Source organism: Hyphomicrobium sp. DMF-1 (genome assembly GCF_027886585.1).
Lineage (GTDB): Bacteria > Pseudomonadota > Alphaproteobacteria > Rhizobiales > Hyphomicrobiaceae > Hyphomicrobium_C > Hyphomicrobium_C zavarzinii.
In genome coordinates, this window is record NZ_CP115706.1 from 3,705,236 (window position 1) to 3,762,906 (window position 57,671).

47 protein-coding genes (2 of these 47 running past the window's edge) are annotated in these 57,671 nt (G+C 65.1%); 23 read left to right on the forward strand and 24 right to left on the reverse strand.

The window, feature by feature from the left end; all coding sequences use genetic code 11:
* From PE058_RS16965 to PE058_RS16975, 3 genes are all read right to left on the reverse strand, one after another.
* Positions 1 to 185, reverse strand: partial view of a hypothetical protein gene (locus PE058_RS16965; protein ID WP_020085314.1) — the 5' portion only. It extends 91 nt beyond the left edge of the window; only the first 185 of its 276 coding nucleotides appear in the window; the start codon lies at positions 183 to 185; its stop codon lies off the left edge, out of view.
* Between the two features lie 56 nt (positions 186 to 241).
* Positions 242 to 529: an Asp-tRNA(Asn)/Glu-tRNA(Gln) amidotransferase subunit GatC gene (gene gatC, locus PE058_RS16970; RefSeq protein WP_020085313.1), complete on the reverse strand. Its 288-nt coding sequence runs from the start codon at positions 527 to 529 to the stop codon at positions 242 to 244.
* Positions 530 to 652: 123 nt separating this feature from the next.
* The gene (locus tag PE058_RS16975; RefSeq protein ID WP_020085312.1) at positions 653 to 2,953 is read right to left on the reverse strand and encodes a fused MFS/spermidine synthase; all 2,301 of its coding nucleotides are present in this window, start codon (positions 2,951 to 2,953) and stop codon (positions 653 to 655) included.
* A 160-nt stretch (positions 2,954 to 3,113) separates the two neighbouring features.
* Here PE058_RS16975 and ruvX point away from each other — a divergent pair, with 160 nt between their 5' ends.
* From ruvX to PE058_RS17020, 9 genes are all read left to right on the forward strand, one after another.
* Entirely contained in the window at positions 3,114 to 3,614 is a 501-nt protein-coding gene (ruvX, locus tag PE058_RS16980; RefSeq protein ID WP_020085311.1) for a Holliday junction resolvase RuvX, read from the forward strand.
* Positions 3,615 to 3,760: 146 nt separating this feature from the next.
* Positions 3,761 to 4,960, forward strand: a complete 1,200-nt coding sequence (locus tag PE058_RS16985) for a hypothetical protein (protein ID WP_271028939.1) — start codon at positions 3,761 to 3,763, stop codon at positions 4,958 to 4,960.
* A gap of 424 nt (positions 4,961 to 5,384) precedes the next feature.
* The gene (locus PE058_RS16990; RefSeq protein WP_020085309.1) at positions 5,385 to 5,771 is read left to right on the forward strand and encodes a MarR family winged helix-turn-helix transcriptional regulator; all 387 of its coding nucleotides are present in this window, start codon (positions 5,385 to 5,387) and stop codon (positions 5,769 to 5,771) included.
* A 485-nt stretch (positions 5,772 to 6,256) separates the two neighbouring features.
* Positions 6,257 to 6,997: a glycerol-3-phosphate 1-O-acyltransferase PlsY gene (gene plsY / locus PE058_RS16995; protein ID WP_271028940.1), complete on the forward strand. Its 741-nt coding sequence runs from the start codon at positions 6,257 to 6,259 to the stop codon at positions 6,995 to 6,997.
* Complete coding sequence (dprA, locus tag PE058_RS17000; RefSeq protein WP_020085307.1) at positions 6,984 to 8,162, forward strand: DNA-processing protein DprA; 1,179 nt, start codon at positions 6,984 to 6,986, stop codon at positions 8,160 to 8,162. Before plsY ends, dprA begins: the two co-directional genes overlap by 14 nt.
* A 490-nt stretch (positions 8,163 to 8,652) precedes the next feature.
* Positions 8,653 to 8,943, forward strand: coding sequence for a co-chaperone GroES (locus PE058_RS17005; RefSeq protein WP_020085305.1), 291 nt, complete (start codon positions 8,653 to 8,655; stop codon positions 8,941 to 8,943).
* A gap of 102 nt (positions 8,944 to 9,045) precedes the next feature.
* Positions 9,046 to 10,674: a chaperonin GroEL gene (groL, locus tag PE058_RS17010; protein WP_271028941.1), complete on the forward strand. Its 1,629-nt coding sequence runs from the start codon at positions 9,046 to 9,048 to the stop codon at positions 10,672 to 10,674.
* A gap of 493 nt (positions 10,675 to 11,167) precedes the next feature.
* A complete protein-coding gene (katG, locus tag PE058_RS17015; RefSeq protein ID WP_271028942.1) occupies positions 11,168 to 13,396 on the forward strand; it encodes a catalase/peroxidase HPI in 2,229 nt (742 codons plus the stop codon).
* Between the two features lie 346 nt (positions 13,397 to 13,742).
* Entirely contained in the window at positions 13,743 to 14,249 is a 507-nt protein-coding gene (locus PE058_RS17020; protein WP_271028943.1) for a hypothetical protein, read from the forward strand.
* A 27-nt stretch (positions 14,250 to 14,276) separates the two neighbouring features.
* Here the strand turns inward: PE058_RS17020 and PE058_RS17025 are convergent, their stop codons facing one another.
* On the reverse strand, positions 14,277 to 16,115 hold the full coding sequence (locus PE058_RS17025) for an ABC transporter ATP-binding protein (RefSeq protein ID WP_020085301.1): 1,839 nt from the start codon (positions 16,113 to 16,115) through the stop codon (positions 14,277 to 14,279).
* Positions 16,116 to 16,295: 180 nt separating this feature from the next.
* Between PE058_RS17025 and hemF the strand changes: the two genes are divergently transcribed.
* Entirely contained in the window at positions 16,296 to 17,207 is a 912-nt protein-coding gene (gene hemF / locus PE058_RS17030) for an oxygen-dependent coproporphyrinogen oxidase (protein WP_020085300.1), read from the forward strand.
* A gap of 25 nt (positions 17,208 to 17,232) precedes the next feature.
* Here hemF and PE058_RS17035 read toward each other — a convergent pair whose 3' ends face one another.
* A complete protein-coding gene (locus tag PE058_RS17035; protein WP_020085299.1) occupies positions 17,233 to 18,396 on the reverse strand; it encodes a hypothetical protein in 1,164 nt (387 codons plus the stop codon).
* 545 nt (positions 18,397 to 18,941) lie between these two features.
* On the opposite strand from PE058_RS17035, the gene PE058_RS17040 reads away from it, so the two are divergent.
* Genes PE058_RS17040 through PE058_RS17050 form a run of 3 tightly spaced genes read left to right on the forward strand, consistent with a single transcriptional unit; the run spans position 18,942 to position 21,206 of the window.
* The gene (locus PE058_RS17040; protein ID WP_271028944.1) at positions 18,942 to 19,640 is read left to right on the forward strand and encodes a CoA pyrophosphatase; all 699 of its coding nucleotides are present in this window, start codon (positions 18,942 to 18,944) and stop codon (positions 19,638 to 19,640) included.
* Positions 19,637 to 19,930: a DUF6111 family protein gene (locus PE058_RS17045; RefSeq protein ID WP_020085297.1), complete on the forward strand. Its 294-nt coding sequence runs from the start codon at positions 19,637 to 19,639 to the stop codon at positions 19,928 to 19,930. Before PE058_RS17040 ends, PE058_RS17045 begins: the two co-directional genes overlap by 4 nt.
* A 7-nt stretch (positions 19,931 to 19,937) precedes the next feature.
* Positions 19,938 to 21,206, forward strand: coding sequence for a CCA tRNA nucleotidyltransferase (locus PE058_RS17050; protein WP_020085296.1), 1,269 nt, complete (start codon positions 19,938 to 19,940; stop codon positions 21,204 to 21,206).
* 15 nt (positions 21,207 to 21,221) lie between these two features.
* Here PE058_RS17050 and PE058_RS17055 read toward each other — a convergent pair whose 3' ends face one another.
* The 7 genes from PE058_RS17055 to PE058_RS17085 form a co-directional block, all read right to left on the reverse strand.
* Positions 21,222 to 21,404, reverse strand: coding sequence for a hypothetical protein (locus tag PE058_RS17055; protein WP_271028945.1), 183 nt, complete (start codon positions 21,402 to 21,404; stop codon positions 21,222 to 21,224).
* A 153-nt stretch (positions 21,405 to 21,557) separates the two neighbouring features.
* Positions 21,558 to 23,204, reverse strand: a complete 1,647-nt coding sequence (gene groL, locus PE058_RS17060; protein WP_020085294.1) for a chaperonin GroEL — start codon at positions 23,202 to 23,204, stop codon at positions 21,558 to 21,560.
* 36 nt (positions 23,205 to 23,240) lie between these two features.
* Entirely contained in the window at positions 23,241 to 23,555 is a 315-nt protein-coding gene (groES, locus tag PE058_RS17065; RefSeq protein ID WP_020085293.1) for a co-chaperone GroES, read from the reverse strand.
* Positions 23,556 to 24,096: 541 nt separating this feature from the next.
* Positions 24,097 to 24,408 (reverse strand): H-NS histone family protein, encoded by a 312-nt coding sequence (locus PE058_RS17070; RefSeq protein ID WP_020085292.1) that lies wholly within the window; start codon positions 24,406 to 24,408, stop codon positions 24,097 to 24,099.
* Positions 24,409 to 24,670: 262 nt separating this feature from the next.
* Positions 24,671 to 25,903, reverse strand: coding sequence for an ABC transporter permease (locus PE058_RS17075; protein ID WP_020085291.1), 1,233 nt, complete (start codon positions 25,901 to 25,903; stop codon positions 24,671 to 24,673).
* Positions 25,900 to 26,688 carry an ABC transporter ATP-binding protein gene (locus tag PE058_RS17080; protein WP_271028946.1) on the reverse strand — a complete coding sequence of 263 codons (789 nt, stop codon included), beginning with the start codon at positions 26,686 to 26,688 and terminating at the stop codon, positions 25,900 to 25,902. Before PE058_RS17080 ends, PE058_RS17075 begins: the two co-directional genes overlap by 4 nt.
* Positions 26,685 to 28,166, reverse strand: a complete 1,482-nt coding sequence (locus PE058_RS17085) for an efflux RND transporter periplasmic adaptor subunit (RefSeq protein WP_271028947.1) — start codon at positions 28,164 to 28,166, stop codon at positions 26,685 to 26,687. The genes PE058_RS17080 and PE058_RS17085 overlap by 4 nt, the downstream gene beginning before the upstream one ends.
* Before the next feature lie 467 nt (positions 28,167 to 28,633).
* Here PE058_RS17085 and PE058_RS17090 point away from each other — a divergent pair, with 467 nt between their 5' ends.
* Entirely contained in the window at positions 28,634 to 29,224 is a 591-nt protein-coding gene (locus tag PE058_RS17090; RefSeq protein ID WP_026867925.1) for a superoxide dismutase, read from the forward strand.
* A 68-nt stretch (positions 29,225 to 29,292) separates the two neighbouring features.
* On the opposite strand, the gene PE058_RS17095 is transcribed toward PE058_RS17090, so the two are convergent.
* Entirely contained in the window at positions 29,293 to 30,504 is a 1,212-nt protein-coding gene (locus tag PE058_RS17095) for a hypothetical protein (protein ID WP_271028948.1), read from the reverse strand.
* 86 nt (positions 30,505 to 30,590) lie between these two features.
* Positions 30,591 to 32,105, reverse strand: a complete 1,515-nt coding sequence (locus tag PE058_RS17100) for a helicase HerA-like domain-containing protein (protein WP_020085287.1) — start codon at positions 32,103 to 32,105, stop codon at positions 30,591 to 30,593.
* A 351-nt stretch (positions 32,106 to 32,456) separates the two neighbouring features.
* Between PE058_RS17100 and PE058_RS17105 the strand changes: the two genes are divergently transcribed.
* The 4 genes from PE058_RS17105 to PE058_RS17120 all read left to right on the forward strand — a co-directional run bounded on the left by PE058_RS17105 (position 32,457) and on the right by PE058_RS17120 (position 38,235).
* The gene (locus PE058_RS17105; RefSeq protein ID WP_271028949.1) at positions 32,457 to 34,379 is read left to right on the forward strand and encodes a methylmalonyl-CoA mutase family protein; all 1,923 of its coding nucleotides are present in this window, start codon (positions 32,457 to 32,459) and stop codon (positions 34,377 to 34,379) included.
* Positions 34,376 to 34,843: a hypothetical protein gene (locus PE058_RS17110; RefSeq protein WP_271028950.1), complete on the forward strand. Its 468-nt coding sequence runs from the start codon at positions 34,376 to 34,378 to the stop codon at positions 34,841 to 34,843. The genes PE058_RS17105 and PE058_RS17110 overlap by 4 nt, the downstream gene beginning before the upstream one ends.
* A 55-nt stretch (positions 34,844 to 34,898) precedes the next feature.
* Positions 34,899 to 37,070 carry a methylmalonyl-CoA mutase gene (scpA, locus tag PE058_RS17115; RefSeq protein WP_271030626.1) on the forward strand — a complete coding sequence of 724 codons (2,172 nt, stop codon included), beginning with the start codon at positions 34,899 to 34,901 and terminating at the stop codon, positions 37,068 to 37,070.
* A 157-nt stretch (positions 37,071 to 37,227) separates the two neighbouring features.
* Positions 37,228 to 38,235: a zinc-dependent alcohol dehydrogenase family protein gene (locus PE058_RS17120; RefSeq protein WP_020085283.1), complete on the forward strand. Its 1,008-nt coding sequence runs from the start codon at positions 37,228 to 37,230 to the stop codon at positions 38,233 to 38,235.
* A gap of 109 nt (positions 38,236 to 38,344) precedes the next feature.
* Here PE058_RS17120 and clpA read toward each other — a convergent pair whose 3' ends face one another.
* The 3 genes from clpA to PE058_RS17135 all read right to left on the reverse strand — a co-directional run bounded on the left by clpA (position 38,345) and on the right by PE058_RS17135 (position 41,758).
* Positions 38,345 to 40,807: an ATP-dependent Clp protease ATP-binding subunit ClpA gene (gene clpA / locus PE058_RS17125; protein WP_020085282.1), complete on the reverse strand. Its 2,463-nt coding sequence runs from the start codon at positions 40,805 to 40,807 to the stop codon at positions 38,345 to 38,347.
* 7 nt (positions 40,808 to 40,814) lie between these two features.
* Positions 40,815 to 41,153 carry an ATP-dependent Clp protease adapter ClpS gene (gene clpS, locus PE058_RS17130; protein ID WP_020085281.1) on the reverse strand — a complete coding sequence of 113 codons (339 nt, stop codon included), beginning with the start codon at positions 41,151 to 41,153 and terminating at the stop codon, positions 40,815 to 40,817.
* A 275-nt stretch (positions 41,154 to 41,428) separates the two neighbouring features.
* On the reverse strand, positions 41,429 to 41,758 hold the full coding sequence (locus PE058_RS17135; protein ID WP_020085280.1) for a phasin family protein: 330 nt from the start codon (positions 41,756 to 41,758) through the stop codon (positions 41,429 to 41,431).
* Positions 41,759 to 42,112: 354 nt separating this feature from the next.
* Between PE058_RS17135 and PE058_RS17140 the strand changes: the two genes are divergently transcribed.
* Together PE058_RS17140 and PE058_RS17145 are read left to right on the forward strand one after the other, a co-directional pair.
* The gene (locus tag PE058_RS17140; RefSeq protein ID WP_156827294.1) at positions 42,113 to 43,912 is read left to right on the forward strand and encodes a D-alanyl-D-alanine carboxypeptidase; all 1,800 of its coding nucleotides are present in this window, start codon (positions 42,113 to 42,115) and stop codon (positions 43,910 to 43,912) included.
* Positions 43,913 to 43,920: 8 nt separating this feature from the next.
* The gene (locus PE058_RS17145; protein ID WP_020085278.1) at positions 43,921 to 44,304 is read left to right on the forward strand and encodes a hypothetical protein; all 384 of its coding nucleotides are present in this window, start codon (positions 43,921 to 43,923) and stop codon (positions 44,302 to 44,304) included.
* 6 nt (positions 44,305 to 44,310) lie between these two features.
* On the opposite strand, the gene PE058_RS17150 is transcribed toward PE058_RS17145, so the two are convergent.
* The 3 genes from PE058_RS17150 to putA form a co-directional block, all read right to left on the reverse strand.
* On the reverse strand, positions 44,311 to 45,015 hold the full coding sequence (locus PE058_RS17150) for a DnaJ domain-containing protein (protein WP_020085277.1): 705 nt from the start codon (positions 45,013 to 45,015) through the stop codon (positions 44,311 to 44,313).
* A 162-nt stretch (positions 45,016 to 45,177) separates the two neighbouring features.
* A complete protein-coding gene (locus PE058_RS17155) occupies positions 45,178 to 45,957 on the reverse strand; it encodes a VWA domain-containing protein (protein ID WP_271028951.1) in 780 nt (259 codons plus the stop codon).
* A gap of 93 nt (positions 45,958 to 46,050) precedes the next feature.
* A complete protein-coding gene (gene putA / locus PE058_RS17160) occupies positions 46,051 to 49,254 on the reverse strand; it encodes a bifunctional proline dehydrogenase/L-glutamate gamma-semialdehyde dehydrogenase PutA (RefSeq protein WP_271028952.1) in 3,204 nt (1,067 codons plus the stop codon).
* A gap of 284 nt (positions 49,255 to 49,538) precedes the next feature.
* On the opposite strand from putA, the gene PE058_RS17165 reads away from it, so the two are divergent.
* Both PE058_RS17165 and panC read left to right on the forward strand, forming a co-directional pair.
* Complete coding sequence (locus PE058_RS17165; RefSeq protein ID WP_271028953.1) at positions 49,539 to 52,232, forward strand: putative bifunctional diguanylate cyclase/phosphodiesterase; 2,694 nt, start codon at positions 49,539 to 49,541, stop codon at positions 52,230 to 52,232.
* A gap of 74 nt (positions 52,233 to 52,306) precedes the next feature.
* Positions 52,307 to 53,122 (forward strand): pantoate--beta-alanine ligase, encoded by an 816-nt coding sequence (gene panC, locus PE058_RS17170; RefSeq protein ID WP_026867920.1) that lies wholly within the window; start codon positions 52,307 to 52,309, stop codon positions 53,120 to 53,122.
* A 7-nt stretch (positions 53,123 to 53,129) separates the two neighbouring features.
* On the opposite strand, the gene PE058_RS17175 is transcribed toward panC, so the two are convergent.
* Positions 53,130 to 54,074 carry a DMT family transporter gene (locus PE058_RS17175; RefSeq protein ID WP_271028954.1) on the reverse strand — a complete coding sequence of 315 codons (945 nt, stop codon included), beginning with the start codon at positions 54,072 to 54,074 and terminating at the stop codon, positions 53,130 to 53,132.
* Between the two features lie 328 nt (positions 54,075 to 54,402).
* Between PE058_RS17175 and parE the strand changes: the two genes are divergently transcribed.
* A complete protein-coding gene (parE, locus tag PE058_RS17180; protein WP_020085271.1) occupies positions 54,403 to 56,418 on the forward strand; it encodes a DNA topoisomerase IV subunit B in 2,016 nt (671 codons plus the stop codon).
* Positions 56,419 to 56,520: 102 nt separating this feature from the next.
* On the opposite strand, the gene PE058_RS17185 is transcribed toward parE, so the two are convergent.
* From PE058_RS17185 to PE058_RS17195, 3 genes are all read right to left on the reverse strand, one after another.
* Positions 56,521 to 57,054, reverse strand: coding sequence for a formaldehyde-activating enzyme (locus PE058_RS17185; protein ID WP_020085270.1), 534 nt, complete (start codon positions 57,052 to 57,054; stop codon positions 56,521 to 56,523).
* Between the two features lie 231 nt (positions 57,055 to 57,285).
* Positions 57,286 to 57,633: a hypothetical protein gene (locus PE058_RS17190; protein WP_020085269.1), complete on the reverse strand. Its 348-nt coding sequence runs from the start codon at positions 57,631 to 57,633 to the stop codon at positions 57,286 to 57,288.
* Positions 57,630 to 57,671 carry the 3' portion of a DnaJ C-terminal domain-containing protein gene (locus PE058_RS17195; protein WP_020085268.1) on the reverse strand. The gene runs 879 nt beyond the window's last position, so only the last 42 of its 921 coding nucleotides appear in the window; its start codon lies beyond the right edge, outside the window; the stop codon is at positions 57,630 to 57,632. Before PE058_RS17195 ends, PE058_RS17190 begins: the two co-directional genes overlap by 4 nt.

Consider the following 57,671-nt stretch of genomic DNA (forward strand, 5'->3'; position numbering starts at 1 on the left):
ATCGAGAGCGGCGCGTTGACCTGCTCGGCCAACTCGCGGGCGCGGAGCAGATAGGCGGGGGTGTCGCTCACCGCCTGGGGCGAAAGCGAGCGAGCTCCGGTGCTGCCCTCCTCGCGGGGGACGGCGAGAACCAAGAGACCTGTCGCGATCAGAGCGACGGCGAGCAACGCAAATATCTTCGACATTTCCGAGTCTCCGCTTTGTTCTCCTGGGACGCGCGCGCCGGGAAGCGGCCGTTCCGCTATTCGACGACCTTCGGCACGACGAAATAGTGGTCATCGACCATCGGCGCGTTCTTCACGATCTGGTCGGCAATCTCGCCGTCGGTTACCCGATCCTCGCGCTTCTTGAGCTCCTGCGCCACGACCCGGGTCATGGGCTCGACGTTGGAGGTGTCGATCTCGTCTAACTGCTCGACCCAGTTCAAGATTCCGGACAATTCCCCCTCAAGGCTCTTGGCTTCCTCGTCGGTGATCTTGATGCGTGCCAGGCGCGCGATGCGCCGCACGGTCTTCTCGTCAACCTGCATGGGTTCCGCTCGAGTTATTCAAGGAACGGCGGCCGGGCAGCCGCGTGTTCCTCATAGCGGGCTCGCCCTATCCATGCAACATCGGCCGATCCCCGCCCGGCCGGGCCTGCTTCCGGTCAATCCCTAGTGCCGCTTGCGGTATTGGGACAGGAAGGGACCCAGAACATCCGAGGAATCGTCCGTCCAGGGCCTGAGCGTGGGCTCGGGAAGATTGCGCGCGCCGGGAATTGCCCGGAACTGATCCACAGCCTGCCAGCTCTTGCCGAACACCACCACGGTCGAGCCGGTCATCCGGTAGCCGTCGTCCGAAGAGTCCTCGATCACGAGGCCATGCAGCCCGCCGACCGTCGGCAGGGTGGCAGCGAGCACCTGCTCCAGATCGAGATACCGATTGGAGATGTGCAGCACCACCACGCCATCCGGCTTGATCTTGGCAGCGTAGAGGCGCAGCGCCTCGGCCGTCAGCAGGTGCATGGGAATGGCGTCGGAGGAGAACGCGTCCACGATCAGGAGATCGTAGCTGTCGTCCTGCTCCCTGGCGAAGGTGAGGCGCGCGTCGCCCAGCACGATGTCCGCGTTCGGCTGGCAGTTGAGGAGGAAGGTGAACGACTTGGACTTGGCGATGCCGACGACCACCGGATCGATCTCAAAAAAGCGCCACTTCTCCCCCGATGCGGAGTGACAGGCGAGCGAGCCCGCGCCGAGACCGATGACACCGAAGCGGGCTTCCCGCTGGGTGATGGCGGCGAGCATCCCCGTAAGGCGCACCGCCGAGGCCATGGGGCCGCGGGCATGGTAGTACGTGGCGGGCGTGGTGCTGGCGACGACATTGCCAGCTTCATCGCGAATGCGTTGGGCGCCGTGCAGCGTGGTTCCGTGCTGAAGCACGTTGAACTGGCCATCGTCGGACTGGATCACCCTGTAGACGCCGAAATAGCTGCGCTGCGCCTCGCCCCGGTGCACGCCCGACGGCAGCAGCGTCACCACCAGATAGAGCCCCAACGCGATCGCCAGCAGATGCGGGGGATAGCGAACGAGGATGACTGCCAGCACCGCGAGCGCGGCCGCGATGCCGGCCGTGGATCCCCAGCCGCCGAATCCGATCTGATAGGTGTAGGCAACAGATGGCCCCCAGGCGATCAGCGCAGCAATGACAGCGACGACCACGAGCAGCAGCACCTGCGATTTACGGCTTTGCGTCGCGAGGTCGAGGGCGCCCGGCCGGCAGGCGAAGCTGAGGGCCAGCAGCAAGGGATATTCGAACACCTCGGGGAAGATCTGAGGCGCGATAAGGGCGGCAAACACGCCGCCAAGCACGCCGCCGAGCGACATCAACAGGTAGAATTCTGTCAGATGGCGGGCGTCGGGACGCGCCTCGTAGAGCGTGCGGTGGGCGACGAGTGTCGCGGTGACGAACGCCGCGATTCCGAAGCCTGCGGCGTAGAACCAGGTTTCCTTCTCCGTCTGCGCGAGTTGCAGCAGGGCCAGGACGACAGCCACGGCATGAAGAGCGAGCAGGAGCGGCCGCGGGATCAGCGCACGCTCGCGGAAGACGACGACGAAGGTCGCGAGATAAAGCGCGAGCGGAATGACCCAGATGAGCGGCGCGGATGCGACATCGGTCGCCACGTGCGTCGTGAAGGCAGTGAGCAGCGCGGACGGCACCAGCGCGAGGCCAACCCACGAAAGGCGGGTTCGCCACGTAGGCTCGGGACGCGCGGCTGCGACAGGCGCGGCCACCTCGACGTGCTGTCCCGCAGAGGGCACAGCTTTACGCACCATCACGAAGCACACGGCCAGCGCGACGACGAGGAAGGCAAAACCGAAGGCCCAGAGCGTCGCGAGCGCGCGGAGGCCGAAGGCCGGCTCGAACAGGAAGGGATAGCCGAGAAGCGCCAGCAGGCTTCCGAGATTCGATGCGGCATAGAGAAAATAGGGATCGGCGCTGTCGCTGCGGCCCGTTCTCGCGAACCAGGCCTGGAGCAGCGGCGCGTTGGCCGACACCGCAACGAAAGGAAGGCCGATGGCGACGGCAAAAAGGCCGAGCTGCCAGAGGTACGGGTCACCCGCCGGCGGCTCCGACCATCCCGCCGGGATCGCGATCGGCAGGGAGAGGAAGGCGAGCGCCGAGATCGCGAGATGCACGAAGCCGGTTGATTGCGCGGGCACATGGCGCACCAGGAGATGCGCGTAGCCGTAGCCGACCAGCAGGGCGCCCTGGAAAAACAGAAGTGCCACGGCCCACACCGACGGCGCGCCACCCAGAAGCGGCAGCACCATCTTGGCAAACATCGGCTGGATGGAGAAAAGCAGGAAAGCGGACAGGAACGTGGTCGCCGTGAAGATCCAGCGCACGCCCCACGCGGACTTGCCGGAGCTTTCGGGTTCAGAGCCGGCCGCGTGGCTTTCGGAAGCTGTCGTCACAATCCCTCCGGTCCGGTGTCCAGTCGCGGCGGACCATAGACGGGAAGCATCCGTCTGTCAGGGGGCGCGGCTGAACGGTCTTTCCTTACGGGAGGCTTACCGTTAACTGAAGCGATCGCAACCGCCGCCGCAGCGCCGCAGCACACTTCGAGGCTCATTCATGACCGATGACGGCAAACCCGCGCAGAGGGGCGTCACAGTAGGCGACGTCGAGGCTTTCGCGGATCTCATCGTGCCGGGGCGGCTAATCGGCATCGACGCGGGCACCAAGACGCTCGGCCTCGCATTGAGCGACGTGACGCGCACCATCGCGTCGGCGCTCGAAACGATCCGGCGCACGAAGTTCAGCGTGGACGTGAAGCGGCTGCTCGATCTTGCGAGCGAGCACGCGATTGCCGGTTTCGTGCTCGGGCTTCCGGCGAACCTGGATGGAAGCGAGGGCCCCCGCGCGCAGGCGACACGGGCCTTCGCGCGCAATGTCAACGCGCTCTCGCCGCTTCCCATTCTGCTTTGGGATGAGCGCCTTACGACGGTGGAAGCCGAGCGCATGCTGATCGAGGCGGATACCAGCCGGAAGCGGCGCGCTGATGTGATCGACAAGCTCGCCGCCACGTTGATCCTGCAGGGCGCGCTCGACCGGATGCGGCGCATACCGCGCTGATCCGGCGCACTCATCCACTTCGGGGGGCCGCACCATCTCATGTTGGTCAAAGTCGGGTCGCACCTGCGCCGCAATACTTGCGGACAGTGTCACCCGAACCGGAGCCCGCGCGTGCTGCGGGCTGCTTTCCGGCTGGATGACCACCGATGCGCAGCAAAGCAAAGCCTTCGGACCTCTCCCTCGGCACTCCGTTGGCGGGCGTAGACCGCGACATCGACATGCTGGTGGACCGCTTCGACGCCGCGCGCCGCCGCAGCGTGCGCCGTCTCGTTTCAACCTCCCCCCGCCTGGCGGATCTCGCCATTTCGTTTCCCGCCGCCGTCTATGCGCTTGCGAGCCGGCAAGGGGCACAGCGGCGGCGGCAGAAAGCGCTTCAACTCACGATCGAAGGCGCGCCGCTTCGCGATGTCGCGGTAGCGCTCGATCTGCCGTTATGGCTGCGGCGGCTTCCGCCGGAAGCCTTCGCGGGCCGTTTCGGCGCTCTCCCGCGCTCTGACCTCTTCGCGCGGCGTATCGCGAACCACCTTCCCACCTCCGCGGAAGACAGCGCGTTCTGGCTGAGGTCGGTCATCTTCGGCGTACAAGCTTGTGACGACTACTTTGCGCTGTGGCTCGCCCAGCAAGCCGTGTTCATGGAGCCCGCCGATCCCGCACATCTGTTCGGCCTGCTGGCTGCTTACGCGTGGTTTTCCAATTTCGACCAGTCGCGCACGCACGGCCTCATCGTCGTTCCGTGGCGCCCGGAAATGGCCCTCGACACAGCGGCTTGCGCGGCAAAGAGCTGGCTCAACCGCATGCGTCTCGTGCTGCAACTCCGCAAGGGCGTGCTGACGGATCCGTGGCTCGAGCCGGGCGAAGCGCGCGGCTACACGTTCGTGCCGCTGCTCGATCACAGCGCCATCCTGGCGGAAGCACATGCCATGCAGAACTGTGCGGACCAGTATGCCGACCGTCTGGCTCGCGACAAATGCCGCCTTTTCTCGGTGCGCAGACGCGGCACAAGGATCGCTACGCTCGAGATCGGCCCGCACCCGAGAGAGGCCGGCGTGCTTGCAATCTCGCAACTGAAGGCCCGCCATAACCTGCCCGCCAGTACCGAAACCTGGCAAGCGTCGCACGCATGGCTCGGCTCACAGAAGGATCTCAAACGCATGACGAATGGCGCCGCGCCGGAGCGGCCATTCGATGCGGATGCCTGGAATGCTCTTATTGCGGCATATCGCCTGAGAAAAGACGGCGCACCTTGGCTTCCCGATCATCCGAGTAAAGAAACTTTTGCTGCGGTTGAAAGTGGCATCGCGGAACTCGCGCGGCGCGCAGGCATTACATCCTGGCTGTTTACTTGACGAAGTTCACATCGACGACGATGTCGCAAAACACTGCATTTGCAGTGCACGTGACCACTCGTCACGCAGACAAACATCTCGAACAATTGTCTTCGTGTGCCCATTCTTCGAAGCGACGTCCCAATGTGGGTACGGACAGACGTTCAATCAATAGCGAAAGGGACCGAAAGCTCCCTCACCTTTCGTCCTATTCAAGATGATATTCTGCGGGAGCATATTCAGGTTCGTGAGTTTCCAGGAACGTACGACGTGCACGACCGATCCTGCATCGCGCGGGATTTTCTGCATGTGAAGCTCCCCGTCGTCCTCGAATCCCACAACCCCAGCAAGAAGGACTGGCAAGGAAATGAAACACGATGCTGGAGACGACAAAATGTCGTCGGCACTGCACTTACTGCATCGAGCCGGGCAGTGTGCAGATGAAATGTTCGCCGTGAGCGTTGGCGAGGTGGGCCTCACGCCCCGCCAGTATGCGGTGATGACGGCAATTGCCAACAGCGAAGAACCGAGCCAGACGACGCTCGTCGAACGCACGGGTATCGACCGCTCGACGATGGCCGACATCGTGCGCCGCCTGACGTCGCGCGGTCTCGTTCAGCGCCGCCGCACGCGCCGCGACGCTCGCCGCTATGCCGTCCGCCTTACCGACAAGGGCGAAGGCGCGCTCCGTCTTGCCGAGCCGGCCGCGCGCTCCACCGACGAGCAGATCCTGTCTGCCCTCGCTCCCACCCAGCGCGACGCATTCCTGCGCTCGCTGACGCGCATCGTGCTCGCCGTCGAGCCGCAGAGCCCTTCGCGGGGTGGCCGGTAAGGCGTGCTTCGTCCGACGTGCGCGGCATCATCGGGGCCCGCGCACGCTGCCGGACCAAGAGCGGCGTCGAGGACGTGAGCCGCACGTTTCCAGCGCGTTTCGCGCATCCGGGCTTGCCGCCCGCATCGTCCTCTAGAGAATCAAAATTCTGAACTTTGCATCGGTCTCGGGTCCATGTGTCCTGGGACCGCGCAAGCGGGGGCAGGCTTCGTCAGACGCTGGCTCCCGGCCACCTTTCTCATCGGAAACCCGCTTCACACTTTTCCGGAAGCACGTGTTCACGCCCGTGCTTCTCGCCGGAAAACCGCTTCACACTTTTCCGGAAGCACGTGTTCACGCCCGTGCTTCTCGCCGGAAAACCGCTTCACACTTTTCCGGAAGCACGTGTTCACGCCCGTGCTTCTCGCCGGAAAACCGCTTCACACTTTTCCGGAAGCACTCTAGCTTTGCCCCACTTTTCAGGGGTGATACGGGGCGGGCACATTATGCTCAGACATGTCGGCGTCCTTTCGTTCGGCAGCGCCTTGCTGGCGTGCCTGGTGATGGCGGCTCCGGCTGCCTTCGCGGGCGGCGCTGGCGGCAGCACCGTCCTGATCCCCCCGCCGCTCTCTACGACCGAAACCGCCACCGCGTATCTTCTGCCGGCCATCGTGGGCTACCTGCTGGGGTCCATTCCCTTCGGGCTGCTGCTCACGCGCTTGGCCGGACTGGGCGACATCCGCTCCATCGGCTCCGGCAACATCGGTGCGACCAACGTATTGAGAACCGGCAACAAGGGGCTTGCCGCGCTGACGCTGCTGCTCGATGCGCTGAAGGGCACCGCCGCCGTTCTCCTGGGCTACCGGCTCGGCGCGCGGTTCGGGCTCGCGATTGACGGCGCGCTGCTTGCGGGCCTTGCCGCGTTCCTCGGCCATCTCTTTCCCGTCTGGCTCGGCTTCAAGGGCGGCAAGGGCGTCGCGACCTACATCGGTGTCGTGGGGGGCCTGTTGTGGCCCGGAGCGTTGATCTTCTGCGCAGTCTGGCTGCTCACGGCCTTTACGACGCGCTACTCCTCCCTTTCCGCGCTTGCCGCGAGCGTCATCACCCCACTCGCCTTGTTCGCGCTCGGCCATGTACCCGAGGCCCTGCTCGCGTTGCCGATGTCGCTGTTGCTCATCTGGAAACATTCGGCCAACATCAGCCGGCTTCTGAAGGGAGAGGAGCCCAAGATCGGTGCCAAAGCGTGATACGCCGACGCTCTTCACTCCCGCGCCGTTACCCGTCTCGCGGCTCGACGACGCGGAACGTCTCGCGTGTCTGCGCCTCATCCGCTCGAGCCAAGTCGGCCCGGTCACGTTTCGCGAGCTGATCAACCACTTCGGCGGCGCCGCAAATGCGCTCAAGGCGTTGCCGTCTTTCGCTCGGCGTGCGGGGCGAGCGGTCGAGATCTGCCCCGAGGAAGACGCCGTTGCCGAGCTTCGGGCTGCACGGAAAGTCGGTGCGCGTCCGGTGTTCACGATCGAACCCGGCTATCCGCCCGCGCTCGCCGCCGTCGATGCGCCCCCGCCGCTGCTCTACGTAAAGGGACGGCCGGAGCTGCTGGCTGCCCCGTGCGTCGCAATCGTCGGCTCGCGGCAGGCTTCGGCCGCCGGCACGAAGCTCTCCCGCCTCTTTGCACGGGAGCTCGCGGAGGGCGGCCTCGTCATCGTGTCAGGGCTTGCACGCGGCATCGACGCGGCCGCGCACGAGGCGAGCCTGGCCTACGGCACTGTTGCCGTGCTCGCGGGCGGCGTGGACATCATCTATCCGCCGGAGCACGAGACGCTTCAGGCCCGCATCGGAGAGGAAGGCTGCCTGCTGACAGAGCAGCCGCCGGGCTTCGTTCCCCGCGCCAAGGATTTCCCGCGCCGCAACCGGCTGATCTCCGGCATCTCGCTCGGCGTGATCGTCATCGAAGCGGCGCGGCGTTCGGGCACTCTGGTCACGGCACGCTTCGCGGGTGAGCAGGGCCGCGAGGTCTTCGCCGTGCCGGGACACCCTCTGGATCCCCGCGCAGAGGGCACGAACCAACTCCTCAAATCAGGTGCGACCCTCGTCACCGAGCCGCGTGACGTGCTCGATGTGCTGGCCCCTCAACTCGCACGACAACACAAGGGGTTGACGGAAGATCGCCTGGCCAGCTTCACACCTGAACCCGCGCCCGAGCCTCAGACGACGCGCGCATCCGAGCCTGGAGATCGGGAACGCGAGCGGGTGCTGGCCGCACTCGGCCCCAACCCCATCGATATCGACGAGGTCGTTCGCGCGACGGCGCTTGACGCTCGGGAGGTGCGCATTGTCCTCATGGAGCTGGATCTTGCCGGCGAAATTGCACGCCATGGTTCGCAAATGGTGTCACGGGCCGTCAGGTAGGCGCCCGTGTCTACCGCGCATCCTTGGCGCGCAACCGGGCTTCGGTATTGGCTAAATCGAGAAGTCCCGCCAAGGTTTCGAGCCTGTTGTTGCGCGCCATATCTCTCAACTCTATAATAAGATCAGCCATGTACTCAATCTGCGCTCTAATTTGAGATGCAGACCCTCCATTGGCGGGTATTTTTTCACTGTGGCTAATCTTCAACGGCGTTCCCCTACTTGCCGATCGTCTTCTGAATTTTAAGTTCCCGCGCGAGACGTCCAACACGTTAACGCAACTTTAGGGCGAATCAAGATCATTTTTATGCAATCTTAGATTTTATACAGGTTGCCTCTCCCGCCCGCCTTCGCCCCCTCCTCGCCTTGACACTCCGGCGTGCTGACCTCTAGAACCGCGGATCGTCTGGCACTCCACTCGTTACAGTGCCATCGACAGATCGCGCTGAGCCGCGCGGCCTCCCCCAAGCCCCTACTGGAGTTCAAATTTCTCATGAAGTTTCGTCCCCTGCACGATCGCGTCGTCGTCAAGCGCGTGGATAGCGAAACCAAGACCTCGGGCGGCATCATCATCCCCGATACCGCGACCGAAAAGCCCCAGCAGGGCGAGGTTCTGGCCGCCGGTCCGGGCACGCGCGACGAAACCGGCAAGCTCGTGCCGCTCGACATCAAGGCGGGCGACAAGGTGCTGTTCGGCAAGTGGAGCGGCACGGAGGTGAAGATCGACGGCACAGACGTCCTGATCCTCAAGGAAAGCGACATTCTCGGCGTGATCGAGAAGTAAGCGCGACGCCTGCGCAACCTCGACGGCAAGGGCCCCGAACACTCGCGGCCCGCCGTTCGTTTTCGGCCTTTTTCCGTTTCCCTCACATCGGAGCTTGCCATCATGGCTGCCAAAGACGTCCGCTTTTCCGCCGATGCCCGCGAGAAGATTCTGCGCGGTGTCGACATCCTTGCCAACGCCGTCAAAGTCACCCTCGGCCCCAAGGGCCGCAACGTCGTGATCGAGCGCAGCTTCGGCGCGCCGCGCACCACCAAGGACGGCGTCTCGGTCGCCAAGGAGATCGAGCTCGAGGACCGGCTCGAGAACATGGGCGCGCAGATGGTGCGCGAAGCCGCCCAGAAGACCAACGACCTTGCCGGTGACGGCACCACCACCGCTTGCGTGCTGACCCAGGCCATCGTGCGCGAAGGCCTCAAGGCGGTCGCTGCGGGCATGAACCCGATGGACCTGAAGCGCGGCATCGAGAAGGCCGTCGTGCAGGTGATCGAGGAGATCGGCAAGAAGTCGAAGAAGGTCAAGAACTCCGCCGAGATCGCGCAGGTCGGCACCATCTCCGCCAACGGCGAGAAGGCGATCGGCGAGATGATCGCGGAAGCGATGCAGAGGGTCGGCAACGAAGGCGTCATCACCGTCGAGGAGGCCAAGAGCCTCGAGACCGAGCTGGACGTCGTCGAGGGTATGCAGTTCGATCGCGGCTACCTCTCGCCCTACTTCATCACCAACGCCGACAAGATGATCGCGGAGCTGGACGACCCCTACATCCTCATCCACGAGAAGAAGCTGTCGAGCCTGCAGTCGCTGCTGCCGGTGCTCGAAGCCGTCGTTCAGACCGGCAAGCCGCTCCTCATCATCGCTGAAGAGGTCGAGGGTGAGGCGCTGGCCACGCTCGTCGTCAACAAGCTGCGCGGCGGCCTCAAGATCGCGGCCGTCAAGGCTCCGGGCTTCGGCGATCGCCGCAAGGCCATGCTGGAGGACATCGCCGTTCTCACCCGCGGCCAGACCATCAGCGAGGATCTCGGCATCAAGCTCGAGACCGTGACGCTCGACATGCTCGGCCGCGCCAAGCGCGTCTCGATCACGAAGGACAACACCGTGATCGTCGACGGCGCTGGAAAGAAGAAGGAGATCGAGGCCCGCGTCAGCCAGATCAAGGCGCAGATCGAGGAGACCTCGTCCGACTACGATCGCGAGAAGCTGCAGGAGCGCCTTGCGAAGCTTGCCGGCGGCGTGGCCGTCATCAAGGTCGGCGGCGCCACCGAGGTGGAAGTGAAGGAGCGCAAGGATCGCGTCGACGACGCGCTCAACGCGACCCGCGCGGCCGTCGAGGAAGGCGTGGTGCCGGGCGGCGGCGTGGCCCTTCTCAAGGCCACGAACGCCATCTCGGTCAAGGGTGACAACGACGACCAGACCGCGGGCATCGCCATCGTGAAGCGCGCGCTGCAGGCTCCGATCCGCCAGATCGCCGAGAACGCCGGCACCGAAGGCTCCATCGTCGTCGGCCGCGTGCTGGAAGGCAAGGGCGCCAACTTCGGCTACGACGCCCAGGCCGACGAGTACGGCGATCTGATCGAGAAGGGCATCATCGACCCGGCCAAGGTCGTGCGCACCGCTCTCCAGGATGCCGCGTCGATCGCGAGCCTCCTCATCACGACGGAAGCGGCCATTGCCGAAGCACCGAAGAAGGACGCGGCCCCCTCGGCTGGTCCGGTCGGCGGCGGCTTCGACATGTAAAGCGCACTCGCGCCACCTTACGGACAAAACGCCCGCGGAAGTTCGCTTCCGCGGGCGTTTTGCTGTCTGAGACATGTCAGGAAAACCAATCCTTAAGATCAGTTTTTCTTATCGTATTTATTCGACAATAATATTTGTTCTTATGTCATCGGTGCGCTACTTGTCTGGAACAACTCTAAACAGGCGAGTACATAATGAGGAAGCCAACGCCGACGACGCGCGCCGATGCGCCGGTCGCGGATATTCGGGATGTGCGGACCATGGCTCCGCTCCGCCCCTCCGCTTCCAGGACGATGGAACGCTCGATCGTCAGCGCCGCCAGCGCATCAGGGAGCACCACCGTCTAAAGCCCCCCGTGATGAGCTCGTCATGACCGCCGTCACCCTGCCACGGCAATATCGCCGAAGAGCCTTTGCCTAGACCCGCGCGAAGGACGGCAGCCTGGATTTCGCACCAACTCCAACAGACTTACCGGACACGATCGGAGAAAAACATGGACGCAAAAACGGATGACAAGGGCCCGGGCAAGTGCCCGGTGGCACACGGGGCTAGCCTCGCCTCAAGCACCGCGATGAGATCGAACCGGGACTGGTGGCCGAACCAGTTGAACCTCAAGATCCTCCATCAGCACTCCGCCCTCTCCGATCCCATGGGAGAGGCTTTCAACTACGCCGAGGAATTCCAGAAGCTCGACTACGAGGCCCTGAAGAAGGACCTTCGCGCGCTGATGACGGAGTCGCAGGACTGGTGGCCGGCTGACTTCGGCCACTACGGACCCCTCTTCATCCGCATGGCTTGGCACAGCGCCGGCACCTACCGTACCGGCGACGGGCGTGGCGGCGCCGGTGCAGGCCAGCAGCGTTTCGCGCCGCTCAACAGCTGGCCGGACAACGTCAGCCTCGACAAGGCCCGGCGCCTGCTGTGGCCGCTCAAGCAGAAGTACGGCAAGAAGATCTCGTGGGCCGATCTCATGATCCTCGCGGGCAACGTCGCGCTGGAGTCGATGGGCTTCAAGACCTTCGGCTTCGCGGGCGGTCGCGCGGACGTGTGGGAGCCCGAGGAAGACGTCTATTGGGGCAGCGAAACCGCCTGGCTCGCGACCAGCGACAAACCCAACAGCCGCTATTCGGGCGACCGTGACCTCGAGAACCCGCTTGCCGCCGTGCAGATGGGCCTCATCTACGTCAACCCGGAAGGCCCCGACGGCAATCCGGACCCGATCGCAGCGGCCAAGGATATCCGCGAGACCTTCGCGCGCATGGCGATGAACGACGAGGAGACCGTCGCGCTCATCGCGGGCGGCCATACGTTTGGCAAGACCCATGGCGCGGCCGCGGCCTCCCATTGCGGCCCCGAGCCCGAGGCAGCCGGCCTTGAGGAGCAGGGCCTCGGCTGGAAGAACAGCTTCGGCACCGGCAAGGGCGGCGACACGATCACCAGCGGTCTCGAGGTCACCTGGACCACGACGCCGACGAAGTGGAGCAACAATTTCTTCTGGAACCTGTTCGGCTACGAATGGGAGCTGACGAAGAGCCCGGCTGGCGCGCATCAGTGGACGCCGAAGCATGGCATGGGCGCCAACACGGTGCCGGACGCGCACGACCCCTCGAAGCGTCATGCGCCGTCTATGCTGACCACGGACCTCTCGCTGCGCTTCGACCCGGCCTACGAGAAGATCTCGCGGCGCTTCTTCGAGAACCCGGATCAGTTCGCAGATGCCTTCGCGCGCGCCTGGTTCAAGCTCACCCACCGCGATATGGGGCCGCGTTCCCGTTATCTCGGCCCGGAGGTTCCGGCGGAGGAACTGGTCTGGCAGGACCCCGTTCCTGCGGTCGACCACGCGCTGATCGATGCGAGCGACGTCTCCGCGCTCAAGGCGAAGATCCTCGCATCGGGCCTCTCGATCTCGGATCTCGTCTCGACGGCGTGGGCATCTGCCTCGACCTTCCGCGGTTCCGACAAGCGCGGCGGCGCGAACGGCGCTCGCATCCGTCTTGCTCCGCAGAAGGACTGGGAGGTCAACCAGCCCGCTCAGCTCGCAACCGTGCTGCAGAAGCTCGAAGCGATCCAGAAGGAGTTCAACGCCTCGCAGTCCGGCGGGAAGAAGGTCTCGCTCGCCGACCTGATCGTTCTCGGCGGCAACGCCGCAGTCGAGCAGGCCGCGAAGAAGGCCGGGCTCGCCGTCGACGTTCCGTTCACGCCCGGGCGCACCGATGCGTCGCAGGAGCAGACGGATGTCGACTCCTTCTCCGTGCTCGAGCCTATCGCGGACGGCTTCCGCAACTACCTCAAGGGCAAGTACACGGTCTCGGCGGAGGAGCTTCTGGTCGACAAGGCGCAGTTGCTGACGCTCACGGCTCCTGAGATGACGGTTCTCGTCGGCGGCCTGAGGGTGCTCGGCGCGAATGCCGGGAAGTCCACGCATGGCGTCTTCACCAAGCAGCCCGAGACGCTGACGAACGACTTCTTCGTCAACCTGCTCGACATGGCAACGGCGTGGCAGCCGGTTTCGGACGCCCGGGACCTTTACGAGGGACGCGACCGCGCGACGGGCGATCTCAAGTGGACGGGCACGCGCGTGGACCTGATCTTCGGCTCGCACTCCCAGCTTCGTGCGATTGCAGAGGTCTACGGCTCGGCCGATGCGAAGGACAAGTTCGTGAAGGACTTCGTGGCGGCGTGGAACAAGGTCATGAACGCCGACCGCTTCGATCTCGCCTGATCCCTGGCGAAAGACTCAACAAATGCGGAGCGGCGTTTCGAGATCGAAACGCCGCTCTTTTCTTTTGCGCCGCTTTCCACGCTGCGACGATTGCCCCCGATCGCGAGGCGCGACGGCGATGTCGCAATTCCGGGCGGATCTGATATGATGGCGTCGTCATTGGAAACGGGTGCCATGCCTCACGTCACCGTCCCGCCGCGGGACCTCAATCCAGGCTGTCTCATCGCAGGTGCTTAGCCCTGGCCGGGCCTTCGCGCGCCGAGGCCAGGGATACCCGTTCTCTCACCCCAATCTGAACATTACCGAGGCCGGGCTGCAACGCGCCCAGGCCCGATTGAGGTTGCCTATGACAAGCCTGCAATTGATCTCCAAAGACCACGTCTATCTCGAAACCCTGCTCCACGCGCAGCAGCGTGACACGCCGTTCTCGCAGCTCTTGAGGCGGAAGCTCGAAACGGCGGAGGTGGTGCTTCCCGAGTTGCTCGATCCCCAGACGGCCACCATCGACAGCCAGATCACGTTCAGCGTCGGCGGGGGAAGCAGCGAGCATCGCGTGCTGACGCGCCAGGAGCAGGATCGCGCGCCGGGGCCGGCCGTGCCGCTTCCGGTCACGACGATGCGCGGCCTCGCACTGCTCGGTCTCAAAGCGGGAGATATTTTCGCACTCAGGACGGAGAGCGGCATCATCGAGCCGTTGCGTCTCGAGAAGGTCATCCAGCCTTTGCAGTGGAGCCTCGGCCGCCAGAAGAAGGACAAGTCGGTCGTGGCGTTCCCGCCGCCGACGGCTGCGATGCGCCATCCGGCACCGACTACTGGGCCCGAGGATGACGATCCGGGCCCTCAGGCGGCCTGAGGCTGCTCCCTCGAGCCTTTTAGCGCCCTATTCGGCGGCGTCCTTGATGAAGCCGCCGGATTGGCGTGCCCAGAGGCTTGCGTAGATGCCACCTTTGCGAAGCAGTTCCGCGTGGGTTCCCTGCTCGACGATGCGGCCGCTGTCCATGATCACGAGGCGGTCCATGGCGGCGATGGTCGACAGACGGTGCGCGATGGCGATGACGGTCTTCCCCGCCATCAGCTCATCCAGGCTCTCCTGGATGGCGGCCTCGACCTCGCTGTCGAGGGCGCTCGTGGCCTCGTCGAGGATCAGGATCGGCGCGTTCTTCAAGAGCACGCGCGCAATCGCGATGCGCTGGCGCTGGCCACCCGAGAGCTTGACGCCGCGCTCACCCACTTGCGCGTGGTAGCCGGTGCGTCCGCGCATATCCTCGAGGCCAGCGATGAAGTCATGGGCATGGGCGCGCTTCGCCGCAGCGATGGCGTCGGCCTCCACCGCCTCGGGGCGGCCGTAGAGGATGTTTTCGAGCACCGAGCGGTGCAGGAGCGACGTGTCCTGCGTCACGAGGCCGATGTTGGCGCGCAGGCTTTGCTGCGTGACGCCCGCGATGTCCTGGCCGTCGATCATGATGCGACCGGCCTCCACGTCGTAGAAGCGCAGCAACAGGTTCACGAGCGTGGACTTGCCCGCGCCCGAGCGTCCGACGATGCCGACCTTCTCGCCCGGCGCGATCCTGAGCGTCACGTCCTCGATCACGCTTTTGGTCTTGCCGTAGTGGAAGCGGACGTGATCGAACTCGATCTCGCCCTTGCTCACGACGAGGTCCTTCGCACCCGGCCGATCGGTGACCTCGTAGTCGCGCGAAATGGTCTGCATGCCCTCGTGCACGATGCCGATGTTCTCGAACACGCCCGAGACGGTGAACAGGATCCATCCCGACATGGCGATGATACGGATCGCCAGCGTCATCGCCGCGGCGATGGCGCCTATGGTCACCGCATCGTTGCTCCAGAGCCAGAGCGCGAACCCTGAGACGGAAACGAGCAGCGCGCCGTTGAGCGCGTAGAGCACGAACTCCATCACCGTGAGGTTTCTGAGAGAGGCCTGATGGCGCCTCAGATGCTCCGCCATGGCCTCGCGCGCGTAGCCCTCCTCGCGCTCGGCGTGGGCAAAGAGCTTGACGGTCAGCACGTTCGTGAAGCTGTCGACGACACGTCCGGTCAGCCAGGAGCGGGCCTCGGAGGCCTCCGTCGAAAGCTTCTGGATGCGGGGTACGAACACGGCGACCACGACGACATAGAGCGCGAGCCAGACGAGAAGCGGCACGACGAGGCGCGCATCGGCCTCCCAGAAGATGTAGAGGGCGCCAAGCACGTGGATCGTCATGTACCAGATGGCATCGACCGCCTGGACCACGGACTCGCGAAGGGCGGGGCCCGTCTGCATGATCCGCGTCGCGATGCGGCCTGCGAAATCGTTCTGGAAGAAGGCCAGCGACTGGCGAAGGACGTAGGTGTGCGTCTGCCAGCGGATGCGCGTCGTCACAGCCGGGCTGATCATCTGGTTTTTCACCAGATCGTGGATCGTGGAGCAGGCCGGGCGGGCGATCAGGGCGATGAACGCCATGAACAGCAACGTGCTGCCGTGGTCGGCGAAAAATGCCCTCGGGTTGGCAGCGTCGCGCATCATGTCGACGAGGCTGCCGACGAACGCCATGAGCATCACCTCGATCAGAGAGCCGAGGAAGCCCACGACCAGCAGCACGGCGAAGGGCGGCCAAACCGGGCGGATGTAATGCCAATAGAAAGCCGCTATCTTCTCGGGCGGGCGGCTGCCATCGCCTGGGGCAAACGGGTCTATCCGGCTCTCAAACCAACGGAACATGGGCTCGTTCTTGTCTCTCTTTGCAATCCGTGAGCCCGCTGCCGCTGCAAGCGCCGCAAACCCCTTCTCGTTTCTTCTGGATCGCGCTATGCGCTAACCCGCTATCGTGCCGGAAACAAGGCACCCCTTCGTCCACCCGACGCCCCTGAGAGATGGGCGCCTCACCAGGAAAAGACAACCATGGCCGAGACGGCAAGCGACATCGAGGCCCGCAAATCGGCAGCCGAGGCTTGGTTTCAGCAGCTCCGCGACGAGATCTGCGCGCGCTTCGAGCAGCTCGAGACAGATCTTCCCGCCACCGCCCAGCTCGGGGGTGAGGCGCCCGGCCGCTTCGTGCAGACGCCGTGGTCGCGCAAGGACCATACCGGGGCGCCGGGCGGGGGCGGCAAAATGAGCGTGCTGAAGGGCCGCGTGTTCGAGAAGGTGGGCGTCCACACCTCAACCGTATTCGGAGAATTCGCGCCGGAGTTCCGCAAGCAAATTCCGGGCACGGAGGAAAACCCGCAGTTCTGGGCGTCCGGGATCTCGCTGATCGCGCATCCCCAGAACCCGAACGTGCCGGCCGTGCACATGAACACCCGCATGGTGGTGACGAGCAAGTGGTGGTTCGGCGGCGGCGCCGACCTGACGCCCGTGCTCGACCGGCGGCGGAAGGAGGACGACGCCGACAGCCTCGCCTTCCACGCCGCCATGTATGGCGCCTGCGCGGCACACGAGGCCATTGCGGACTATGAAAAGCTGCGCAAGTGGTGTGATGAGTACTTCTACCTGCCGCACCGCAAGGAGCCGCGCGGCATCGGCGGCATCTTCTACGACTACCTCACTCCCGAGGAGGACAAAGGCGGATGGGATGCCGCGTTCGCGTTCACACAGGACGTGGGCCGGGCGTTCCAGCGCGTCTATCCGATGCTCGTGCGCGGCAACTATTCGATGCCTTGGACGGAGGCGGACCGCGAGGAGCAGCTCATCCGGCGCGGCCGTTACGTGGAGTACAATCTGCTCTACGACCGCGGGACGGTGTTCGGTCTCAAGACCGGCGGCAACGTGGACAGCATTCTCTCGTCGCTGCCGCCTGTGGTGAAGTGGCCCTAGAAAGAATGTCTAGGGCGGCCCCTCCTCAGCGGCCCGACGCGACCTCACGCGAGACCTGACGGAATGCTTCCGCGAACTCGATAGCACCCGCGTTCGTGAGGTTCTGGTCCATGCGCTTATCCAGCGCGACCAGAAGCTCGGCGCTGGTCTTGTCGCGGACGATGGTGTTGCGGAAGTAGGCGCCGCGCTCGAAGAAATTGGGCGTGGGCGCATTGCGCGCCGCCGGGCGCATCATCTCGAGGCCGGTGCCGGGGCCGGCGAGGTTCATCAGCTCGATCTCGGCGCCCGTGAGCGCTGCGATGCCCGCTTTCTCCGCCATGTCCTTGAGACCGTGCAGCTTCACAACCTGCAACCAGGGGCCGATGTCACCGTCAAGGTTGATGGCATGGATGCCCATGCCCTTGCGCGTGCGCGCGAAGGCGACGTGGGCATCCCAGCGATGGGGCACGGAGCGCGCCGACTTCAGCATTGTAGCGAGCTTGTCGTGCTTCTCGGCTAGCGCGCGGCGGCGGGCGGGATCATAGTTGCGGTCGCTCGCCATCGCCTTCAGGCGGGCGAGGAACTTGGGACCATGCTTCACCAGCTCGTCCGTGGTGTTGGCGACGAGGAGCTGGGCGTAACCGATGGCCGTCGAGATCGGCGTTCCGGTCTTCTTGATGGGATGGATGCCCGAGACCATGTCGGCCGTTCCGAGGCCGCTCGTCTCGAGCGCGTATACGCGCACCACCTGATCGCCCGTGAGGCCGAGCGCGGTCGCCTCACGCGCATAGCGCAGTTTGAACTCCGCCTCGGGAATGCGCTCCGGAGTGAAGGCGTACTCCTCGCGGGCGAAGGCGAGGAACTCGGCGACGCCGGGCTTGGGCTTCGGCGGCTCCTTGTCCTTCTCCTTCTGATCCTGCTCCTGGAACGCGGCCCAGCGCTTGGCGAGCGCCGCAGGCAGCTCCGGGCCGTCGTACTTCGGCGGGAAGGTCTTGACGTAGTCGCGGCTCGTGATCTCCTCGCCGCGGCCCTTCTTGCCGCGCCTCAGAGCGCGCTTGTCCGTCACCTCACGCCAATAGGCATCGCTCTTGAAGTCATGCACGGCCTTGGCCGACAGATAGTCCTCGAACAGCTTGCGGTCTGGGGGAGACAGCGACTTCAGGAAAACTTCCTGGCTGCGCGGCGCAGCGACGGCATCGCCCGGCGCCATGAGGAGCCAAGCTCCCGCGATCGCCAGCAAAGCGGATAGAACGGGGCGCAGACCGCGCGCACACGCAGGACAAAAGGTCGGGGGGCTCATCATCCTCGAAACGCGCATCATCGCGTTGGATTCCTCCGAAAGGGCGCGCGGCGCGCCGAATTGCTGAAGGCGATACTTGCGGACCTCTGCGTCCGGCCCTTCACGCCAGCACATGAACGAAACGCAGCACGCATCGGAGCGTAGGTCTGGTCCCGTGGCCCGGGATCGCGCTCCGTGGCCAATAACGAGGCCGATAGCTCACTAACAAGATCTAGGGCGAACAGGTTTCCAGTTCGAAAATACTCTGGTGGCACCAAAATGGGGCGTTAGCGTGAGAATGCGGCATTTACCTGCACCGCCTCTCACGATACGGCCGGCCGGGAGTTCGAAGCCTTGACCCGAGGGGAGCGTCATGGCCAGCCCCTTGAGGAGACTCATGTTTTGGCTCACGAGCTGCTAGGGTCCAAAGCAATGAATGAGTTGCCGGCCCGACGGCGATCCTGGAATAAACCCCAATGCTTCAATCGACGACCTCCGATTTTCATGTCTTTACGCCCGAAGGTTTCCGGGACCTGACGCAACGGGTGCTGAGCCCGCCTCCGGTGGCCTTTCCCGCGGCGGACGGCACCCTTGGGGAATCGCGGCGCGAACCCAGCGATTTCGACCTCAATCCCGAGCTTCTGCCCGAAGCGGCGGGGCCCGGCGTCGACGCCTTGCAGGCGGCGCGTCCGGCGGCCGTCCTCATTCCGGCGATCGCGCGACCCGAGATCACGCTCCTCTTCACCCAACGCACGGCCCATCTGACGGCGCACGCGGGGCAGATCGCTTTTCCCGGCGGCAAGACCGAACCCTTCGACGTCGATCCGCTGGCAACGGCGCTGCGCGAGGCGCAGGAGGAGATCGGCCTCGATCCTGCGCTGGTCGAGCCTCTGGGGACTCTCGACCGCTATCTCACGGGGACAGGGTTTCGCATCACGCCCGTGATCGCGCTCGTGAGCGCGGAAGCCAAACTACGGCTCGACGAGAACGAGGTTGCCGATACCTTCGAGGTTCCTCTGCCATTCCTGATGAATCCGGGCAATTATCAGCGTCACACACGCACGATCGGCGGCCGCGAGCGGCATTTCTTCGCCGTTCCGTTCGGCGATCGCTTCATCTGGGGCGCGACTGCCGGTATCCTTCGCAACATGCGCGAGAGGCTCTTTGCACAATGATCCGAACGGTTATCGAGAACCTCCTGCTGTTCCTGCTGCCGACCCTGCTCTACGCGGCCTGGGTGCTGTTCTCGCGCTCCAAGGCCGAGACCGGTGACGAAACGGACGGGTCCCGGTCGTTCTCGGGCATTCTCGATGACGCTCCGCTCCTCTGGCTGTTCGCGAGCGGGGCCTTGCTCGTCATCGTCACGCTCGCGATCTTCGGGACGTCCTCGGGCGGCAAGCCCGGCCAGCACTACCAGCCCTCGATCATGAAGGACGGAAAGATCGTCCCGAGCCATATCGAGTGAGCATACGATGAGCAGCGACACGCGTGATCCCGTGCCCCCGAGCCTCGCGGGTGCTCCGTGGCTTTCGAGCGCAGGCACGCGGGCCGTGCTCGGCGCGCTCGAGCAGGGCGGATACGGCGCGCGCGTCGTGGGCGGAGCGATCCGCAACGCGCTGCTCGGGAAGCCCGTGAAGGACGTCGACATCGCCACCACTGCGCTCCCCGACGACGTTATCCGGATCGCGGAAGCGGCCGGGCTCGGCGCCGTGCCGACCGGCTTGGCGCACGGCACTGTCACCGTCATTGCCCACCATCAGCCGATCGAGGTGACGACGCTCCGGCGGGACATCGAGACCTTCGGGCGAAAGGCGCGCGTCACGTTCACCACGGACTGGGCCGAGGACGCGCAGCGGCGCGACTTCACCATCAACGCGCTTTATTGCGACGCGAGCGGCACCGTTCACGATCCGCTTGGCGGATACGAGGACCTGCTCGCACGCCGCGTTCGCTTCATCGGCAATGCCGAGGACCGTATTCGCGAGGATTATCTGCGCATTCTGCGGTTCTTCCGCTTCACGGCCGAATATGCATCGGGCCGGCCCGACGCCGACGGCCTCGCCGCGTCGATCGCGCTCGCGTCCGGTCTCGATCAGCTTTCGGCCGAGCGCATCCGGGCAGAACTGCTTCGGCTGCTCGCGGCACCCCATGCGGTGGAAACTGTTGCCGTGATGGCGGACGCCGGTCTCGTGCAGAAGCTCGTCGGTGCGGAGGGCGACGTGCCGACGTTCGCCAAGCTTTGCGCTATCGAGGCCGGTCTTTCCCGCGACAACGATCCCGTGCTCGGGCTCGCGGCTCTCGCGCATCCGAGGCCGGGGCGAGTGCTTGCAGACTTAGCCGCAAGGCTTCGCCTCTCGAACGCGGAGGCGGACCGGCTCTCGCGGCTCGCTCTCCCTGAACCTGCCTTTCACCCAGACACGGCGGAGCGCGAGGCGCGCGCCTATCTCTACCGGTTCGGTGTCGAGGCTTTTCGCGACGGCGTTCTTCTCGCGTGGGCACGGAGCGGAGCAGCCGCGGACGACTCCGGGTGGCGCGGACGCTTCGTGCTGCCGAACCGATGGCGGGTTCCCACGCTTCCGGTTCGCGGCGCGGACCTGCTGAAGGTGGGACTCTCCGAAGGTCCGGCCATCGGGCGCGTCGTGCGCGCGTTCGAAGACTGGTGGATCTCGGAAGATTTTCCGAAAGACGAGCTTCTGCTTGCGCGTGCGCTTTCCGACCTTGTCAAAGCGAATAGAACGTAGGCCGCAGGCCGCGGACTACTTCGCGCGCGGGCCCTGAAGGCGCAGCATGGCCTGCTCGATCTTGCGCCAGGTCACAGCCTGCTCCGCCGCACCCTGCTCCTCGAAGGTGCGGGCTTTCTGCGCGGCCTCGGCAATGGCCTTCGGGCCCTGCACTTCCATCAGCTTGCGCGCGTGCTCCTCGATCTCGATTGCGAGCATGGTGACCTCCCTTTGCTCGTTTCAGATCTCACTGACTTTGGCATGTGGGGCTCCTGCCCGCGATCGCAAGAGGGCCCAAGAACGTCAAAAGGCCGGAGCGGCGAACCGCTCCGGCCTTCATTCGCATCGCAGCGAGGCGTGAACTTCCTTAAATTAGAAGTCCATACCGCCCATGCCGCCCATTCCGCCGCCGCCCATCGGCATGGCGGGCGCGTCCTTCTTGGGCTTGTCGGCAACCATCGCCTCGGTGGTGATCAGGAGGCCAGCGACAGAGGCCGCGTCCTGAAGCGCGCAACGGACGACCTTGGCCGGGTCGATGACGCCAGCCGACACGAGGTCGACGTACTCACCCGACTGAGCGTTGAAGCCGAAGTTGTACTTCGAGTTCTCGAGGATCTTGCCAACGACGACCGAGCCGTCCTCGCCCGCGTTCTGGAAGATCTGACGGGCCGGAGCCTGAAGAGCGCGGCGCACGATGTTGACGCCGACCTTCTGATCCTCGTCCTCGACCTTGAGCGCGTCGATGGCCTTGATCGAACGGAGCAGGGCCACGCCGCCGCCCGGAACGATGCCTTCCTCGACAGCCGCGCGGGTGGCGTGGAGCGCGTCGTCGACGCGGTCCTTCTTCTCCTTGACCTCGACCTCAGTGGCGCCGCCGACCTTGATGACGGCCACGCCGCCAGCGAGCTTGGCAAGGCGCTCCTGCAGCTTCTCGCGATCATAGTCAGACGAGGTCTCCTCGATCTGAGCCTTGATCTGCTTCACGCGGGCCTCGATGTCGGCCTTCTTGCCCGAGCCGTCGACAATGGTGGTGTTTTCCTTGTCGATCGACACGCGCTTGGCGCGGCCGAGCATGTCGAGCGTCACGGTCTCAAGCTTGATGCCGAGGTCCTCGGAGATCACGGTGCCGCCGGTGAGGATCGCGATGTCCTCGAGCATGGCCTTGCGGCGATCGCCGAAGCCCGGAGCCTTGACGGCCGCGACCTTGAGGCCGCCGCGCAGCTTGTTGACGACGAGCGTGGCAAGCGCCTCGCCCTCGACGTCCTCAGCGATGATGAGGAGCGGCTTGCCGGTCTGAACCACAGCCTCAAGCACGGGCAGCATGGCCTGGAGGCCCGAGAGCTTCTTCTCGTGGATGAGGATGTACGGGCTGTCGAGCTCCGCGATCATCTTGTCGGCGTTGGTGATGAAGTAGGGCGAGAGGTAGCCGCGATCGAACTGCATACCCTCGACGACGTCGAGCTCGGTCTCGAGGCTCTTCGACTCTTCGACGGTGATGACACCCTCGTTGCCGACCTTCTTCATGGCCTCGGCGATCTTGGCGCCGATCTCGGTGTCGCCGTTGGCGGAGATGGTGCCGACCTGGGCGATCTCGTCGTTGGAGGTGACCTTCTTCGCCTTGGCCTTGAGCTCGTCGACGACGGCCTGGACAGCGAGGTCGATGCCGCGCTTCAGGTCCATCGGGTTGGCGCCGGCTGCAACCGACTTGGCGCCTTCCTTGACGATCGCCTGAGCGAGAACGGTGGCGGTGGTGGTGCCGTCGCCAGCGAGATCAGCGGTCTTGGACGCGACCTCGCGCAGCATCTGCGCACCCATGTTCTCGAACTTGTCCTCGAGCTCGATCTCCTTGGCGACCGTCACGCCGTCCTTGGTGATGCGGGGGGCGCCGAAGCTCTTCTCGATCACGACGTTGCGGCCCTTGGGGCCGAGCGTCACCTTCACCGCGTTGGCGAGGATGTCGACACCGCGCAGCATGCGCTCGCGAGCGTCCTGCGAAAACTTTACGTCTTTAGCTGCCATCTTTGGCACTCCGTTAGAAATTTGGGGGGATTTCGATTAAGCAGCCTTCTTGGCCGACGACTTGCCTTCGAGAATGCCGAGGATGTCGCTCTCCTTCATGATGAGGAGATCCTCGCCGTCGATCTTGACCTCGGTGCCGGACCACTTGCCGAACAGAACGCGGTCACCGGGCTTCACCTCGAGGGCAACGATCTTGCCCTGGTCATCGCGGGCGCCAGGGCCGACAGCGACGACTTCGCCCTGCTGGGGCTTTTCCTTGGCCGTGTCGGGAATGATGATGCCGCCAGCGGTCTTGGTGTCCTCTTCGACGCGCTTCACGACAACGCGGTCATGCAAGGGACGGAACTTCATGGGTAAACCCTCATGATACGAAATTGTTGATATTGTGCAGAAATTCCGCGGACGGTCGGGTGTCGCCGCCTGGAAGGTTGCACGCGCCAGCGTCCTGTCAGGGAGGATCGCCCGTTGCGCAGCGCCTATATGAGGACGGGTACTAGCAGTGTCAAGCGGTGAGTGCTAAACGTTCTTTCGAGAGCCCTACCGGCGGTCCCTGCTTCGGCGTTTCCGGCCTGCTCGAGCCGGCAATGCGCGAGCCCTGGGTGGGGTGGATCAGATCCGAAATGGGCGCGGCCGAAGTATGGCCATCTCGCCTTGTCGGCGGAGTAAATAATACCCGCGCTTTTTTATGCTCCAACCCGTCCTTTATTTCGGAGTCCTTGTATCCGCAGCCAGCCCTGCCAAGGGGGTGGCCAATCCGAGAGCAACTCGACGGCTCCGCAATGTTCCTTATGCGTCCAATCGCCGCGACGAGCCGCATTAAAAGCGACGCGCCGCCGACCTTCGAATGAGGTTACGGCGGCGCACGTTAAATCTCTTCTACGACCAAGAAAAATCAGACAGCGAAATCGGTGATTTTCGCACCCTTGCTCAGCTTTGCCACCAGCCAATTCGGCTTGCGGCCACGGCCGGTCCAGGTCTCGGAGCGGTTGTCGGGGTTCATGTACTTAACGGCGACGGCCTTGCCGCGGCCGCGCGCACCGAACAGCTCACCAACAGAAAAGCCCGCATTTTCAGCCAAAGACGCAATCTTGTGCTTCAGCTCGGAGCGCTCACGATCCTTTGCCGCGTTCAGCGCCTTCTGCGCGCGCGCAATGTGATCCGTCAGCTCCTTCACCGACATCTTATCGTAGTTGATGCTTGCCATTAGTTACTCCGTTGATGCGTCGTCCAGGCCGCACAAAGGCTGTTCGATAGGCGCTTTATAGAGCGACAAATTCCGCTACGCATGCGAAATCTGCAAAATGGATAAAAAGCTGTCCTTGATGAAAGGGACGCCCACAAACTTTCGCAACTTGCGCGGGTGAGAAATACGTTGCGACCAAGCAGAGTGTTCTGCCGCATCGCAGTGCCGTTCAGTAAAAGATTTCCGGCGGTTTCGTCAAGGCGAAGAAGAATAGCAAACCGCTCTATTCGCTTCGCAGCGCATCAATCGGATTAAGATGGGCGGCACGCCGCGCCGGAAACAATCCGAAACATATTCCGGTTGCCGCCGCCGCGGCCATGGCGCCGCCGAGCACCGCCGGGGAGACGAGAACCGGCCAATCCGCCACGAAAGCGATGATGGTGGAGGCGGAAACACCAATGGCCACGCCGATCAGCCCTCCCAACAGGCAAAGGGAAACGGCTTCGACCAGAAACTGGAGCAGGATATCCCGCCGGCGGCCTCCGACCGCCATTCTGAGGCCGATCTCGCGCGTGCGCTCCGTCACCGACACCAGCATGATATTCATGATGCCGATACCACCGACGATGAGCGAAATGACGGAGGTGGCGGCCAGCAGGTAGCTCATCGTGGTGAGCACCTCCGTTCTCGCCTTCATGGTTTCGGAGAGATTGCGGACAGAAAAGGTATTCTCGGCGCCACGCGTTGTTTTGCGGCGCTGCCGCAGCAGGTTTTCGATATCCTCCTGCGCGACGGCCAGATCGCTATCGGTGTCGATTTTCACATAGATCTGCCCGACCCTGTCGTTTTGAATCTGGCTCTTTCCGGAAATGCGGGCGCGGGCCGTCGAAATGGGAATGAGAACGATATCGTCCTGGTCGCGACCCATGGCCGATTGACCTTTGGACGTGAGAACGCCGACCACCTCGAAGGGAACGTTCTTGATGCGAACGGCCGCCCCGACCGGGTTCTCGCCGGCGAAGATCTCCTGGGCAACCGTCTTGCCGATGATCGCCACCTTGGCTCCGCTCCTGACGTCGTTCGCCTCGAGCTCGCGGCCGCTTTCCACCGGCCAGTCGCGAATGAAGCCATACTCCGCATGAACGCCGCTGATCGTCGTGGTCCAGTTGGTGTTGCCGCGCACGATAGGGGCGGTTTCGGTGATCTGGCCCGAGACGGCCACGACGCCCGGCACCTTGTCGCGGATGGCCGTCACGTCTCCCTCCGAGAGCGGGATATCGGTGCCGGCGCCCTGGGAGCGCCCGAGCACGCGGCTCGATCCCGGAAAAACCACCAGCATGTTGGTGCCGAGAGCCTTGATCTGGCGGTCCACCTCGCTGGATGCACCGGTGCCGACGGCCACCAGGATGATGACGGACGCCACGCCTATGACGATGCCGAGCGTGGTGAGCACGGAGCGCAGAAGATTGACGCGCAGCGCGTTGACGGCGATCAGCACCGAGTCCCACATGTTCATTGCGGCTGGCCTCCGGCTGGCGGAGGTGCGGCTGCGGTGATCGGCGTCTGCCGAACGTCGTCAATGATGCGGCCATCGCGAAACGTAATGCGCCGCCCGGCCCAGAGCGCGATCTCCGGCTCATGGGTGACAAGAACGACGGTGATGCCTTCGCGGTTCAGCGCCGTGAAGACCTGCATGATCTCTTCCGACGTCTTGGTGTCGAGGGCGCCGGTCGGCTCGTCGGCAAGCAGGATCTTCGGATTGTTTACGATGGCGCGCGCGATGGCGACGCGCTGCTGCTGGCCGCCTGAAAGCTGGCGTGGCGTGTGGTCCATGCGGCTTGCCAGCCCCACCTGCTCCAGCCGGCGGCGCGCCATCTCCTCCATGTTCTCGGGACGGGGGTGCGCGTAGAGAAGCGGCAGCATGACCTGCTTCAGTGCGCTGGTGCGCGGCAGCAAATTGAACTGCTGGAAAACGAAGCCGATCGAGCGGTTCCTGAGATCGGCAAGCTCGTCGGCGGAGAGGCTGCCGATGTCGCGTCCGTCGATCACGAGGTTTCCGGAGGTCGGCACGTCGAGCGCGCCGATGAGGTTCATCATGGTCGACTTGCCGGAGCCGGAGGGCCCCATGATCGCCACGAAATCTCCAGCCGCGATATCGAGCGACACCTTGCCGAGGGCAACGAGGTCCTGCTCTCCCACCCGATAGATCTTGCTCAGGTCGCGGGCCGAGATGAGGGGCGTTGCGGACGAAGTCCCCTCGCGCCCCGGGACCGATGACGGAGATCTTTCGATCACGGTCATGACTTCACGTCCCGGCCACGCAAGATGACGGGCTCGCCTTCCTTGAGATCGCCGCCCAGAACCTCGATGAACTGGTCGTCGGCAATGCCGGTGCGGATGTTGCGCCGCTCGGGCACTCCAGTCTTTCCGAGCACCCATACCGTTGCGAAGCGGGCAGTCTCGCGGCCGTCCTTCCAGCGCTGGAACTTGATGCGCTGATCCTCAGTCATCGTGGGGCCAAGCGCCTGCTCGATGCGCGCGGTCGCCTTCTGGCGGAACACGATCGGATCGCCGGGGCCGGACATGAGGCCGCCGCCCTGGGCGCTGTCGCGCGTCTCCTGGCCGAGCTTGGCGAGTGCGTCCTTGACGGCCGTCTGCTGCTCGTCGGTCAGGCCGACCTCGGTGTTGAGGCGCTCCAGCATGCGGCCGGTGCGGTCTCCGCCGCCCGAACCGCGATTGGCGCCGCGGCCCTGCGTATCGGCACCTGGGATCTTGGGCTTGAAACGAAGCGCATCGTTCGAGACGCGCAGCACGCCATCGCGGGTGGCGGAAATGATCATAACGTTGGCCGTCATGCCGGGAAACAGCTTGCGGCCATCGTTGGCGGCTTCGATGATCACGGTATAGGTGACGACGCTGCTGATTTCGGTGGCGGCTAGGCGCACCTGGGTGACGCGGCCTTCGAACTGCCGATCGGGATAGGCGTCGACGGTGAACGTTGCTGCATTGCCTTCCGCGACGGCACCTACGTCGGCCTCGTTCACCTGGGCCTCGATGCGGATGCGGGAGAGATCCTGGGCGATCTTGAACAGCTCGGGCGCCTGCAGGCTCGCGGCAACCGTCTGGCCGGGATCGACGGTGCGGGAGATCACCGTGCCGTCGATGGGCGAGCGAATCTCCGCACGCTCGAGATCGATGGACGCCTGATCGAGGGCGGCCTTGCGCTGCTGGATGGTTGCGCGTGCGCTCGCGACCTGCGCCTCGGCCACGGCGATGTCCGCCTTCGCGACGTCGCGGTCACGCAACGCCGTCTCGTAGGTCAGCTGGGGCGACAGGCGCTTCTCGGCCAAGGCCTCCTGGCGCGCGACGTTCGTTTCCGCAGCCTGCAACACGGCCTTGGATTTCTGCATCGCCGCTTCCTGGTTCGCAAGCGCGGCCTCTGCGGCGGCGAGGTCTGCCTTGGCCTGCTCGACCTTCGCCGCGAACGTCTTGGAATCGAGCGTTGCCAGGATGTCGCCCGGCTTAACCTCGCTATTGAAATCGACCCGGACGTCGTCGACCTGCCCGGAGAGCTGCGAGCCGACGCTCACGGTCACGAGGGCGCGCACGGGACCGGAGGTGGAGACGATCTTGCGGATCTGTCCCTTGGAGGCAGGCACCGTATCGTAGACGATATTGCCGGCGGTGCGCGTGTTGAGGCCCAGCATCCATACAACGGCAAGACCGAGCGCGGCCACGGGGACCGCAAGGGTGAACAGGGAGCTGAAAGGTCTTTTCATCGCTTTGGCCGGTCCGACTGATATATGTGCCACTAGTCCTAGTGGAAGACGGACTGGGACGAAACTTCCGTCGCGCCCGCGGGGCTTTCTGCCGCTTTGCAGCCGCCGGGCCCAAAATCGCCACAACAATGAACCGCAGGTGAATGCGCCATTCAGAACCGGTTCAGCGGACGGGGGCTAACGTGCCCTTACCCTGAGATCCTATCTTCCCCGGCGTGATCCACGGGGGTGCACCGTTCAGGGTCGGTGCACCCCTATCTTTTTGGGCCCAACAGGGGCCTTCCGGTCCGCCGACCGTATTCTCCATGACAAAGCTTGAATGGAACCTCCTGAGCCGGTAGGCATTGGGCGAACTGAACGCCGCCAAAGGCTGGTCCGCTCCTTCTTCCCTGAATGGCGTGCCGGCCCCACGTCCTTACTTAATGTCGTGCTCCTTTTCGGACGCGCCCTAGACGGAGTATCCCGCCGTGACTTTCAAGCTCCCCGAACTTCCCTACGCGTATGATGCCCTGGCCCCCTATATGTCGGCCGAGACGCTGCAGTTCCATCACGACAAGCATCATCAGGCCTACGTGGACAACGGCAACAAGCTGATCGTCGGGTCGGGCCTTGAGGGCAAGTCGATCGAGGAGATCTGCAAGGCCGCTTATGACGGCAAGAACCAGCCGCTCGTGAACAACATTGGCCAGCACTACAATCACATCCACTTCTGGAAGTGGATGAAGAAGGGCGGCGGCGGCAACAAGCTTCCGGGCTCGATCCAGAAGCTGGTGGACGGCTACGGCGGCTTCGACAAGGTGCGCGCCGACTTCATCAACGCCGGCGTGACGCAGTTCGGCTCGGGCTGGGCCTGGCTCGCCATCAAGGATGGCAAGCTCGAAGTGACCAAGACGCCCAACGGCGAGAACCCGCTGATGCACGGCGCGCAGCCGATCCTCGGCGTCGACGTGTGGGAGCACAGCTATTACATCGACTATCGCAACGCGCGCCCGAAGTATCTCGAGGCCTGGTTCGACAATCTCGTCAACTGGGAGCACGTGGAAGAGCTAGCCGGCTAACGCGCAGGGCCGCTTCCTTCGTTCTGAAGCGCGGGACCCGAAAGGGCCCGCGCTTTTTCTTTGTCCGCTCAGCGGCGATGCCAGCCAGCAAGCGCGGAGACGAGGCTCTCACCTTGCGGAACCCGGATTTCGATCCCGAAGCGGCGATCCGGCAGCGCCACGGGCGCCGGAACGCCGTGATGATCGCGCAGGAGCGCCGAGATCCTCACCACGAGCTCATAAGGGCCGGCCGCGCGCGGCGTGACGAGCCACGCCCAGCGCCCAAAGGTCGCCGGATCACGAACGGACTGCGCGTATCTCGTACTGACGAATTGGGTGCGCTCGGACTGGCGCTCGATCTCGAACGCGTCCGCATTGCCGTAGAGGCTGACCGACAAGGTCTCAACGCTCTGGCGGTCCTCGCCAGCGATGCCGCCGTGCCCGACCTCCGCCTGCATGAGGCCCGCGAGAATGTCTCGCCCCAGCGTCAGCTCGACCGTCGTGGGCACGCCCAGCCACATGGCCTCGGGGATATGGTAAACGAGCAGGCCGTTGTCGACCGCCTTCGCCAGATCCTCGGCCGTGACGACCGGAGCGGTGGGGCGATCCTGCGGCGCACGCGCGACAGGACGCTGCGGGGGAGCCGGATCGCGGACGCGCGGAGGCTCCGGCGCGAAATCTCGCCGCGGCACGACGGAGGCAAGATCCGCCTCGACCTCCGGCAGATCGAACAGAGGCCGGGCGCGCCGGGCCATGGCGGGCTCGACGATGGGCTTTGCGGCATAGCGATCGGAAGAGCCGCCGGCAGCGGTACGATCCGGCGCCTTCGGGAGAGGCGGCGGACGGGCGGAGGTACGCGGCTGCTCGGGCGCGTGCTGCGCGGGGGCGGCGGAGCGCCTTATCTGCTCGCGCTCGGCCATGTCGCGCAGAGACGAGGCCGCCGTGCTCAGCCGCGCGACAAGGCGCGCGATGCCATCGACATCGCGCGGGGCCAGCATATTGAGCTTGCGGAACATGAGCGGCAGCCGCGACGTCTCCAGATCGTCCGCGCGGACGGGGATCAGGAGATTGAGAGGCAGCGTCTCACGCGCAATTTCCGCCAGGCCGTTGCTCTGGGCGGAGGTTTCCGTCCAGACGACGATCACGGCCTCGAACTGCCTGAGACGCGAGGCGCGCTCCGGGCGCAGCGTGTCAGGCTCGCCATCGAACGAGACGAAGTGACCGCGCCCCATGAGCGCGGCTCCCAGGTCTCTGGCGACGCTTCCGTCTTTTGGCACATGACAGATGAGGATACGTGCCATGTCTGTTTCCTCGAGCCTCGCAGCTTAAACGGCGTCTCGACGCCCTTGCTACGCAACCCACTCTCCTCGCTCGCGCAGCCTCTGTCTCAGCGGCTGCGGCCCGTAATCGACTTCACGATGATGTTCTTGATCGTGGTGGCGATGGTCCGCGATATTGAGCGCTGAAGATCCCGCCCGATCATCTCGCCCATGCCCTGACGCGGACGGCCCTTGCCGGTGCCGCCCGATCCGCTCGCGCCGCCGCCACCGAAGATGATGTCACCCCATCCTCCGCCGCTGCCGGCGCCGGCTTCCTCGGCCGTCTTGTCGGCGCGCTTGGTGAGGATCTCGTGCGCGCTCTCGCGATCGATCGCCTCCTCGTACTTGCCGTAGACTGGGCTGTACTCGACGACGCTCAGCCGCTCGTCGGCGGAGACGGGGCCGACGCGGCCTTCGGGCGGACGGATCAGCGTGCGCTGGACGATGGAGGGCTCACCCTTGTTTTCGAGTGTCGAGACCAGCGCCTCGCCGACCTTAAGCTCAAGGATCACGCGCTCGGTGTCGAGGGCAGGGTTCTTGCGGAAGGTTTCGGCGGCTGCCCTCACCGCCTTCTGCTCCTGGGGCGTGAACGCGCGCAGTGCGTGCTGGACGCGGTTGCCGAGCTGGGCCGAAACCGAGTTCGGCACGTCGAGCGGGTTCTGGGTGATGAAATAGACGCCGACGCCCTTGGAACGAATGAGTCGCGCAATCTGCTCGATACGTTCGAGCAATGCCTTCGGCGCCTCGTTGAACAGCAGATGCGCCTCGTCGAAGAAGAAGACGAGCTTGGGCTTGGGCAGGTCGCCCGCCTCGGGCAGCGTCTGCCACAGCTTGGTCAGCATCCAGAGCAGGAACGTGGTGTAGAGGCGCGGCTTCTCCATCAGCTTGTCGGCCGCGAGAATGCTCACGACGCCGCGACCGTCGGGCGCGACGCGCATGAAATCCTTGATGTCGAGCGAGGGCTCGCCGAAGAACTGGTCGGCGCCCTGCTCCTCCAGCACCAGCAGGCGGCGCTGGATGGCGCCGACGGAGGTCGTCGCCACGTTGCCGTATTTCTGAACCAGCTCCTTCGAGCGCTCGGCGACATTCGAGATGATGGCGCGGAGATCCTTGAGGTCGAGGATCGGGATCTTCTCGTCGGCGGCCACGCGGAAGGCGATGTTGAGCACGCCTTCCTGCACCTCGTTGAGCTCCAGCATGCGCGACAGCAGGAGCGGACCCATGTCCAGCACGGTGGCGCGGATCGGATGGCCTTCCTTGCCGAACACGTCCCAGAAGATGGTGGGGTAGGCGCGCTGCTTCCAGTCGCCGTCGAGGCCCACCTCGGCTGCGCGCTTGACCAGGAAGTCCTTGGGCTCGCCGACGGCGGCCAAGCCCGAGAGGTCGCCTTTGATGTCGGCCGCAAAAACGGGAACGCCGGCGGCGGAAAACCCTTCCGCCAGAACCTGCAACGTTACCGTTTTACCGGTGCCGGTGGCGCCCGTGATGAGGCCGTGGCGGTTTGCGAAGCGCAACTCGAGGTATTCGGGCTTCGTGCTCTTGCCGATAAAAATCTTTCCGTCCGCAAGCACCGACTGGCTCATCCCGCTCTCCGAATTGACATCCGCGACCGGCGCAAACCCAACTTCAGCCAGAACGCCGGTCGGCCGACTCGGGTCCCTCTGCACCTTTGGCCCTCTTTGCATGGCTCTGGTCTCATTGCAAATTCAGTTGCATGAGCCTCCTCGTCAAGCTGGGGAAATTCCGTTGGCGCGGTTGCTCCGGGCACCGCAAGATCGCTAATTCAGGCGCGCCGAACCGTCGCGGTTTCGTCACAAAAACCGCTTTCTGCGTGCGCGCGCGAACGCTTTTCCCTATAGAAATCACGCAAGGAAGAGACCCCACCGCGGTGCTTCAGAAAAAACCCGCCCGATCAACGGAGGACCGAAATCCACATGACGGCCGCTAACCCTGCCCAGGGCGTTTCTGCAACACCCCTTGCGTCAGATTTCGAAGCAGCAACCCGCGAGCAGTGGCTGGCCCTCGTCGATAAGGCGATCAAGGGCGCCGATTTCGAGAAGAAGCTCGTAACGCGCACCGCCGACGGGATCAGGGTGGAGCCCATCTACGTGCGCAGCAACGGCGTTCCCGAGCTGCAGGCGGCGATCCCCGGCCAGGCGCCTTTCACACGCGGCGCGGCCTCCACCGTTCGCGGCCTCGGCTGGGAAATCCGCCAGCGGATCAGTGCGCTGGATCCCGCACGCGCCAACACGCAGATCCTCGCCGAGCTCGAAGGCGGCAGCAACGGCATCCTGGTCGACGTCGAAGCCCCCGGGCAGACGGGCTGCCGCATCAAGAGCGCGGCCGACATGACGACTCTCCTCTCGGGGATGCGCCTCGATCTCGCGCCGGTGGAGCTCAACGCCGGGCTCGGGGCTCCCGATGCCGCCCGCCATCTGCTCGCATCGCTCTCCGGCCTCGGCATCCCTGCGCAATCGGCGCAGGTGCTTTTCGGTCTCGATCCGATTGGCTCGCTCGCCCGCTGGGGCGCGCTGCCCGTTTCCCTGGAGCAGGCGCTCGCCGATGCGATCGCGCTCGCGCGCGAAGCTGCCGCAAAGGCGCCGCTGTCGCGCACCGTGCGCGTGGACGCCACGATCTACCATGAAGCCGGGGCGACCGAGGCTTACGAACTCGCCGCGCTCGGCGCGACGCTCATCGCCTATCTCCGGGCGTTCGAGGCTGCCGGCGTTTCGCCGTCCGATGCGCTCAAGCAAATCTCGTTCGCCGTCTCCGCCGATACCGACCTCTTCGCCACCGTCGCGAAGCTGCGCGCCGCGCGCCGCCTCATCTGGCGCATCGCGGACGCCTCGGGCGCAGGCGACGCGGCTGCCAACCTGCACATCGCGGCGCGCGCCTCGTTCCGCGTGATGGCGCAGCGCGATCCGTGGACCAACATGCTGCGCTCGACGCTCTGCTGCGCGGGCGCGGTGCTTGGCGGCGCGGACGCAATCACGGTTCTGCCGTTCACCGCCGCGCTCGGCGAAGCAGACGATTTCGCGCGGCGCTGCGCCCGCAATATCCAGATCGTGCTGCAGGAAGAGTCGTGGCTCGGCCGCGTGCTCGATCCGATGGGCGGCTCCTGGTACATCGAATCCCTCACGGACGAGGTGGCCAAGACGGCGTGGGGCCTGCTGCAGGAGATCGAGAGCAAGGGCGGTATCCTCGCCGCGCTCGAGCAGGGCTTTGTGCAGGACAAGATCGCGGCCGATGCCTCGGCGCGTGCCAAGGCAATCGCGACGGGCCGCTCCGATCTCACGGGCGTCTCGGCGTTCCCGCTGCTGGGCGACGACGGCGTGACCGTTGCGCCGCGCGAGGCGGCTTCGCCCGTCACGTGGAAGCAGGCCGTGCGCCCCCTCGCACCGCACCGCCTGGCTGAGCCGTTCGAGGCGCTGCGCGATGCCGCCGATGCCTACACCAAGCGCTCCGGCAAGACGCCGGTCGTGTTCCTGGCGAGCCTCGGCCAGGTGATCGACCACACGGCGCGCTCGACGTGGATCAAGAACTACCTGGCCGCGGGCGGTATCTCCGTTCTGACGACCGATGGCTATGCCTCGGCCGAGGAAGCCGCCAAGGCCTTCGCCGCCTCCGGCGCAACGACGGCCTGCATCTGCTCCTCCGACGCCCTCTACGCCGAGCACGCGGAGGCGACCGCCAAGGCGCTCAAGACCGCCGGGGCAAAGCTCGTGCTGATGGCCGGGCGGCCGGGCGACAAGGAAGCAGCGCTCAAGGCTGCGGGCGTCGACCAGTTCCTGTTCTCTGGCGCGGACGCCGTGCAGACCCTCACCGGCCTTCAGCAGAAGCTCGGCGTCACGTCATGAGCAGTCTCGAGGCAACGACGGCGCGGACATCCGGCGGCCGAGCGAAAGAAGGCGCGCTTCAGCGTCTCGCCGCGGCGGCCGTGGCCTCGCTCGCGGCTGGCGCGACCGGCCTCCTGCTCGTGTTCGGGCAGGGACTGTTCGAGCTTCCCGGGCTGATCCCCGCCGGGCTCGCCTATGCGCTCTTGCCCGGGATCCCGGCCCTGCTCGCAGGGCGCCGCCTGCTCGGCGGGCGCCGCGGCCCAACCGGCTACGTTGTCCTCGGGGCGCTCGCCGCTGTCCTGTGGTTTGTGCCCTTCATGGGCGTTTTCGCGCCCTCCGACCCCGCTCTCGTCGCGGTGGCAATTGCCAGCATGAGCGTTTACCACGCGCTTTCGGGCGCGGCCGGCGGACTGGCGTTCTGGCTATTGGCCGGACGCGGCGCTCCTCTCGGCGAAACCCGAGGTTCAATCCTGCCGCCGACTTGATTAGACTTGTCGTCGCCCATTGCCCTACTGAGCCCAGCAAGAGATGGCTAAAGGTATGACCACCATTCCGGATTTCACCAAGATCGCGCTCGAAGGCACCCGCACGGCGGCTGGCCCGGCTGAAGCCGCCGGCGAAGGCGAGGTGTTCACGACGCCGGAAGGCATTCCGGTCAAGCAGGTCTATACCGAGGGCGACACGGCCGGACTCGACTTCCTCGACACCTGGCCCGGCATCGCGCCGTTCGTGCGCGGCCCCTACCCCACCATGTACGTCACCCAGCCGTGGACCATTCGCCAGTACGCGGGCTTCTCGACGGCCGAGGATTCGAACGCGTTCTACCGGCGCAACATCGCGGCCGGACAGAAGGGCCTGTCGGTCGCCTTCGATCTCGCGACGCACCGCGGCTACGATTCCGACCATCCCCGCGTGCGCGGCGACGTAGGCATGGCGGGCGTCGCCATCGACAGCATCTACGACATGCGCACGCTGTTCGACGGCATCCCGCTCTCGGAGATGACCGTCTCCATGACCATGAACGGCGCCGTGCTGCCGGTGCTGGCGCTTTTCATCGTGGCGGGCGAGGAGCAGGGCGTGCCCGCCTCTAAGCTCGCGGGCACCATCCAGAACGACATCCTCAAAGAGTTCATGGTGCGCAACACCTACATCTATCCGCCCGAGCCTTCGATGCGGATCGTGTCGGACATCTTCGCCTACACCTCGGCCAATATGCCGAAGTTCAACTCGATCTCGATCTCCGGCTATCACATGCAGGAAGCGGGCGCGACGGCGGACCTCGAGCTCGGCTACACCATCGCGGACGGCATCGAGTATGCGCGCGCGGGCGTTGCAGGCGGCCTCGACATCGACAAGTTCGCGCCGCGCCTTTCGTTCTTCTGGGCGATCGGCATGAACTACTTCATGGAGATCGCCAAGATGCGGGCCGCGCGTCTGCTCTGGGCGGAACTGATCAAGAAGGAGTTCGCGCCCAAGGATCAGCGCTCGCTTTCGCTCAGGACGCACTGCCAGACCTCTGGCTGGAGCCTGACCGCGCAGGACATCTTCAACAACGCGACGCGCACCTGCATCGAGGCCATGGCGGCGACGCAAGGCCACACGCAGTCGCTGCACACCAATGGCATCGACGAGGCGATCGCGCTGCCGACTGACTTCTCGGCGCGCATTGCCCGCAACACGCAGCTTCTCATCCAGCAGGAGAGCGGCACCACGCGGCCGATCGATCCGTGGGGCGGCAGCCACTTCATCGAGCGCCTCACCTACGAGCTGGCGCTCAAGGCCAAGAAGCACATCGACGAGGTGGAGAAGCTCGGCGGAATGGCGAAGGCCATCGCGGCCGGCATTCCGAAGATCCGCATCGAGGAAGCGGCCGCCCGCACGCAGGCACGCATCGACAGCGGCAAGCAGACGATCGTCGGCGTCAACAAGCTGCTGACGACGGAAGACCTCAAGATCAACCTGCTCAAGGTCGACAACAACTCCGTGCGCGAGCAGCAGATCGCCAAGCTCAAGCGGCTGCGCGGCGAGCGCAACGAAGCCGAGGCGCAGGCGGCGCTGCAGGCGCTGACCAACGGCGCGGCAGGCAACGCGAACCTGCTCGACCTCTGCGTGAAGGCGGCGCGCGCCAAGGCGAGCGTCGGCGAGATGTCGGAAGCGATGGAGAAGGTGTTCACCCGGCATCGCGCAGAGGTTCGCGCCATCTCGGGCGTTTACAGATCGGAGGCGGGAGCCATGAACGACGATGTCGGCTCGGTGATCCAGATGGCGGCGGCATTCGAGAAGCTCGACGGGCGGCGCCCGCGCATTCTCATAGCCAAGATGGGCCAGGACGGCCACGACCGCGGCCAGAAGGTGATCGCCTCGGCGTTCGCCGATCTCGGCTTCGACGTCGATATCGGGCCGCTGTTCGCAACGCCCGACGAAGCCGCGCGCCAGGCCGTCGAGAACGACGTGCACGTGATCGGCGTCTCGACCATGACGGCGGGCCATCTGACGCTCGTGCCTGAGCTCAAGCGCGCCCTCGCCAAGGATGGACGCGAGGACATCATGGTGGTGGTGGGCGGCGTGATCCCGCCGCACGACTACGAAGAGCTTTATGCGGCGGGCGCGGAAGCCATCTTCGGCCCGGGCACCAACATCCCGAAGGCCGCCGCCGACCTCATCAACAAGCTCAACGAGAAGTACGGGTACACGAAGGCCGCGGCGGAGTAATCACCCTGCAGACCAGTCGCTGCCGCATAGTCCGGCAGCGGCGTCCTCATGATCGGCCGGCTGCGTTTTCGGCCTTTGGTGCAGGTGGCAATAAGGGTGGGGGCAACCTACGTCTAGGCTTTCGGGAGAGAAACGCCAAAACGGGGATACCCTTTACATGAAAGCCATCAAAGTCGGGCGGCCGCAGAACCTCGACCACCTGAAACTCGCCGAGATCGAGGACCCGGGGCAGCCCGGCGCGGGACAGATCCGCGTCAGGCTCCACGCGAGCTCTCTCAATTATCACGACTACGCGGTCGCGGCCGGCGCCATTCCCGTGCCCGACGGGCGCATTCCGATGTCTGACGGCGCGGGCGTCGTCGAAGCTATCGGCGAAGGCGTGACCGAGTTCGCGGTCGGCGATCACGTCATCTCCGGCTTCTTTCCTCTCTGGCTGGACGGCACCGACCCGCACGGCAACTTTTCCTACGTTCCGGGTGACGGCATCGACGGCTATGCCCGCGAGGCCGTGGTGACGCCCTACCAGTGGTTCACGCACGCTCCCAAGGGCTGGAGCCACGCGGAGGCTGCCACGTTGCCGTGCGCGGGCCTGACGGCTTGGCGCGCGCTCGTGGTGGAAGGCGGCATCAAGGCCGGTGACAGCGTGCTGCTGCTCGGCACGGGCGGCGTCGCGATCATTGCGTTGCAGATGGCGAAGGCCATGGGCGCGACGGTGGCCATCACCTCCTCGTCGGATGCGAAGCTCGAGCGCGCGCGGTCACTCGGGGCGGATTTCACCGTCAACTACAAGTCCGATCCCGAGTGGGGCCGCACGGTGCGCAACTGGACCGGAAAGCGCGGCGTGGACCATGTGCTCGAGATCGGCGGGCCGGGCACGCTCGCGCAGTCGATCGTGGCGAGCCGCATCGGCGGACACATCTCGATGATCGGCATCCTGACCGGCGTGAAGGGCGAAGTGCCGACGCTCGCGCTGATGGCCAAGCAGATCAAGCTGCAGGGCATCATCGTGGGCAGCCGCCAGCATCAGCTCGACATGGTGCGCGGCCTCGATGCGACCGGCATCCGGCCGGTGATCGACAAGACGTTTCCGCTCGCGGGCCTCGCGGATGCCTTCCGTTACGAGGAGACGCAGCAGCACTTCGGCAAGATCTGCGTGGAGATCTAGCGGCCTGCCAAGCGAGGACTACGGCGCTGTTGGTGTCTCAAGGTCAGAAATGAAAAACGCCGCGAAGCCCAAGCTTCGCGGCGTTTTGTTTGTGTGGCGGAGGAGCGTTCTACTCCTCCTTCTTCCTCGGCACGCTCGGGACAGCGCCGCCGGACGAGCGGGAGGCCTTCTCCTTCTTGTCCTTCGGACCGGGAAGCGCCTTGCGGGGCGGCGTAGCCTCGACAAGGGCCGCTTCGGTCGGCTCGTCATCATCCTCGTCCTCGTCGTCCTTCGGACGCGGCTTCTTCGAGGGATCGGCTGGCACGACCTCGAGCGTGAGCTTGCTCTCCTCGCCCTTGCCTTGCACCAGCACCTTCACGGTGCCGCCATTCTCGAGCTTGCCGAACAGAAGCTCATCCGCCAGCGGCTTCTTGATGTGCTCCTGGATGACGCGGGCCAACGGCCGGGCGCCGAACTTCTCGTCGTAGCCCTTCTCGCCGATCCACTTCTGGGCGCCTTCCGACAGCTCGATGGTGACGCCGCGATCCGCGAGCTGCGCCTCGAGCTGGAAGATGAACTTCTCGACCACCTTGGCGATGACCGACGGCGGGAGGCCGGCGAAGGGGATCACCGCATCGAGACGGTTGCGGAACTCGGGCGTGAACAGACGGTTCACGGCCTCTGTGTCCTCGCCCTCCCGCTTCTCGCGGTTGAAGCCCATCGGCGGGCGCGCCATGTCGCTCGCACCGGCGTTCGTCGTCATGATCAGGATGACGTTGCGGAAGTCCACCTGCTTGCCGTTGTGGTCGGTGAGCTTTCCGTGGTCCATCACCTGCAGCAGGATGTTGAACAGATCCGGATGCGCCTTCTCGATCTCGTCCAGCAGCAGCACGCTGTGCGGATGCTGGTCGATGCCGTCGGTCAGGAGACCGCCCTGATCGAAGCCAACGTAGCCGGGAGGCGCGCCGATGAGCCGCGAGACCGTGTGCTTCTCCATGTACTCCGACATGTCGAAGCGCAGCAGCTCGACGCCCATGAGGGCGGCCAACTGCTTGGCGACCTCGGTCTTGCCAACGCCCGTGGGACCCGAGAACAGGTAGCAGCCAATGGGCTTCTCCGGCTCGCGAAGGCCCGCGCGTGCGAGCTTGATCGCGGCGGAGAGCGCCTCGATGGCGTTGTTCTGGCCGAACACGAGACGCTTCAGATCCTTCTCCAGGTTGGAGAGAACCTCGGCGTCCGACTTCGTCACGGTCTTGGGCGGGATGCGCGCCATGGTCGCGACGGTGGCTTCGACCTCCTTCACGGTGATCTTCTTCTTGCGCTTGGCTTCCGGCACCAGCATCTGCGAGGCACCCGTCTCGTCGATCACGTCGATCGCCTTGTCGGGCAGCTTGCGGTCGTGGATGTACTTCGCCGACAGCTCCACGGCGGCCTTGATGGCCTCGCCCGTGTAGCGGAGCTTGTGGAACTCCTCGAAGTAGGGCTTGAGGCCCTTCAGGATGGCGATCGAATCCTCGATCGTGGGCTCCTTCACGTCGATCTTCTGGAAGCGGCGGACGAGCGCGCGATCCTTCTCGAAGTGCTGGCGGTACTCCTTGTAGGTCGTCGAGCCGATGCAGCGCACCGTGCCCGACTGAAGCGCGGGCTTCAGCAGGTTCGAGGCATCCATCGCACCGCCCGACGTCGCGCCCGCACCGATGACGGTGTGGATCTCGTCGATGAACAGGATGGCGCCCGGATAGTTCTCGATCTCCTTCATCACCGCCTTCAGGCGCTCCTCGAAGTCGCCGCGATAGCGCGTGCCGGCGAGAAGGGCGCCCATGTCGAGGGCGAAGATGGTGGCGTGCTTCAGGACTTCCGGAACCTCGCCGCGCAGGATTTTGCGCGCAAGGCCCTCGGCGATGGCGGTCTTGCCGACGCCAGGATCGCCGACGAACAGCGGGTTGTTCTTCTGGCGGCGGCACAGCACCTGGATGGTGCGAAGCACCTCCTGCTCGCGTCCGATCAGAGGATCGATGCGGCCTTCGCGCGCCTTCTTGTTGAGATTGACGCAGTAGGTGTTGAGCGCATCCTGGCCGGGCTTCTTCTCCTCGCCCGCCTCGCTCGCCTGCTCGTCGTCCACGCCGCGCACTCCTCTCGGCTCCGTCATGCCAGCACGCTTGGCGATGCCGTGACTGATGTACTGAACTGCATCGAAGCGCGTCATCTCCTGCTCCTGCAGGAAGAACGCGGCATGACTTTCGCGTTCGGCAAAGATGGCGACGAGCACGTTGGCGCCCGTGACCTCCTCGCGTCCGGAAGATTGCACATGAACGACGGCGCGGTGGATCACGCGCTGGAAGCCGGTGGTCGGCTGCGCTTCGGCGGTGCCCTTGTGCACGAGGTTGCCAAGCTCGGTGTCGAGGTATTCGCTCACGCGGGCGCGGAGCTGGTCGAGGTCCACGTTGCACGCACGCATGACGGCCGCGGCGTCGCGGTCATCGATGAGGGCGGCGAGCAGATGCTCGAGCGTCGCGAATTCGTGGTTGCGCTCGTTGGCGAACTCGAGTGCGCGGTGCAGAGAGGATTCAAGGCTCTTCGAGAAGGATGGCACGTTCGACCTACTCTTTCTCCATGGTGCATTGTAGAGGATGGCCATGCTGGCGTGAGAAGTCCATAACCTGCGTCACCTTCGTCTCGGCGACCTCATAGGTGTAGACCCCACAAATGCCGACGCCCTTGTGATGCACGTGCAGCATGATGCGAGTCGCTTCCTCGCGCCCCTTGCTGAAATACTTCTCCAGCACGAGCACGACGAATTCCATCGGCGTGTAGTCGTCGTTGAGGATCAGAACTTTGTAGAGAGAGGGCTTCTTGGTCTTGGGCCGTGTCTTGGTGACGAGGCCCGTTTTGCCTTCCTCGCCTCCCCGATCGTTCCCGGCGCCGTTCTTGCCCGCCATTCTCAGTCCTAGTGTCATCATACCCGTCGTTTGATCGGTTCCGTGCCCCCGTGGGGGCGTCCCATGTTCGTCTCACTACATGTTACGCAGCTAGCTTGCGCCAGCAATGCCCTTCGCAACCTCCCGAGGGCGAGATGCAAGGTCCATGAAGCTGATCAAACCAATCGGGCGAAATGAAAGTAGGGTGCCTCGGCAAATAAAAAAGGCCCAGGGCTGAGCGCCTGGGCCTCTCATTTCGTCGCTGCGGAGCCGGAAACCGACGTCCATGAGCCGCCTTACCTGCCGTTCTGGAAGGCCTTCTCGACGGGCTTGTACGCGTCCTTGGCAATATTGGTGTACAGGCTGCCAATCTTAGTCATCTGATGGATGTAGTCGTCATAGGCGCGCTTGGCGAAGCTCGCCTGGATCTCGAAGGCCTGCTCGACGGACTTGGCCGCGGCGAGCTTCTCGAAGGTGGCCGTGCCATCCTCGAACGCGCGCTTGGAGTAGTCGGTGATCTCGGCGGCAATTGCCTGCCAGCCCTTGTTCCAATCGCCGAAAAACTTGAGGGCAGTGTCGACGTTGACCTGGCCGAACTTCTGGAAGTCCTGGAAATTGTTCGTCATTAGGATGCCTACTGCTGCTAATCGGTTGAAGAAGCCGCGATATTCGGCGGACGACGTCCTATTACGTTAGGCGCACCGCACCATTCTTTCAAGTCTTTTTGTTGCGTCGCAACATAAGGGCTAATCCGGTGGTAAGCGTGACCGAGACGTTAACTTTATCGAAGCAAGCCTCGGCTAGGTTGGCAGCCCATTCTATCCACGGGGGATTTTGCCCTGCCGTGGACGGAAGCCGGCCGTAAAGTGGCCCAGAAGAATAGGCATTGAGGCCCGGTTCAGATATGGTTGAGGCTCCGGCATCGCGCCGCGCCGGCTTCGACCTTTCGACAACGAGCGACACGGGGGAAGGGGGGCTCATTGGCGACTGTCGTCATCCGATCGATGCTCCTGCTGCTCGCCGTATGTGGGCTGGCCGTCCTGCCGGCCGAGAGCGCTCGAGCCCAGAACAAGGCCGCGTCCATGGTGATCGATGCCAACACCGGAAAGGTGTTGCACGAGCAATTCGCCGACGCGCCCCGCCATCCGGCCTCGCTTACCAAGATGATGACGCTGTACATGGTGTTCAGCGAGATCGAAGCGGGCCGTCTCAGCTACGACACCAAGATCAAGGTCAGTACCAAGGCCGCCGGCGTGGCGCCGTCCAAGCTCGAGCTGGAAGCGGGCGACGAGATCGAGGTGCTCGACGCGGTCAAGGCGCTCATCACGAAATCCGCCAACGACATGGCGGTTGCTCTTGCCGAACATATCGGCGGCAACGAGGTGGCCTTCTCGCGCATGATGACAGAGCGGGCGCGGCAGATCGGCATGCGCTCGACGCTGTTCTTCAACGCCTCGGGCCTGCCGGACCCCCGTCAGATCACGACGGCGCGCGACATGCTCACGCTGGCGCTCAGGCTTCAGGACGATTTTCCGAAGCACTACCGGCTGTTCTCGCTCACGTCCTTCACCTACCGCGGCAAGACCTATCGCTCGCACAACACGCTGATGCACGGCTTCCCCGGCATGGACGGCATCAAGACCGGCTACACGCGTGCCTCTGGCTTCAATCTCGTCTCCTCAGTGAAGACAGACAACAAGCACATCGTGGCTGCCGTGTTCGGCGGCAAGACCGCAGCGGCCCGCAATGCGCATATGCGCATGCTGCTTTACCGGGCGCTCGAGGGCGCCTCGACGGAGCGCACGCGCAAGGGCTCGCAGATGCTCGTCGCGTCGGCTCGTCCCGTGATCAAGCAGACCGCGGTCGAAACGATGGACGTCGCGTGGTCGACCGAAACCAAGTCCACGGAAACCAAGGCGCCCAAGAAAGCCGCCGAGAAGCCAGTGAAGCCCCCGGCCAAGGCCGCCGCGAAGGTGCCTCCGCCCACCCCTGCAGTTCGCCCGGCCCCGCCTCAGGTCGCAGCCGAGCGTAGCGCGCCGCCCGCTGGGCGAGACCAGATCGCGCAGGTGCTCTCCAACAGCGCCCCGCCTTCGGCGCCACCCGGAAACGGCGGAACCGTAGTGGCCGCCGCGCAGCCGCTCGCCTCCCCGCCGCGCCTCGATCTCGAGGCCCTGCGTGAGGCGATGTCCGAGGAGAACGAACCCCAGGGCGACGCGTCCGCAACGGCGGCGGCCCCGCCCGTCCAAGCGTCTGCCGCGCCCGGCCCGCAGGACATCGCGAGCCTGATCCGCAATTCCATCGTCGAAGGGGCGCCCACTGCGCGCACGCTTCCCAACCCGCAGGCCGACGCAGCGACCGCGCGGCCGCCGTCCACGCTCGACTCGCAGGCAAGTGCGCTCACGGCCGCCTATCGTGCGCCGGCCCAGGACACGGGATCTCTGCGGGTTGCCGATGCCGGTCGCACCGCTTCTCCGCCTCCGGGGCTTCCACCCTCTCATCTCCAGGGGCCTCAGGCCGCGCGCGCTCCCGCTGGGTCTGCCTATGAGATCCAGATCGGCGCCTACAGCACGGCAGTCGAAGCGCAGACGAAACTCGAAGCCGTGCGCACGCGCGCAAACGCCCTGCTGCAAGGGCACACGGGCGTCACCATTCCCGTGCAGCGCGCGGACCGCCAGATGTACCGGGCGCGTTTCGTGAACTTCAACGAGCAAGCCGCGTCCAACACCTGCCTCGAGCTGCGGCGGCTTGCCATCGACTGCTTCGTGATGAAAGCGGAGTAGCGGGCGCCGTGGACAGCGTGCTGGTGCAGAGTTGGCTTTCGACAGCCGGTATCGCCATCGATCTTATGGGTTTCGTGCTGCTGCTGCGCGAGTGGTGGCTCGCCTTCTTCCATGAAACCGCGACGCTCGAATACGAGAAGCAGCGCTCGTGGGAGCGCTCGCTGCGCCATCATCACCATACGCATGCGTCCGAGCAGCTCCGGTCGCACCTCGATGCCTCGGCTCGCATTCACGACGAGATGGCCGAGCGCAGTGCCCGCGACCGGCATGTGGCGACCTTGAGGTCCCGCAAGCAGGTGTTCGTGCTGGCTACCGCGCTGATCGTGCTCGGCTCCTTGCTGCAGCTCGCAGGCGCGCTGCCGGGGCCGATCTTCTCCCGCCTTCTGCCGTGATCGCGCTCAGGAGCGCTGGTTGAGCAGCACGTCCTTGGCCTCGTTCACCTGAGCGGCGAGATACGTCGAGCCGCCGCGATCGGGATGGAGCTTCAGCATCAGATCGCGATGAGCCCGGCGGATCTCCTCGTCGCTCGCGCCTGGAGCGATACCCAGGATCTCGTAAGCCTCGGCGGGCTGCATGCGCCCGTCGTGGTCGCGCATGGCGCGCTCGCCCCGCGAGACGTCCTCTCGCCAGGTCGGATGAATGCGATCGAGATAAGCTTCCAGAAGCTGAGCGGACTGGGGATCGACGAAGCGGCAATCGTGCCAGAGAAGGGCGACCTCGGCGGGCTTCAAGCTGTCGAGGTCACGGCCGGTGAACAGGCCCTTCAGCACCTTTCCCGACATGGCGCCGCTATCGTGATCGAGCTCCATGGCGAGGTGCTCGGTCGTCACTTTCGACATCTGCCCCGACGACTTGGTGGAGGAGCCGCCGCCCCAGCGCGGGGTCTGGCCGTTCCATCCCAGGAGCCACGAGCCAAGCATGCCGAGCAGAGCCGCGGGCCCCGCCATCCCGCGCACCAGCAAGATCGTCGCCGCGCCGAGGGCCAGCGCGCCGCCAGCCAAACGCATCTGGCGCGCCATGACCGCCGGATTGGCGCGGGTGAAGCCTCCGACCGCCAGCAGCGCCAGGACGAGGGCGGCAAGGCCGAGTAGAAAAAACTGCATCAGCGCATCACTCTCGGCAAAGTCTCATCCGGTCTCTGTCTGAACCGGCGCATCTCGTAGACGGATCCGGCCACTTCCATCCGACGCAACCCTGGCAGATTTCGGTCGCGGCCGCGCCGTATCCGATCAATCGCACGCGGGAATCTTGGCCTCAACAAGGATTTAGCGGCCCATCTGTCCGAGGAGGCGGCGGGCGCCCTCTCCTTCCGGCCGCCCGAGCAGGGCCTGGAGGGCCTTCTGGCCGCCCGCCGCGTAGACGGCAACGGCCGTCAGCAATGCGCGCAGCTCGGCCGCCGAGCCAGGCCCGAAGCGGCAGTGCGCGCCTTTTGTCAGGCGGGCAATCTCCCTGAACGCGCGCGTGGCGTTCGCGTCGTCGCCTTCCTGGAACAGGAACGCCGGGACGCCGAGCAACGCCAGTTCGCCTGCGCGCCCTGCCAGATCATCGATGGATTCCTCGACCGCGTCTCCAACGTAAACGAGGGCGCTGATCTTGGCCTTCTCCGACTCGCGGCGTGCGTGCGCCAGCACTTTGCCGATCTGGGTGAAGCCGCCGTGGCAGGCGACCTGACGCATGAGGCTCGCGAGCGCATCCGCATTCGAGACCCAGCGCGAGGCGCGCGCTTCTCCGGCGCCGCGGAAATACATGAGCTGCACTTCGAGCGAGCCGATCTCCTTCACCGCACGGAACATCTCGGACTGGAGCGCCAGCGCCATGTCCCAGGTGGGCGCACGGCTCATGGTGGCATCCATCGCGAACAGGAGGCGGCCGCGGGCCGCTCCGCTGGCGGGGCCGAGGGCCTTCACCTTGGCCACGAAGGCGGCCACCTCGGCGCTGGTGGCGGCGGCAGGTGCGCGGGCGGCACCGGCTTCATTGGCCGGCGCTTTTCCCTGCTTGATGTCAGGTCCTTGCTTGATGTCAGGCGTCTTGGTTTCGCGCGTCATGGCCTCGCGTCGCCGGCTCCCTGGATCGGACACTCCACCTTAACATGGAGCACCGTGCACGGCGCGACAATGGCCCGGGCCGCGAGATCCGCTCTAGTCGCTGCTCGCGACGCCGTCCGTGAGGAGGCCGACGTTGCCGCCCGTCGCGGTGATGTCGGTCGTGCGGACGCGCTCGGCGGCGAAGCGCACCAGATAGTTCGGGCCGCCCGCTTTGGGGCCGGTGCCGGAGAGGCCCTCGCCGCCGAACGGCTGGACTCCCGGCACGGCGCCGATCTGATTGCGGTTGACGTAGAGGTTGCCGACGCGCGCGTGCTCGGCCACGTAATCGGCCACGTTGCCAATGCGGCTGTGAAGACCCAGCGTCAGGCCGTATCCCGTCGCGTTGATGGCCTCGACCACCTTCGGCAAATGGCCGCCTGCGAAGCGGACCACATGCAGGACGGGACCGAATACCTCGCGTTCGAGAAGCCCCATGCGCTCGATCTCGTAGCAGGCGGGCGTAACGTAGGTGCCGGCGCGGCAGTCGTTAGGCAGCCGCAGGTCGATCAGCTCGCGGCCGTCGCGCTGCATGCGGACCTTGTGGGCTTCGAGCGTATCCTGAGCCGCCTCGTCGATCACGGGGCCGACGTCGGTCGCGTAGTCGAAGGGATCGCCGACATCGAGCGCCTCGATGGCGCCTGTCAACATGCGGAGCGTCCGGGTCGCGATCTCCTCCTGCACGAAGATCACGCGCAGCGCGGAGCAGCGCTGGCCGGCGCTGTCGAAGGCGGAGCGGACGGCATCGCGCACCACCTGCTCGGGAAGCGCACTCGAATCTGCGATCATCGCGTTGAGGCCGCCGGTCTCGGCGATGAAGGGAACGATGTCGCCACGGCGCTCGGAAAGCGCCTTCTGGATGGCCCAGGCGGTGTCGTTGCCGCCAGTGAAGGCCACGCCCTTGATCTTCGGCGATTTGACGAGAGCAGCGCCCACAGCGCCGCTTCCGGTGAGAAGGTGCAGCACGTCCCTGGGGACGCCCGCCTCATGCAGGATGCGCACGGCAAGCATGGCCGTGATCGGCGTCTGCTCGGCAGGCTTTGCGAGCACGGGATTGCCGGCTGCGAGCGCGGCGGCGATCTGGCCGACGAAGATGGCGAGCGGGAAATTCCACGGCGCGATGCAGGCGAAGGGGCCGCGGCCGTGCAGATCGAGGGTGTTGCTCTCGCCCGTCGGTCCCTTGAGGGATACGGGCACGCTCATGAGACGGCGGGCCTCGACCGCATAGTAGCGGAGCAGGTCGGCGGCTTCGCGCACCTCGGCCAGGGCCGCGGGCAGCGTTTTGCCGGCCTCGCGCACGAGCACCGCCATGAGGCGGGCGCGGTCGCGCTCGATCATGTCGGCAGCGAGGTCGAGAATTTTCGCGCGTTGAGGCCCGCCGAGCTTGTTCCAGCCGTGGGCCGCCCGCTCGGCGCTCGCGAGCGCGGTATCGACGTCGCGGGGCGTCGCGATGCGAACGCTGCCCAGGCGCTCGCGCCTGTCGTGCGGGCACGTCAGCAAGGCCGCCTGCGGGCCGCCGATCGTCTCCACGCCGTCGACGATGGGACCGGCGTCGAACGGGTGGACGAGCGCCGCCTCCATGTCCGCCACAAGCGCCCTGCGCGCGGTGCGGTCCGTCAGCGCCACGCCGAACGAGTTCTTGCGCTCCGGCCAATAGATGTCGCGCGGGCGCGGCAGTGGTTTCGCGGTGCCGGGATCCTGGCGCTCCCGCTCGGCGATCTCCACGGGATCGCGGATGATCTGGGCGATGGGCGCTTCGTCGTCCGCCAGACGATTGACGAACGATGTGTTGGCGCCGTTCTCGAGAAGGCGGCGGACGAGATAGGACAAGAGGTCCTCATGCTCGCCCACGGGCGCGTAGATGCGGCAGGGGTGGATGAGCTTGCCGGGCGCGGAGACTTCCTCATAGAGCGCCTCCCCCATGCCATGCAGGCGCTGGAACTCGAAGGCCGTCTGCCCGGCCGCGACCACGGCCGCGGCAACGGTGTGGGCGTTGTGGGTCGCAAACTGCGGATAGAAGGCTTTGGAATCCGACAGGACGAGCCGCATGCAGGCGAGATAGGAGACGTCCGTATGCAGCTTGCGGGTGAACACGGGATAGTCGGCGAGGCCGCGCTCCTGCGCCCATTTGATCTCGCTGTCCCAGTAGGCGCCCTTCACGAGGCGGAGCGGGATGCGCTTTCCACCCGCTTCCGACAGCCGGCGCAGCCAGCGGATGGTGGGGATCGCGCGCTTTCCGTAAGCCTGAACCGCGAGACCGAGCCCGGTCCAGCGCTCGAGGGCCGGATCGGTGTAGGCGCGCGCAAAGAGGTCGAGCATCAGCTCGTGGCGATCCTGCTCCTCCGCATCGATGGTGACGGCGAGGCCGCGTGCTTCCGCCGCCCTCAGCAAGGCGAGAAGACGCGGGTAAAGCTCGTCTGCGAGGCGGGCTTCCTTGCCGGGCTCGTAACGGGGATGGAGCGCCGAAAGCTTCACCGAAAGGCCCGGGCGCGCGATCAGCGCATCGGGATGGGAAAGCGGATTGGGACCGGCTGCTTCCCCCACGGCCTCGATGGCGCCCATGTAGCGCTCGAAATAGCGCTCGGCATCCTTCGCCGTCTTCGCCGCCTCGCCCAGCATGTCGTAGGAGAAGCGGAAGCCGCGCGCCTCGTAGGGCGCCGAGCGGGACAAGGCATCGCGAATGGAACGGCCCAGCACGAACTGGTCGCCGAGCACCTTGACCGCCTGGCGCACCGCCTGCCGGATGACGGGCTCGCCCGAGCGCGCGGCGAGGCGCTTCAGGGCCTCCCACGGATTGGAGCCGCGGGCCTCCCGAAGCTTCACGAGACGGCCGGTGAGCATGAGCGCCCAGGTCGACGCGTTGACGAGCGTGCTGTCGGAATGCCCGCGATGGCGCTCCCACTGGCCGCCCGCGATCTTCTCGGCGATGAAGCGATCGGCGGTTTCGGAATCGGGAATGCGCAGCAAAGCCTCGGCGAGGCACATCAGGATGATGCCTTCCTCGCTCGAAAGCCCGTACTCGCGCATGAAGGCGTCGATGCCGCCGTGGTTGGCGACACCGGCGCGCGCAGCCGTGACAAGCGTGCGCGCGATCTCGGAGACGCGGCGGCGCTCCTCGTCTGTGAAGACGGCGCGCTCCACCAGACCGCCTACGAGGCGCGTCTCGTCCGAAAGATAATGGGCCGCGATCTCATCGCGCGGCGGAACCTGGACCTCGCCGGCGGTTGTACCAGCGAACTCGGATTTTCTCAGCGCGACCATGAAGTCCCCTCTTCTCGACGGGAGCACACCTGATTCTTCCGGCCATTGCACTGTAGCAGATGGAACTTGGCTGTGAGTTGTACAACGCCCCCGTGCCTCTGCGGCCCCGTATGATGCGGGATTTTCCGGGCCTCGGCCGCCCGATTGCCCGCTCGACCGATCTCCGTGATCGCCCCCTCATGTTGCGGCGCGGAATGCCTGATCCTGCAATTTCTTAAATTTATATGATCCATCAGTTGTTTACGACTTGAAGATAAGATGACACCGCAAGCCAGGGAGGCTTCGTGAAAAACCGGGACGAGATCTCGGGCGCCGTCGGCAAAGTCCTACCTGAGGATCCTGCGCCGGCTTCCGGCGCCCCCACAAAACGCCGTCGTGTCTGGAGCGGAAAGATCCACCGGGTCTATTTCGTCCTGGCGGCCATCGATCTCCTCGTCATGGTCGCGAGCCTGTCGCTCGCCCATCACGGCAACACACTGCTCTATGGGGCCGTCCAATCCACGCTGACGCGCAATGCGCTACTCGCCAACATCGACGAGCTGCGCACGCTCGCAGGCCGCGTCAGCGCTCCCGGCAACGACGTGTTCCAGAGCAAGGAGCCCACCCGCGAGGCAGCCCAGCTCAAATCGGCCATCACGGAGACGCGTCACCACATCGACAGCCTGCTGACCGGGCTCGCGAACAACGACGAGGAATGGCTGCTCGCCCAGCAGCGCGTCCACATCCGGAAGATCGACGATCTCATCCTGGGGCTCGCCGTCCAGGCGAGAAGCGTGCTCGGCGCGTACCAGGCCGGCGACATCGATACTGCGCTCGCGCGCAGCGCGCGGCTCAACCAGCAACTCCGTTACGTTCATTTCACCATCGGCAAGGCCGCAGAGGCCATGCGCAAAGCCGAAGCCTCCGAGAAGGTCTCGCGCCTCGAGATTTCGCATGAGCTGAGCTACATCGAGGCGATGCTGGCTATCATCGTGCTCTCCGTGGTCGGCTGCGTCACCATCTACGGAAACCGGCTCGCGCGCCTGTTCCAGGCTCAGAACGACGAGCTCGCCAGCTTCAACGATGCGCTCGAAGCGCGCGTTGCGGACCGCACGGCAGAGCTCGCAGCCGCGAACGTACGAACCCAGGCTCTCAATTCCGAGCTTGCCCTCAAGGTGCGAGAGCTTCGCGATGCGCAGGCGGAGATGATCCGAAAGGATGAGCTCATCCTTCAGAACGCTCGGTTCGACGCCGCTTTGCAGCACATGCCGATCGGCATGTCTTGGTTCGACTCCGAGAGCCGCCTCGTAACCTGTAACCGGGCCTACCTGGAGGTTTACGGATTCGCTCCCGAGATGGCACAGGCTGGAAGCTCTATCGACGCACACTTCAGAGCCATCAAGGGGCTTATCCCACGCAACGAAGATCCGCGCCGCGCCGAGCTGCTCGACGAGCACCTGACGCAGCACCGCGTGGAGATGGACTCGGGCGGGCGATGGACCACCGAGAGCGAGCTTTCCGAAAGCAAGATCGTGCGGGTCACCTCAGGCCCAATCCCCAACGGCGGATGGATCTTCATCCATGAGGACATCACGGACGAGCGCCGCCGTGCCGCCAAGATCGAGCATTTGAGCGGGCACGATTCCCTCACCGACCTGCCGAACCGCATGTTGCTGCGCGCGCAGCTCGACAGGCTTCTCGCGTCGCTCCCGGCGCATGGGCATGTCTGCGTGCATCACCTGGACCTCGCCCGCTTCAAGGACGTGAACGACACGTTCGGCCATGTGGTGGGCGACGAGGTGATCCGTCAGGTCGCCGATCGCCTTCGTGCATGTATCGGCGACGGCGACATGGTGTTCCGCATCGGCGGCGACGAGTTCGTGCTGCTGCAGACCGTACACAACACCGCCGAGGACGCTCCGCGCCTTGCGAACCGCATCCTGGAAGTGGTCGGAGAGCCGTTCGAGATCGGCGGGCAAATCGTGAAGATCGACGGAAGCGTCGGCTTCGCCATCGCACCCGAGGATGGAAACACGACCGAGTTGCTGGCCCGTCATTCGGACGTCGCGCTGCGCGGGGCGAAATGCGAGGGGCCGGGCCATTGGAAGGCGTTCGAGGCCGGCATGGAAGAGCGGCTGCGCGAGCGGCGGGGGCTCGAAAGAGACCTGCGCGCGGCCCTCAGCAACGGCGAGCTCGAAGTGCACTACCAGCCGATCCTCGGCGCGACGACACGCAGGATCTGCGGCGCGGAAGCGCTGCTGCGCTGGCGCCATCCGACGCGCGGCATGGTCTCGCCCGCGGAGTTCATTCCGGTGGCCGAAGAGAGCGGCCTCATCGGCGACATCGGCGCCTGGGTTTTGAGGACCGCTTGCGCGCAGGCCGCAAACTGGCCGACGGGCATGCGGATCAGCGTCAACCTTTCGCCGCTGCAATTCAAGAAGGGCGGCCTCGTCTCGCTGGTCGCGGACACGCTGGCCGAGACCGGCCTCGCCCCTGGCTGCCTCGAACTCGAACTTACCGAAACCGCGCTTCTCTCCGACGGGGACCAGACGGTGGACGTGCTTCAGCAGATCCGCGCACAGGGCGTGCGCATCGCGCTCGACGATTTCGGAACGGGATACTCCTCTCTCGCCTATCTTCGCCGCTTCCCGTTCGACAAGATCAAGATCGACCGCTGCTTCATCTCCGACCTCAGCGACGAGCGCGACGATGCGGTGGCGTTCGTGCGGGCGATCTGCGCGCTCGGTCAGGCGCTCAACCTTACCATCACGGCCGAGGGCGTGGAGACGGAGGAACAGCTCACCGCCGTGGCGCGAGAGGGCTGCTCCGAGATCCAGGGATACATCTTCAGCCCGCCGGTGCGCGCCGATGTGCTCGGCGAGCTCATTCGCGGCCCGAGCGGCCCCCTGCCCGGCATGCCGCAGTCTTTGCGGGACACGTTCAAGCTTTCGGCCACCTCCATCCTGCCCTTCGAAAAGACCTCCGCACAGACCTCTTGACGCGGAGGCCGGCGCGGCGTCACCTCCCGCAGCCCCGGGCAGCCTTCTTCTCTGACGGGGAGGCGAGGTAGGTCTTGAAAGTAGTCCGGACAATCACAGATTTGCGGGCCGAAATCGCACGGTGGCGCTCGGCCGGGGAAACGGTGGCACTGGTGCCCACCATGGGCGCGCTCCACGCCGGGCATATCGCGCTCGTGGCAGCGGGCCTCGCGATCGCCGACCGCGTCGTCGTCTCGATCTTCGTCAATCCCACTCAGTTCGCCCCGCATGAGGATCTTGCCCGCTATCCGCGGGATGAAGCGGGCGACGTATCCAAGCTGGCGGGGGCGGGCGCCCATCTCGTCTGGGCGCCTTCGGTCGCGGACATGTACCCGGAGGGCTTTGCGACGCAGATCGTGGCGGGAGGCGCGGCCCTTCCGCTCGAAGGAGCGTTCCGGCCGCATCACTTCGGCGGCGTGGCCACCGTCGTCTGTAAGCTCGTCTCGGCGGTGACGCCCAACGTCGCGCTGTTCGGCGAAAAGGATTTCCAGCAGCTCGCGGTTATCCGCCAGATGGTGCGCGATCTCGCGCTGCCGGTCACGATCCAAGGCGTGCCGACCGTGCGGGAGGAGGACGGCCTCGCGCTCTCCTCGCGCAACGCCTATCTTTCAGACGACGAGCGCTATATCGCGCCCATGCTTCACAAGGTCATCTCCGAGGTGGCGCGCGGGCGCGACCCGCAGGACGCGGGCAACGCCCTGCTCGCCGCGGGCTTTTCCAAGATCGACTACATCGAGGTGCGGGACGCCGAGACGCTTGCGCCCTTTGCGCCCGGCTCCGGGCGGCCCGGGCGGGTGCTCGCGGCCGTCTGGCTCGGAAAAACCCGGCTGATCGACAACGTGGCGATCTAGTTCGGCTTCAGAGTGCGGCGGACTTCGGGCTTCGCGTCGCGAGCCAGAGACCCGACGCGATCAAGCCGATGCCGAGCGCGTGGTAAGCCTCGAGCCGCTCGCCGAGAAGCAAGACGGCGAGCAGGATTCCGAACACCGGAATGAGGTGCACGGTAAGCCCTGCCGTATTGGCGCCGACCAGCTCCACGGTGCGGTTGAAGGCCATATACGCCAAAATGGAGGCGCATACGGCCACATAGCCGATCGCCATCAACGATCCCGGACTCGCAGGCATCGGGCCGACGAGGACGGTTTCGGCAACGTAGAAAGGCAGGAGCAGCATCGCGCCGAGGCCGAAGCTCGCGAAGGCGAAGCTGAACCCATGCACGGCGGGGCGCAGGCGCAGAAGCGCCGTGTAAATTGCGTAGCTCACCACGGCGGCCAGCATCCAGAGATCGCCGGGCCGGAAGTCGAGATGGGCCAAAATGGCGGGATCGCCGTGCGCGGTCAGCACCAGCGTTCCGGCCAGCGACACCAGGATGCCGAAGGCCTGGAGCGGGCTCACCCGATCGCGGAAGATCAAATAGGTGGCGAGCACGACGACGATCGGCATCGCCGTCTGGAGCATGACGATGTTGATTGCGGTGGTCGTGTGGGCCGCCATGTAGAGGAAGGTATTGAATACGCTAATGCCCAGCGTGGTGAGCAGCAGCATGATCGGCCAGCTTGCCAGCATCATGGGGACATCGCGGCGCAGATGGCGCCAGGCGAGCGGCAAGATGACAATCGCGGCGACCGTCCAGCGCCAGAATGCCAGCCCGATCGGGGGCACCTCGCCCGCGATGGAGCGCGCAACGATGGCGTTTCCGGCCCAGAACAGGCCGGGCAGAAGCATGAGGAAGCGCGGCTCATCCGCAAGGACGCGCACCCACTTGGCCAAGGCGAACGAACCGCCCTCAGCTTCTTTCGCCATCGTCTATTTTCCCGTATTGCAGTCGGCGCCTGCCGGATCGGACCGGCAGGTGATAGCAGGATCGGTGGAGGTGCTCCAAAATATTGGAACATGGCCCTCGGGCGGCGTTTCAGCGCACCAAATCTCATGAGCACCGCACTTTAGCCACTCAAATACTTGAGAAAATGCGTTTCACTGTGGCCCCTTGGCATGCCTATCTTGCCAATCCACAGCGCTCCGTGCCACCTGTCGCGGCAAGCGACGACCATCGTAGATTCGGGCTCCGCGCTCACATCCGTCCCGCGTACAGCCGCCGGGCCACGCCTTCGAGAGGCAGGGGTGACAGCGCATGGCCCAATCATTTCGTGATCTGTTTTCGAGCCTTACGCAAAGCATGACCGACAAGACCAACCGCGCCCGCAAGACCACCGACGCGTCCGAGAACTATACGGCCGCCGACATCGAAGTGCTGGAGGGGCTGGAGCCTGTCCGGCGGCGGCCAGGCATGTACATCGGCGGCACGGACGAGAAGGCGCTGCATCACCTGTTCGCCGAAGTGATCGACAACTCCATGGACGAGGCCGTCGCCGGTCATGCGGACTGGATCGACGTGCGGCTCGATGCCGACGGGTTCCTTTCGGTGGCCGACAACGGCCGCGGCATCCCGGTCGATCCGCATCCCAAGTTCAAGAACAAGAGCGCGCTCGAAGTCATCATGTGCACGCTGCACGCGGGCGGCAAGTTCGAAGGCAAGGCCTACAACACCTCGGGCGGCTTGCATGGCGTCGGCGTTTCGGTCGTCAATGCACTCTCCGATACGTGCGAAGTGGAAGTGGCGCGCGGCCAGCAGCTCTATCGCATGGTGTTCTCGCGCGGCATTCCGCAGACGAAGCTCGAAAAGCTCGGACCGGTGATGAACCGGCGCGGCACGAAGGTGCGCTTCCATCCGGACGAGACCATCTTCGGCAAGGGCGCGCATTTCAAGCCGGCGCGCCTGTTCAAGATGGCGCGCTCGAAGGCCTATCTCTTCGGCGGCGTGAAGATCCGCTGGAGCTGCGATCCCGCTCTCATCAAAGACGATACGCCGTCCGAAGCGGAGTTCCACTTCCCGGGCGGTCTCAAGGACTATCTGGCGTCCGAGATCGCAGGGCAGACGCTCGTCACCAAGGATCTGTTCGCGGGCTCGATCGAGCGCGAGGGCAAGCACGGCTCGGTCGAATGGGCGGTGGCCTGGATTTCCGACGAGGACGGCTTCTGCCGCTCCTACTGCAACACCATTCCCACGGCCGAGGGCGGCACCCACGAGAACGGCTTCCGCTCCGCGCTCTCCAAGAGCCTGCGCGAGTTCGGCGATCGCGTCGGTAACCGCAAGGCCGCGCAGATCACGGCCGAGGACGTGATGGGAACGGCGGCGGCGATGCTGTCGGTGTTTATCCGCGAGCCCGAGTTCCAGGGCCAGACCAAGGACAAGCTGGCCACGCAGGAGGCGAGCCGCATCGTCGAATCCGCGGTGAAAGACGCGTTCGACCACTGGCTGACGGACAGCCCGCAGCAGGCGACGCGCCTGCTCGAATGGTCCATCGACCAGGCGGAGGAGCGGCTCAAGCGGCGCCGCGAGAAGGAAGTCGGCCGGCAATCGGCCACGCGCAAGCTGCGCCTGCCCGGCAAGCTCGCGGACTGCTCCATCCAGCAGGCGGCCGGCACCGAGATCTTCATCGTCGAGGGCGACTCGGCCGGCGGCTCGGCCAAGAGCGCGCGCGTGCGTGAGACACAAGCCATCCTGCCGCTCAGGGGCAAGATCCTGAACGTCGCCAACGCGTCATCGGCCAAGCTTGCGCAGAACCAGTTGCTTGCCGATCTCATCCAAGCGCTCGGCGTCGGAACGGGCAGCAAGTACCGCGACGACGATCTGCGCTACGAGCGCGTGATCGTGATGACGGACGCCGACGTGGACGGCGCGCACATCGCCTCGCTGCTGATCACCTTCTTCTACCAGGAGATGCCGGAGCTGATCGAGAACGGGCACCTCTATCTGGCGGTGCCGCCGCTTTACAAGCTCACGCACGGTGCGAAGTCCGTCTACGCGACGACGGAAGCGCAGCGTGACGCGCTTCTGAAGAAGGAATTCGCCGCCAACGCGAAGGTCGAGATCAGCCGCTTCAAAGGCCTCGGCGAGATGAATGCGCAGCAGCTCAAAGAAACGACCATGGATCCCAAGAACCGCACGCTCCTCAAGGTGGAGATCGGCGAGGGAGACAGGAGCGCAATTTCGGACGCCGTCAATGCGCTGATGGGCTCGAAGCCGGAGGCGCGGTTCCGCTTCATTCAGGAGCGGGCTGCTTTCGCTACCGACCTCGATATCTAACTCGTTATCTAAAGAGAGCAGCCGGCGCGCCGCACTCGCATCGTTCAAAAGAGAAGGGGACGTTCCGCGGAACGTCCCCTTCGCCGTTTGGACCAAAGCGCTCTAGTCGAGCACGCCAGCCAGGGCGTAGTGGCTGATCTTGTCGCGGTTGGCAATCAGCTCGTCGACGCTCGGCTCAAGGCGCATCGCGCGGCCGATGGCGATCTTCGTCGCCTCGTAGTTGGTGCGATAGAGATCCTTCTTGTCGAGGTTCGGATCTTCGGCGCAACGCGGATCGAGCCAAACGGTGATGATCATGCAGATGTCGTTCGCGATCTCGCGGGGAATGGTGCCTTCCTTCAGACAATCGACGATCGCATCGCCGATCGCGGCCTGCACGACGCCGCCGAACAGCTCGATGTAGGCCGCACCCGAGATGGTGACCTTCGAGGTCATGATGGCCGACGGGCGAACCATCTGGTTCAGGTCGCGAATGACAAAGAAGCGGGTGTGGCCGACCGCCTGCCCCATCATCGTGGCGAAGGCCGTTCCGACCGGACCCTTGACCGAGCCGATGACAACCTCAGGCATGGCATCGGTGGCCTGCCCTTCCTTCGCCAGAACGGTGGCTTCGCCCGTGCGGAACCAGATTTCCATAGTGTGATCCTCTCGATATGTTCATGCGCCATCTATGCGTGTGGCGCGCGTACTAAGGGGCTTCGATCCGCGATGCGCAACAAGATTTGTGGCGTTTCCGGATCGAGAACAGCGGCCGGACCGCTTTGCGCGGAAATCGGCATTTGCGCCGATCCTGCGCGCTTGATTGGGCGCGCAGACACGGGGGATTGTAGAGCGGCAGGAAACACGATCCTGCGCGCTCTGCCAAGATCAGCCACCGTCCGACGGATCGCGTCCGAGCACGATACGGGTTCGTGTGGCGATTGCGATGCGAACCTCGTCCGGCTGCTCCGCAACCGCTGACGAAATGGCGCGAAGCGAGTGGCGCGTGCGATGCAATTGATCCACGAGCGACAGGATGACGGGCAGGCTCTCGTGCTCGAGTCCCATGCGGTAATGGAGATCGCAGACGAGCGCGATGCGCGCTTCATCCACGTCGTCGAAGACGAAGGCGTCGGCCTCCCGATGTGGCGTCACGAGCCCAAGCTCGATCCACCTGCGGAGCACGCTGGCTTCCAGGCACTTCATGCGCGCGATGAGTTGCTGCTCGCTGATCATGAGCGGTCTCCGCGTTTCTGCCTCGGGTTCTGCGGGTG

Bases quoted from the DNA above. Each gene is read 5' to 3' on its own strand.
- PE058_RS17085 (WP_271028947.1), bottom strand. From the start codon at position 28,166: ATGAAAAGACCTTTCAGCTCCCTGTTCACCCTTGCGGTCCCCGTGGCC.
- PE058_RS17100 (WP_020085287.1), bottom strand. From the start codon at position 32,105: ATGAGCCAGTCGGTGCTTGCGGACGGAAAGATTTTTATCGGCAAGAGC.
- PE058_RS17005 (WP_020085305.1), top strand. From the start codon at position 8,653: ATGAAGTTTCGTCCCCTGCACGATCGCGTCGTCGTCAAGCGCGTGGAT.
- groL (WP_271028941.1), top strand. From the start codon at position 9,046: ATGGCTGCCAAAGACGTCCGCTTTTCCGCCGATGCCCGCGAGAAGATT.
- putA (WP_271028952.1), bottom strand. From the start codon at position 49,254: ATGGTCGCGCTGAGAAAATCCGAGTTCGCTGGTACAACCGCCGGCGAG.
- PE058_RS17080 (WP_271028946.1), bottom strand. From the start codon at position 26,688: ATGACCGTGATCGAAAGATCTCCGTCATCGGTCCCGGGGCGCGAGGGG.
- PE058_RS17150 (WP_020085277.1), bottom strand. From the start codon at position 45,015: ATGCAGTTTTTTCTACTCGGCCTTGCCGCCCTCGTCCTGGCGCTGCTG.
- PE058_RS17045 (WP_020085297.1), top strand. From the start codon at position 19,637: ATGATCCGAACGGTTATCGAGAACCTCCTGCTGTTCCTGCTGCCGACC.
- PE058_RS17105 (WP_271028949.1), top strand. From the start codon at position 32,457: ATGACGGCCGCTAACCCTGCCCAGGGCGTTTCTGCAACACCCCTTGCG.
- scpA (WP_271030626.1), top strand. From the start codon at position 34,899: ATGACCACCATTCCGGATTTCACCAAGATCGCGCTCGAAGGCACCCGC.
- PE058_RS17135 (WP_020085280.1), bottom strand. From the start codon at position 41,758: ATGACGAACAATTTCCAGGACTTCCAGAAGTTCGGCCAGGTCAACGTC.
- PE058_RS17075 (WP_020085291.1), bottom strand. From the start codon at position 25,903: ATGAACATGTGGGACTCGGTGCTGATCGCCGTCAACGCGCTGCGCGTC.
- PE058_RS16990 (WP_020085309.1), top strand. From the start codon at position 5,385: ATGTTCGCCGTGAGCGTTGGCGAGGTGGGCCTCACGCCCCGCCAGTAT.
- gatC (WP_020085313.1), bottom strand. From the start codon at position 529: ATGCAGGTTGACGAGAAGACCGTGCGGCGCATCGCGCGCCTGGCACGC.
- katG (WP_271028942.1), top strand. From the start codon at position 11,168: ATGGACGCAAAAACGGATGACAAGGGCCCGGGCAAGTGCCCGGTGGCA.
- PE058_RS17110 (WP_271028950.1), top strand. From the start codon at position 34,376: ATGAGCAGTCTCGAGGCAACGACGGCGCGGACATCCGGCGGCCGAGCG.
- PE058_RS17050 (WP_020085296.1), top strand. From the start codon at position 19,938: ATGAGCAGCGACACGCGTGATCCCGTGCCCCCGAGCCTCGCGGGTGCT.
- parE (WP_020085271.1), top strand. From the start codon at position 54,403: ATGGCCCAATCATTTCGTGATCTGTTTTCGAGCCTTACGCAAAGCATG.
- PE058_RS17055 (WP_271028945.1), bottom strand. From the start codon at position 21,404: ATGCTCGCAATCGAGATCGAGGAGCACGCGCGCAAGCTGATGGAAGTG.
- clpS (WP_020085281.1), bottom strand. From the start codon at position 41,153: ATGGCGGGCAAGAACGGCGCCGGGAACGATCGGGGAGGCGAGGAAGGC.
- PE058_RS17155 (WP_271028951.1), bottom strand. From the start codon at position 45,957: ATGACGCGCGAAACCAAGACGCCTGACATCAAGCAAGGACCTGACATC.
- hemF (WP_020085300.1), top strand. From the start codon at position 16,296: ATGGCCGAGACGGCAAGCGACATCGAGGCCCGCAAATCGGCAGCCGAG.
- PE058_RS17190 (WP_020085269.1), bottom strand. From the start codon at position 57,633: ATGATCAGCGAGCAGCAACTCATCGCGCGCATGAAGTGCCTGGAAGCC.
- PE058_RS17120 (WP_020085283.1), top strand. From the start codon at position 37,228: ATGAAAGCCATCAAAGTCGGGCGGCCGCAGAACCTCGACCACCTGAAA.
- groES (WP_020085293.1), bottom strand. From the start codon at position 23,555: ATGAAGTTCCGTCCCTTGCATGACCGCGTTGTCGTGAAGCGCGTCGAA.
- PE058_RS17025 (WP_020085301.1), bottom strand. From the start codon at position 16,115: ATGTTCCGTTGGTTTGAGAGCCGGATAGACCCGTTTGCCCCAGGCGAT.
- PE058_RS17040 (WP_271028944.1), top strand. From the start codon at position 18,942: ATGCTTCAATCGACGACCTCCGATTTTCATGTCTTTACGCCCGAAGGT.
- PE058_RS17175 (WP_271028954.1), bottom strand. From the start codon at position 54,074: ATGGCGAAAGAAGCTGAGGGCGGTTCGTTCGCCTTGGCCAAGTGGGTG.
- PE058_RS17035 (WP_020085299.1), bottom strand. From the start codon at position 18,396: ATGGCGCCGGGCGATGCCGTCGCTGCGCCGCGCAGCCAGGAAGTTTTC.
- PE058_RS16985 (WP_271028939.1), top strand. From the start codon at position 3,761: ATGCGCAGCAAAGCAAAGCCTTCGGACCTCTCCCTCGGCACTCCGTTG.
- PE058_RS17185 (WP_020085270.1), bottom strand. From the start codon at position 57,054: ATGGAAATCTGGTTCCGCACGGGCGAAGCCACCGTTCTGGCGAAGGAA.
- PE058_RS17020 (WP_271028943.1), top strand. From the start codon at position 13,743: ATGACAAGCCTGCAATTGATCTCCAAAGACCACGTCTATCTCGAAACC.
- groL (WP_020085294.1), bottom strand. From the start codon at position 23,204: ATGGCAGCTAAAGACGTAAAGTTTTCGCAGGACGCTCGCGAGCGCATG.
- ruvX (WP_020085311.1), top strand. From the start codon at position 3,114: ATGACCGATGACGGCAAACCCGCGCAGAGGGGCGTCACAGTAGGCGAC.
- plsY (WP_271028940.1), top strand. From the start codon at position 6,257: ATGCTCAGACATGTCGGCGTCCTTTCGTTCGGCAGCGCCTTGCTGGCG.
- PE058_RS17095 (WP_271028948.1), bottom strand. From the start codon at position 30,504: ATGGCACGTATCCTCATCTGTCATGTGCCAAAAGACGGAAGCGTCGCC.
- PE058_RS17070 (WP_020085292.1), bottom strand. From the start codon at position 24,408: ATGGCAAGCATCAACTACGATAAGATGTCGGTGAAGGAGCTGACGGAT.